This window comes from Nocardioides sp. NPDC057767, from assembly GCF_042798275.1.
Taxonomy (GTDB): domain Bacteria; phylum Actinomycetota; class Actinomycetes; order Propionibacteriales; family Nocardioidaceae; genus Nocardioides.
This window is the reverse complement of the sequence record NZ_JBHVKJ010000017.1, coordinates 1-55,517: the sequence shown is the minus strand read 5'-3', so window position 1 is coordinate 55,517 and position 55,517 is coordinate 1. Positions and strand designations below refer to the sequence as shown.

Genomic DNA, 55,517 nt, shown 5'->3' with positions numbered 1-55,517 from the left:
TACTGCACGGTCTCGAGCAGGATCTGCTTGGCCTGCGCGATGTTGGCGACCGCGCACGAGACACGCTCCTGCGGGAGCTCCTCCATCATGTGGATGAAGCCGCGGTTGAGCTCGCCGATGATCTCGGCGTCGGTGACGCGGACGTTCTCGAAGAACAGCTCGGCGGTGTCGGACTCCTCCATGCCGACCTTGTCCAGCTTGCGGCCGCGCGAGAAGCCCTCCTTGGTCGCCTCGATCGCGAAGAGGGTGATGCCCTTGGCGCCCTTCTCCGGGTCGGTGCGGACCGCGGTGATGACCAGGTCGCAGGAGTAGCCGTTGGTGATGAAGGTCTTGGAGCCGTTGATGACCCACTCGTCGCCGTCACGGACCGCGGTGGTCTTCAGCGCGGCCAGGTCGGAGCCGCCGGAGGGCTCGGTCATGCCGATGGCGAGCAGGATCTCACCGGAGGCCACGCCCGGGAGCCAGCGCTGCTTCTGCTCCTCGGTGCCGAGGCGGACCAGGTAGGGAGCGGTGATGTCGGAGTGGATGCCGACGCAGGTCGGGTAGGCCGCGCCGATCTTGGCGAGCTCCTCGGCGAGGACCGCATTGAAGCGGAAGTCGTCGGCGCCGGCGCCGCCGTACTCCTCCGGGATCGCGAGCCCGAGGAAGCCGTTCTCGCCAGCCTCTAGCCAGAACTCGCGGGGCAGCGCCTTGTCGGCGATGTGCTTGTCGGTGTGGGGCTTGACCGAACGCTCCAGCCACTGCTGGACGGAGGCTCGGAAGTCCTCGTGGTCTTCCTCATAGTGGTCGCGCTTCAGCATGCATCGGAGTCTACGACGCAGTGGTTACTCGGTGGTAACCCTTCCAGGATGCAATCTGGACTCAGTCCTGCCGGATTCGGACCGGCGTACGCCACGCCACCACCAGCAGCGGCACGGAGACGACCAGGCCGACGAGGAAGACGACGTGCAGCGCCGGCGCGAGGACCTCGGGCGGCAGAGCCTCCAGCGGCGGCACCTCTCCCCCGGCGTACTCACGCCTGACCAGCCCGTTCGCGACCGCACCGAAGAGCGCGACGCCCAGCGCCGAACCGACCGAGCGGGCGAACATGTTGGACCCGGTGGCCACTCCGCGCACCTCCCAGCCGACCGCCGACCCGGCGGCGACGACGCCCGGGTTGACCGACCAGCCGAAGCCGAGACCGAGCACGAAGCACGGGATCGCCAGGTGCCAGAACGACGAGCTCTCGCCGACCGTGACCAGCACGAACCCGCCGACGAGGACCAGCAGAGCACCGAGCCCCACCGCGGCCCGGAAGCCCTTCACGAGGTAGATCCGGCCGGCCGTGGCAGCCGCGATCGGCCAGCCGATACTCATCCCGGCGAGCGCGAACCCGGCGACCACCGCCGAATGACCGAGCACGCTCTGGGCATAGAGCGGGACGTACGTCGTCAGCCCGAGCATCACGACCCCGACGATCAGGCTCGCGGCGTTGGCCGGCGCGAGGACCCGGTGGCCGAGGACCCATGGGGGCAGCACCGGGTCGGCGGCGCGCCGCTCGACGAACCCGAAGGCGACCAGGGCGACGATGCCGACCGCGAAGATCAGATAGGAGGGCGCGGACGACCAGGCCCAGGCGTGACCGCCCTCGAGCAGGCCGAGCAGCAGCGCGATGCCGCCGACCGTCAGCAGCCCGGCACCGGCCCAGTCGATGGCGGTCGTCGCGGCCGGGCGGCGGTTCTCGTGGAAGTGACGTAGAAGCCACAGCGCGACCGCTCCGATCGGCAGGTTGATCAGGAAGATCAGCCGCCAGTCGAGGTAGTCGGCGAAGACACCGCCGAGCGTCGGCCCGACGATGGCGGCGGTGGCCCAGACCGAGGCGACGTACGAGGTCGCGACCGCCCGCTCCTCCAGCGTGTAGATGTCGGAGACGATCGTCATCGCCATCGGCTGGATCGCCCCGGCGCCGATGCCCTGGATCGCCCGGAAGACGATCAGCGCGGTCAGCGACCACGCCAGACCACACAGCAGCGAGCCGACCAGGAACGCGACGATCCCGGCGATCATCACCGGCTTGCGGCCGAGCCGGTCGGCGACCTTGGCGTACAGCGGCGTGGTCACCGCGGTCGCCAGCACGTAGATCGAGAAGAGCCACGGGAACTGCTCGAAGCCGCCGAGATCCTTCACCACGCTCGGCACCGCCGTCGCCAGGATCGTCATGTCGATCGCGACCAGGCTGAGCGACACCATCACCGCGAGCAGGATCGGCCCGCGTTCGCTACGAAGTCCTATCGAGCTGCGAGTTGGTCTGGTCGTCGAGGTGGGCACATTACTTAGCAATCCTCACGACCATGGATTCATTCCTAGAAATCATTCCTCCAGCTCGGCGAGGTCGAAGACCTCGCCGGGGGCGGGCTCCTCGACCTGGAACTCCTTGTCGAAGTCGGAGAAGGTGAGCTCTCCGGAGCTGCCCTGGGTCCACTTCACGATCCGGTGGGGCTTCGAGGCCAGGACGTACGTCCGGCTCTCGGTCTCGCCGTGGGTGACATCGAGGCGCACGGCAGGTCCGTCGGCGGCCATCGCCGGGCCGATCGCCTGTGCCTCGGCCTCGGCCGGGACCATCTGGGCGGTGAGGCTGTCGATGCTGCAGAAGGCGCGCAGGCTGGCCATCTCGCCCTCGAGCTTCACCCACTTCTCGCCGACCCGTTTGGCGATGCGCTCACCCTCGCCCTTGGCCGGCGCGATCGCCTTCCAGAACTCCACGTCGCCCTGGTACCAGGCCGCCCCGCCGATGGAGCGCAGCGAGATCTCACCGTCGCCGATGCTGACCTTGCCGACACAGCTGTCCTCGGCGGAGACGTCGAGGTCGACGGTGATCTTGGTGCCCTGCGGATCGAGCACGTCACCCTCGACATGGACGGTGCGGATGTCGTGCATCGCGGTGCGGGCATCCTCGGCGATCTGGTTGCCGGGCCGCTTCGCGTAGTCGCGCGCCTGGGACAGTGTTCCCTCCCCCTCGCCACAGCCGGCGAGAGCGCTGGTCAGCGCGACGATGAGGGCGGTCTTGAGCACGGCATGGCGAAGCACCGGCATATCGTGACAGAAATTACCCAGGGGTCAACGCGAGAGGGCCTGTACGTCGGCAACCCACTCCGGAACCAGCTTGCCGGCCGGTCCCTGACGGGCGTCGTGGAAGAGGTGCGAGGTCTCGGACGGGTCCAGGTTGAGCTCGAGCGTCTTGGCTCCGGCGAGCGCGGCCATACGTACGAAACCGGCGGCCGGGTAGACGGCACCGCTGGTGCCGATGGCGACGAAGAGGTCGGCCGTGACGAGCGCGCGCTCGATCAGATCGAGGTCGTAGGGCATCTCGCCGAACCACACCACATCCGGCCTCAGAGCGTCGTTGCCGCAGCCCGGACAGGCGGGCGCGTCGGCGAGGTCGTCGTCCCAGGCGAACCGGCCCTGGCACGAGTCGCAGAGCGCCGAGAGCAGCTCACCGTGCATGTGCACGACCCGGCGGGATCCGGCACGCTCGTGGAGATCGTCGACGTTCTGGGTGACCACCAGCAGCTCGTCGCCGAGGACCTGCTCGAGCCTGGCCAGCGCGATATGAGCCGGATTGGGCGTCACGGCCCGCAGCTCCCGGCGGCGATCGTCGTAGAACCGGTGGACCGTCGCCGGATCGCGGCGGAAGGCCTCGGGCGTGGCCACCTCGTCGACATGGTGCCCCTGCCAGAGCCCATCGGCGTCCCGAAAGGTGGCGAGACCGCTCTCGGCCGAGATCCCGGCTCCGGTGAGCACGACAACTTTCACAAGCATTCAGGCTAGCGAGGTTGACGAAACATCCGCTGCCCCCGGAGGCCGTTTTGGTCACTCGATCGGCGTTTGTGATCGAACCGACGCCGGCCCGATGCCCTTCGACAAGAGTATGGACTTTTTCTGTAAAGGACCCTTACTGTAATTCGGTTCCTACAGTTCCCCACTCGGGAGGTCCCATGCTGACCAGACGATCTGTACTAGCCGCCACCTCTGCCGCCTTCGCCGTGCCGCTCCTCGGCGGGACCCACGGACAGGCCGCCCAGGCCAACCGACCGCCGGGCGCCGCCGGCCTCGGTGCCCAGGCCACGCTCGGGCTCCGCTTCGTCAACCGGACCGGCGCCTACGACAACGCCTCCATCCACTTCTACGTCGTCGGCACCAACCTGGCGACGGGCGAGCAGTCCCGGGTCACCCCCGAGGGGGCGCTCGTGCCCGTCTCCCTCGCCGACAACGGCGCCGACGGCTACGCCGACTACGCGATCCCGTTCTCGGGCAGCGGCGACACGCTCTCCCAGATCCCCGCCGACATGTCGGGACGGATCTACTTCTCGCTCGGCGACAAGCTGAAGTTCAAGGTCAACGAGGGCAACGCGCTCGCCTACCCGGCGGCCTGGGTCGAGTCCGATCCCAGCTACGGCGTGCTGCACGACTGCGTCGAGTTCACCTACAAGAGCGGCCGGATCTACTGCAACACCACCATGGTCGACATGTTCAGCGTCCCGCTCTCGATCGCGCTGACCGGCGAGGAGTCGCCGACCACCGGCACCCTCGTCGAGGGCGGCCGCGAGAAGATCTTTTCGGCGGTCTCAGCCTCGCCCGACTTCGGCTCGCTCGTCGTCGACGACCGCCGGATCATCGCACCCGGGCATGGGCTGGACGCCGGGAGGTTCTCCTCGACGTTCTTCGACTCCTACATCGACCAGGTGTGGTCGAAGTACGCCGGCGAGGACCTGGTCGTCAACGCCAACAACGCCACCTTCCGAGGCAGGGTCAGCGGCGACCAGTTCGTCTTCGACGGCGGCGTCAAGGCGTTCAGCCGGCCCTCGACCCGGGACGTGCTCTTCTGCGACGGCGCCCTGGCCGCCCCCAACGACGGCATCACCGGCCCGGTCGCCGCCGTGCTCGGCGCCGGCTTCAACCGGACCACGCTGCTCGCCTCCGCGGACCAGCCCACCGGCGACCCGGGTGGGTTCTACCAGGGCTCACCGACCCATGCGTACTGCAAGGCGATGCATGACAACACGGTCGACGGGAAGGCCTACGGGTTCGCCTTCGACGACGTCGGCGGCTTCGCCTCGTACGTCGAGGACAACGCCTCCGAGATGAGGGTGACGCTGACCCCGTTCTGACCGGCCTCCTCCCCTCTATCGGGGATCGTCGGCAGCGCACGTCCACCACGCCACGAGGCCTCGTACGGTCGCACCATGACGTACGTCGTCCTCGTGGCGTGGCTCGTCCAGGCCGCGGTCGGAGTCCTGCTGCTGACGAGCTGGCTCGGGCGTGGCCGGACTCCCCCGCGGACCGTCGTCACGCACGTGGCGCTCTCCGTCCTCGGCGTCGCCTCCTTCACCACGTACGTCCTGACCGACGAGGTCCTGTGGGCGTGGGCCGCCTTCGTCCTCATCACGATCGGCAACGCCTTCGGCGACATGATGCTGCTGCGGCGGGCGCGGGCGATGGGCGGCAGCCACCTCTCGACGGTCGGCGCCTACCAGGTCGCGCTCCGCTCGATGTTCAAGGGCCGGCTACCGCTCCGGGTGAGCTTCCACGCGATCTTCGCCGGGGTCGTCTTCTTCTCCACGCTGGCCGTCTGCATCGTCGACACCGTCGGGTAGGCGTATTTGGCCGTGCAGTGTGCGGCTGCGGTCGGGATACTGAGCCCATGGGTGCGGGTGGCGCGGTTCTGATCATCGTCGTCGGGGCCGTCCTGCTGTTCTTCGTGGCGGTCGCGGTGGCCCTGCTCGTCGCCGCCGCCGTGGTGCGGCTGTCGGGGAAGAACCCGAAGCCGCTGGCCTGGACCGGCGTCGGCGTGCTCGCGGTGCCGGTGCTGTTCGTCGCCACCCTCGTCGTGTGGGCCCAGATCGTCCGCGACCCCGACACCATCGAGCTCGACCTGCGCGAGCCGATCCAGCTCTCCAGCCTGCCCGAGGACAACGAGGAGTTCCCCGGGATGCGTGACTACGACAGCGAGCACATCGACCTCGTCCTGCCCGACGGCGAGCGCTTCGAGGCAGAGGTCGACGGGGTGCTGGTCTGGTCCGACGACGGGTACGTCACCCGGATCACCTTCGACCGGCGAGCCCGTGAGGAGGGCGAGACCGCGTCCCTCACCCGGAGGTGGGAGAAGGAGCTCGGTGGTGCGGCCACCGTGGAGGCCGATCCCGACTACTCCGAGCACGGCCGGGTGCGGGCCGCGGTGCTCGCCGATCCGACTCCGTAGACCCGCCGTCGGCCCGTCCTGTTTGGCCGCGACGAACGGGGAGGCGACGGGGTCGCCGTTGGGGGCGAGGAACGCCGTCTGGGTGAACAGGAGCCCGAAGGCCACCGCGACCAGCAGCTGCCACCAGGTCTGCCCGAGGGCGAGCAGAGCGATCAGCGCGATCGCGAAGCCCGGTGGCGAGGGGCGCCACCCGCCGGGCGTACGTCCTCGGCGTCCGCGCCAGGAGACCCTCCTGCCTGACGCGGCGCATCAGCTCGGTGTAGGCGTTGACCTGACGGTGCGCCTCGGTGGAGAGCGTGGTCATCGCGGTCACCGCCCCAGCCGGCGCAGCCGAGCCATGGCCAGCGGCAGACAGATCGCGATGATGGCGACCGGCCAGAGGACGGCCATGGTGAGGGCGTGCTCGCCGACCCAGGAGGTCGCCGGGGCGGCCATGTTGCCGAAGAGCTCGCGGGTGGCGATGACGGTCGAGGAGAGCGGGTTCCACGCGGCGGGGAGCGCGAGCCAGCCCGGCATCAGGTCGGTCGGCACGATCGTGTCGGCGACCATGGCGAGCGGGAAGACGAGTGCGAAGTACTTCATCGCCGCCTCCGGGCCGCTGACCAGCAGACCGAGCAGGATGCCGACCCAGGAGAACGCCATCCTGAGGAGGACCAGGAGCCCGAGCGCGGCGATCACCGCGCCGAGCCCGAGATGGGCCTGCCAGCCGAACAGCGTCCCGAGCGCCAGCAGGATGCTGAGCTCGACGACGGCCAGGATCACGTCGGCCAGGGCCCGCCCGGCCAGCACCGCCACCGGCGACATGGGAAGGGATCGCATCCGGTCCAACACCCCGCCGCGTACGTCCTCGGCGACCGAGATCGTGGTGTTTCCGATGCCGAACGCCATGGTGAGGGCGAAGAGGCCGGGGAGCAGGAACTCGCGATACTCCTCCCCCGGCACGTCCATCGCGACCCCGAAGGCCTCGCCGAAGACGAAGCCGAACATGGCCACCGCCATCACCGGGATCATCAGGGTGCCGAGGAGCTCGTCGGGGCGGCGTACGAGATGGAGGAGGTGGCGCTTGGCCACCACCCAGGTGTCGACCGTCGCCCACGTGATGCGTGATCCGTGGACGGTGGGTTCGGTCAGGGTGCTCATCTCACGCCCCCTCGGTGATCAGCAGGAACGCCTCGTCGAGGTCCCGGCCGCCGACGCTGGACTTGAGCTCGGCGGGCGTCCCCTCGGCGACGACGCGGCCGCGGTCGACCATCGTGATGCGTGAACACAGCCGGTCGGCCTCCTCCAGGTACTGGGTGGTGAGCAGCACGGTCGTGCCCGAGTCGGCCAGCTCGCGGACGGCGTCCCAGACCTCGATCCGGCTGCGCGGGTCGAGCCCGGTGGTGGGCTCGTCGAGGAAGAGCACCCGCGGGCTGCGGATGAGGCTGACGGCAAGGTCGAGCCTTCGTCGCATGCCCCCTGAATAGCCCTTCACCGGCCGGCCGGCGGCCTCCACGAGGTCGAAGCGCTCCAGCAGCTCGTCGGCTCTTTGTCGTGCCGCGCGGGCACGCATCCGGTGCAGGCGGGCGAACATCTCCAGGTTCTGCCGGCCGTTCAGGACGCCGTCGACCGCCGCGTACTGGCCGGCGATGCCGATCCGCGCCCGCACCCCGGCCCGGTCGCGGGCGACGTTGCGGCCGGCGACCCAGGCCTGGCCCGAGTCGAAGCTGGCGAGGGTGGCCAGGATGCGTACGGTCGTGGTCTTGCCGGCGCCGTTCGGGCCGAGCAGGCCATGGACCGTGCCGGCGGGGACGGCGAGGTCGATGCCGTCCAGGGCTGCGCCGCGGCCGGGGTAGCTCTTGCGGAGCCCCTGGGTCCAGATGGCGGGTTCGTCGGTGATCATGCTGCTGTCTCCACTTCTTTGATGGGCAGAGTTGCGATGTGCTGGGTGCGCCGCGGCGTACGCGGAGCGGTGGTCGTGCCGGCCGGTGTCACCTCGCCGTAGCGACCCAGAGCGATCCGGGCGATGTTGAGCAGCGACTCGCTGCCCTCGGCGTAGTAGCCGCAGTGGCCGGGGATGTCGCCGGTCCCGAAGCGGGTCGCGCCCAGCTCGAGCGGGCCGCGACCGAGACCGAGACGCCCGACCCGCACCCGCGGGACCAGCCGGATCCGGTCGGTCTCGCCGTACGCAGCCCAGAGCCGGGTGCCGGTGCCCAGCTCGGAGCGCCGCACCGCACCCATCCCGGCGCTGCCCAGCGCCACGTAGTCCTCGGCGCGGGCACTTGCGAGGGCGAGGCCGGCGACGGTCGAGCCGTAGCTGTGCCCGACCAGGGTGAGATGGGCAGAGCGCGGCAGGTAGTGGGTGAGGGCGGCCAGGTCGCCGGCGCCGGCGTAGGCGGGCCCGTTGGTGATCGCGTTGTACCACTCCGGCGGCGAGTGGTAGCCCAGCCAGACCACGACCGCCGACCGGCTCTCCGGCGCGATCTCCTGCATCGTACGCAGCAGCAACTGCCCCCGGGAGCGTGGACTGTGGGCCTCGGTGCTGGTGAAGTAGTTGCCGAGGTGGTGGCCGTTGCCGGGCACCAGGACCGCGATGTGGTCGGCGGTCACGACATCCCCGAAGGCCTCCACGACCCGCGCCCCTCCGGGCGGGTCGCAGGCGAGGAGGCGGGGTCCGATGGTTCCGTCGGCCTCGTTGAGGCCGTACCTGAGCGGCATCACAACTGTCATGGCCGTGACGGTAGGGATCAGGCGTCGATCCGCGCGTCACTCCCGGGAGCCATTCGACCCCCTACCGGGGTAGTGCGGGATGCCCCCTAGGAGCCAGAACCCGGTGCGACTCGTGGCTGGGATCGACCGCACCGAGGCGAAGGCTTCGCGTCTCATCAAATCCATCTCGCCCTCGAGGACGAATCACGCCGTGGCGCGACTTTGTGATCCAGATCACCGCCACCAGATAGGGCCGCAGCTGGCCGTTCGGTGGCAGCGCCTGTCGAGTGGAAGGAACAGCCATGAGTGAACAGTCACGTCGCGGTTTCCTGGTGATCGCCGGGGCCGGGACAGCGGCAGCGGTCGGCGCGGTCGCCGCACCCAAGATCTTCGGTCCGTCATCCGCCGATGCGGCGGCCGGCCTGGAGTCGGTCGACCTGGCGAACGCGGAGTCGTTCGTGGTGCACGTGAAGAACGTCAAGCAGGGCCAGCTGGCGATCATGGTCGGCGACCGCGAGGTCCTGGTGACCGATCGGGAGCTCGCCGCCCGCCTGGCCGGATCCGCGCGGACCGCCTGACCTCATTACGGGCCGGCGTACCGCGGCTCCCTTCGTACTTCATCTCATCGATCAGCGCCTCTAGTGGAGGAACTTCATGTCGTCCCATCGCGAAGCACCGGAGATCTCGAAAGATCCGGTCGCCGACAACACCGATGTCTACGCGTTCGTCAGCCCGGACAAGCCGGACACGGTCACGCTCATCGCAAACTTCATCCCGTTCCAGAACCCGTACGGCGGGCCGAACTTCTACGAGTTCGGCGACGACGTGCTCTACCAGATCCACATCTCCAACGGCGGAGACGGTAAGACCGACATCAGCTACCAGTTCCGGTTCCGGGCCGAGATCCGGAACAAGAAGACCTTCCTCTACAACACCGGACCGATCACCTCGATCGACGACGAGACCTGGAACCGTCCGCAGTACTACTCGGTCACCCGAGTGGAGAAGGGCAGGTCCCGGACCCTGGGCCGTGACCTCCCCGCACCGCCGGTCAACGTAGGCGTCCGGAGCACGCCGGACTACGCCAAGCTCGCCAAGGCTGCGGTCCACACCCTCGATGGCGGACGCACGGTGTTCGCCGGGCAGCGCGCGGACGGCTTCTTCGCCGACCTGGGCAGCATCTTCGACCTCGGTACGCTGCGGCCGTTCCAGATGGCGCACCTGATCCCGTCGGCTGAAGCGGCCGGGGTCAACGGTCTGCAGGGCTCGAACGTGCACACGATCGCGCTCCAGGTCCCGATCAGCGACCTGACCCGCAACGGTCGGGTCCCCAAGGACGTGATGGACCCGAAGGCGACCATCGGTGTCTGGGCGTCGGCCAGCCGGCAGCAGTCCAGGATCTTCGACGAGCTTCTCGGCATCTCCTTGTGGCACGGCCCGCACAAGCAGGTTTCGCGGCTGGGCAATCCCCTGTTCAACGAGGTCATCGTGCCGATGGCGGAGAAGGACAGGTGGAACAGCAGGCGGCCGTCGGAGGACAGCGAGTACGCCAAGTACGTGACCAAGCCGGAGCTCGCCGGTCTGCTGCCCGTGCTCTACCCGGATGTGTTCCCGAACCTGGCGGCGTACAAGAAGCCGCGGGCGGACCTCGCAGCGATCCTGCTGACCGGGATCCCGGAGGGCGTCGTGCCGGGGTTCCAGAACTACACCGGCCCGGTCGAGTCCGACATGCTCCGACTGAACGTCGCCGTTCCGCCGGCCAAGGAACCGAACCCGCTCGGACTCGTCGCCGGCGATGCCGCCGGATTCCCCAACGGACGCCGGGTCTTCGACGACGTGGTCACTGTCGAGCTGCGAGCGGTCGCCGGGCTCACCATCCCGCTCGTCGACCCGAAGTTCACCCCCGACGACGCGGCGAGCGCGGTCAAGGACGGTACGTCGAACACGAACTCCGACTACCTGAAGGTGTTCCCGTACCTCGGTACGCCTGCCGGCGGATACCAGTCCGAGCCGGGCGTGCCGGCCGCCTGATGAGCAAGGACGCGAATCTCCGCGAGAACCCCCATGCCGGGCAGGGGTCATCGGTGCCACTGGACATCGGTGGCGACATCGGTGCCCTGGTCGTAGAGATGCCGGCCGAGCTCGAAGGGCTGGAGATCGAGCTGCGCCCGACCGGCCCATCCGTCCCGCCTGGGCCGAAGCATGCGAAGGGCCATAGCCACGATGACCGCGATCACGGTCATCACCATGGGCTGCCGCACGTCGCTGTGGTGCCACGACCGACACCCGCGGGCGACACGGTCTACTCGGTTGTCTTCTACGAGGTCGCCGAGGGGAACTACGAGCTGTACGTCCGGCCGGACGGTCCGGTCCAGCTGACCGTGGACGTCAGCGGGGGGAAGGTCACCAACGCAATCTGGCCACGCTGAGATGCATGACCCGGCCCGCACCATTGCGGGCCGGGTCGTCAGACGTGCGGAGCGACCAGGCCGCTCTCGTAGGCGAACACGACGGCCTGGGCGCGGTCGCGGAGGCCGAGCTTGCCGAGGATGCGGCTGACGTGGGTCTTCACGGTCTGCTCGGCGAGGAAGAGCTCGGCGGCGATCTCGCTGTTGGAGCTGCCGCGGGCGATGTTCTCGAGCACCTCGCGCTCGCGCTCGGTGAGCTGCTTGAGGCGCGGGTCCTGCTTGCGCTTGCGCGGGGCGCGGGCGAACTGCGCGATCACCTGCCGGGTCACCGACGGCGAGAGCAGCGCCTCGCCGGCATGGACCACCCGGATCGCGGAGGCGAGCTCGTCGGGCGAGGCGTCCTTGAGGAGGAACCCGCTCGCGCCGAGGCGCAGCGACTCGTGGACGTACTCGTCGGCGTCGAAGGTGGTCAGCATGACCACCTTGGTCTGCGCGGTGGCCGGGTTCTCGGAGAGCTGCCGGAGCGCCTCGATCCCGTCCATCACCGGCATCCGGACGTCCATCAGCACCACGTCGGGATGCGTACGCCGCACCACCTGCACCGCCTCGGAGCCGTCCGCGGCGGTGCCGACGACGTCGATGTCAGGCTGGGTGTTGAGCAGCGCCACGAAGCCGGAGCGCACCATCTCCTGGTCGTCGACGACCACGATCTTCACCGTCACGGCGTCTTTCTACCGCGTTTGGAGGGCATGCGCATGGCGGTTTGGGCCGGGAGCCGGGCGTCGACGACGAACCCGCCGTCGACCGCTCCGGCGTTGAGGCTACCGCCGACGGCTGCGGCGCGCTCACGCATCCCGATCAGGCCGTGACCGCCGCCGGTGTTCTCGGCCGCAGGTGCGGCACCGTCGAGCGGGTTGGCGACCCGGATCTCGAGGTCCTCCTCCCCCAGCGTCAGGTCGACGCCGACCGCCTCGCTGGGAGCGTGGCGACGGGCGTTGCTGAGCGCCTCCTGCACGATCCGATAGGCCGCGGTGCCCACCTCAGGGGCAACGTCGGCGAGCTCAGGGAGGTCACCGCGCACCTCGACCCGCTGCCCGGTCCCGCGGGCAGACTCGAAGAGCTCACCCAGCCCGTCGATGCCCGGCACCGGGACCCGACCCGACTGCCCCTCCGCGGTACGCAGCACGTCGAGCACCCCGCGCATCTGCCGCAGCGCCGAGGCCGCCAGGTCGGCGATCTCGGCGAACTCCGCCTCCGCCGCCGGGCTGACGTCGTCGACCCGGTGCGGAGCTGACCTGGCCTGCACGGTGATCAGCGACATGTTGTGGGCGATCACGTCGTGCAGCTCGCGGGCGATGCGGGCCTTCTCCTCCACGACCGAGCGACGCTCGTGCTCCTCGCGCAGCGCGCTGCGGCTCTCCGAAAGCCGGCGGGCGACGGTGGCCAGCGCGCCGATCAGCAGCGCGAGCGAGGCGAAGTTGGCCACCGCCACAAGCGAGTCGACGAAAGGGTTCCAGGCCATCCCGACCACGGCCAGCACCACCCCAGCAGCGACCTGGATGCCCAGGGTGATCGCGGCCACCCGCCACCCGGCAACCAGGGTCAGCACCACCAGCACCAGCAACTGCGTCAGCGTCGGCGGTGGGATCATCCACGGCCATCCGCCCTCGCCCTGCCTCGCGATGGCCAGCGCGGCCACGGTCACCGCGACCAGGGAGAGCCCGGCAGCCTCCACCGGACGCCGGAGCGCCAACGGGATCGAGGCGGCATGTGTGAACCCGAGCAGCAGCGCGACCCCGCCCGCGACGTCGTAGGCGTCGGTCAGCACCGCGGCCTGCACGATGCCCAGCACGGTCGCGGCGACGTACAACGCCAGACGACCGCGGCCGAGCCAGGTCTTCAGCATGTTCAAGTAATACCAGGCACGAGAGCGCGGCCGGCGTGCGATCGACCGCTCGAGGAGTGGTCACTTCGGGCTCTCCCGAGCGGCTCCGGAGGGCCCATATCGACCACTTCTCACCCGCGGGTGTGGTGGACTACCCGCCGTGCTGGTGCTCATCGTGATCGTGATCGCCCTGCTCGCCGGCGTGGCGGGCCTCGTCGCGTACGGCGCCGCGACCGTCCGCGGACAACGACGAGCCCTCGCGGCGTTCCGGGCGACGGCGCATGCCTATTTCACGCGACCGCAGATGGGGATGTGGAAGCTCTCCGCGACGATCCTGGTGGTGAGCCCTGACGAGGTGTCGGTCTGGAAGAGCGGCCCGGGGCAGCCGGCGCGGCTGCTCGCGTTTCCCGGACGGGGCGCGACCGTCGCGGCGGCCGAGGTCAGGATCAACACCGCGCGGGTCGTCGAGGGGTTCGTGATCACCTCCGCTGACGGGCAGAGCGTCCCCCTCACCCTCTGGCCGGAGCCGACGATGGGCGTCACGAAGCCGCACACCGGCGCGCTGCTCGTCCGGACGATCGACGAGATCCGGGGCATCCTCGCCTGAGCGTCACCGGCCGATGGCGGCCTTGTCCTCGTCCTGGGTCCGGATGGTGCCCTCACCCGACTCGATCCGGCCCTTGAGGCTGACGGTGATGTAGTGGGTCCAGGCGTCGTAGCAGACGTCGAAGCACTCGTCCCCGCGCCCGAGGCCTTCATGGGTGAAGGTCACCCGGGTCTGGTCGCCCTCGCGGACGATGTCGAAGCGGCCGGTCGTGCCGATCCACTCCTTCTTGTCGGCGATGAAGTCGAGGTAGGCGTCGGTGAACTCCCACACGACGCGCTCACCCGGGACGAGCTCCCTGACGACCTGCTTCGAGTAGTGGATGTCCGGCACCAGGTAGAACCACTCGGCGCCGACCCGGTCGGTCGGTCCCGCGATGTGGTGCCCCCACCAGGAGCGTACGTCGTTGATGGCCTCGTACGCCTCCTGCGGCGTGGCGTCGACGGTGAAGGTTGCGGTCAGGTCGCTCATGGTCTCCCCTTGGGATCGGCTGTGACTTGGATCCTGGACTTGCATCATGCAAGCCCACCGTAGACACGACGACTTTCATCATGCAAGTGGTTTGTTAGAGTCGTCCTCGTGCTCGGAAAGACGTACGACGGCCAGATCTGCTCCATCGCCCGCTCCCTCGAGGTCGTGGGCGAGCGCTGGACCCTGCTGATCCTGCGGGACGCGATCTTCGCCGGCGTCACGCGCTACGGGGACTTCCAGCACAACCTCGGCATCGCGACCAACATCCTGAAGACGCGCCTCGCCACCCTCGTCGAGGCCGGGCTGATGACGCGCGACGACGCCGGCGACTACCGGCCCACCGCGATGGCCCAGGGCCTGCGCCCGGCGCTGATCGCCCTCACCGAGTGGGGCGACACCTGGTTCGCCCCCGACGGGCGGCCCATCGACTACCTGCACACCGACTGCGGCGAGCCGATCCATGTCGAGACGAGGTGCGAGCAGCATGGAAACGTCCCGCCCGAGCAGGTCGTGGTGCGTCCAGGGCCGGGCATGCCCGCCGAATACCTGGCGGCTCGCCGGCCGGCCCGGGACAGATGAGACAGCAGAGCCCGCCGCGACTCGCACGGCGGGCTCTGCTGCATGGGGACCTCAGGCGTCGACGAGCTCGCGGGAGCTGGTCTCCCCGAGCCTGATCAGGGAAAACACGCTCAGCAGGCAGAACCCCGCGATGACCGTCGAGAGCATGACGGTGCCGGCTCCGGCCTTCTGCAACGAGGCGAAGAGGAGCGGGGAGAGACCCGCACCCATGCCGGCGAGCTGGTAGCCCAGCGAGGCGCCGGTGTAGCGCGAGGAGGTCTTGAAGACCTCGCTCATCAGCGCGGCGAGCGGGCCGTAGAAGGCGGCATGGATGACCGACTGCCCGAGGACGACCGCGAGCACGAGCAGCGCCACCGAACCACTGTCGAGCATCGGGAAGAGCAGGTACGCGAAGACCGCGGTCGCGACGGCGGCAGTCAGCACCACGGGGCGGCGGCCGACGCGGTCGGTGAGCGCGGACCAGCCGAGGATGCCGATGACCGCGCCGGCCGAGGAGACCGTGAGCGCATTGAGCACCGTCGGCCGCTCGAATCCGGCACCGAGGGCGTACGAGATCAGGAAGGTGGTCAAGGTGCCCTGCACCACGAAGGCGCCGAGGCCGACACCGACGGCCAGCAGGAGCGTACGCGGGTGCTCGCGGAGGATCTCCAGCAGCGGCGTCTTCGCCTCCGCCCTGCGGTCCTTCATCGCCTCGAAGGCCGGCGACTCGGTGACACTGAGCCGGATCCAGAGACCGACCCCGAGCAGAACGATGCTGAGCAGGAACGGCACCCGCCAGCCCCATGCGGTGAACTGCTCGGGCGTGGTGACCGAGGCCATCAACGCCATCACCGCGGTCGAGAGGACCATGCCGGCCGGAGCGCCGGCATTGGTGAACGACGCCCACAGGCCGCGCCGGGAGGTGGCGTGCTCGGCGGTGATCAGCACCGCGCCACCCCACTCGCCGCCGATCGCGACGCCCTGGACGACCCGGAGCAGGACCAGGAGAACCGGCGCGGCCGCCCCGATCTGGCCGTACGTCGGCAGGCAGCCGATCAGGAAGCTGACCACACCCATGATCAGCATGGTCAGGACCAGCATCTTCTTCCGCCCGAGCCGGTCGCCGAAGTGGCCGAAGACCACGCCGCCGAGCGGGCGCGCCAGGTAGCCGGCGGCGAAGGTGCCGAAGGAGGCGATCGTGCCGGTGACCGGGTCGAGGTTGGAGAAGAAGACCTGGTTGAAGACCACCGCCGAGGCGGTGGAGTAGAGCAGGAAGTCGTAGTACTCGATCAGGCTGCCCGTGAAGCTGCTGGCGACGATCCGGCCCATCTGCGTGCGTGGACCGGTCGTGCTACCGCCGGAGGTGAGGGTCATGGGGGCTCCATTCAGGATTCCTGTTTATCAGGATTCCTGTCGATTCTAGTGATGCACGTCACCCCGTCAAGGGGTTGGCGGCGAAAAACAGTCGCTCAGTCCAGCCCGAGCAGGCGCAGGGCGTTGTCCTTCACGAGCAGGGGACGGACCTCGTCCTTGATCTCGAGCATCGAAAGGTCGGCGAACCAGCGGTCGGGGGTGATCACCGGGAAGTCGGAGCCGAAGAGAACCTTGTGGCGCAGCGGGCCGTTGAGCTGCTTGACCAGCTGCGGCGGGAAGTACTTCGGCGACCAGCCGGACAGGTCGATGTGCACGTTGGCCTTGTGGGTGGCGATCGAGATCTGCACGTCGACCCACGGGACGGCGGGGTGAGCCATCACGATCTGCAGGTCGGGGAAGTCGGCAGCCACGTCGTCGAGGAGCAGTGGGTCGGAGTAGCGCAGCTTGATCCCGCGGCCGCCGGGCAGGCCGGCCCCGATCCCGGTCTGGCCGGTGTGGAAGAGCGCGACCACACCGAGCTCCTGCAGGGTCGCCCACAGCGGGCTGTGCTCCGGGTCGTTCGGGGAGAAGGCCTGCAGGCCGGGATGGAACTTGAAGCCGCGTACGCCGTGGTCCTCGACCAGCTTCGTGGCCTGCTTCACGGCCGCTTCGCCCTTGCGGGGGTCGACCGAGCCGAACGGGATCAGCACGTCGGCGTGCTCGGTCGCGCGCTCGGCGATCTCCTCGCTCGACAGCGGCGGGTGGTCGAGGCCGGTCGAGGCGTCGACGGTGAAGATCACCGCGGCCATGTTCCGCTCGCGGTAGTAGGCGGCGAGGTCGTCGACGGTCGGGGTGCGGGGGTGGTCGCCGCGGAAGTAGGCCGCCGAGGCGTCCATCAGCTCCTGGTCGAGCGAGAGGTGACCGTGGTGGTCGGCCTCGACGTGGGTGTGCATGTCGAGGGCTCGGATCGTTCGGGTGTCGATCCGGGGCTGGTAGCGGCCGGTCATGGGGTGGCTCCTTCCGGGGTGCCGTACAGCTCGCGCACCCGGGACTTCAGCAGCTTCCCGGAGGCGTTGTGCGGGATCTCGTCGACGAAGACGACGGCCTTGGGGATCTTGTAGCGGGCCAGCCGTCCGTCGAGGTGTTTCAGCAGGTCGTCCTGGGTGAGGGCGGAGTCGGAGCGGCGTACGACGACGGCTCTTCCCACCTCTCCCCAGCGCTCGTCGGACACGCCGATGACCGCAGCCTCGGCGACGTCGGGATGTGTGTAGACCGCCTGCTCGACCTCGGCCGGGTAGACGTTCTCGCCGCCGCTGATGAACATGTCCTTGACCCGGTCGACCACGAAGAGGAAGCCGTCGTCGTCGAGCACCGCGACATCCCCCGTACGCAGCCACGGCCCGTCGAAGGCAGCTTCCGTCGCCGCTGCGTTGTGCCAGTAGCCGGGGGTCACGTTGGGACCGCTGACGTGGACCTCGCCCGGCTGGCCGGGGACGGCGTCCTCACCGCCGGGAGCGACGATGCGTACGTCGGTGAAGAAGCAGGGGGTGCCGGCGGAGCCGAGCTTCTCGAGGCCGTCGCCGGCGCGCAGCATGGTCGTACCCGGGGAGGCCTCGGTGAGGCCGTATCCCTGGATGATGTGCAGACCGCGGGACTGCCAGGTGTCGAGGAGGGTGCGTGGGATCGGGGCGCCGCCGCTCAGGGCCGAACGGAGGCTGTCGAGGTCGGCGCTCGCCCAGGTCGGCTCCTGGGCCAGGGCCTGGTACATCGAGGTGACGCCGAAGAGCAGGGTGACCCGCTCCCGCTCGATGGTGGCGATCGCCTTGGCCGGGTCGAAGCGGGCCGCGATCAGGGACGTGCCGCCCTTGAGGAAGGTCGGGAGCAGCACCTGGTTGAGCGCGGCGGTGTGGAACAGCGGCGCGGTGACCAGGGCGATCTCGTCGGAGCGGATGTCGACGTCGACGAGCAGGTTGAACGCGTTCCAGGCGATGTTTCCGTGCGTCAACATCACACCCTTCGGGCGGCCGCTGGTGCCGGAGGTGTACTGGATCATGAAGACGTCGTCGAGACCGACCTCGACGTCGATCCGCTCGGCCCGCTCCCCTGCCGACTCGAGGGCCAGGGCTTCCAGCCCGTGCCCGCCGGCGGCGGTGAACCGGTGGCGCGGCAGGCCGAGGGTCGCGACGGGCTCGGCGGAGACCGCCTCGTCGAAGTCGTCGGCGTGGATCAGCAGCGCCGGCTCGGCGTCGGTGAGGATCCAGGCCAGCTCGGGCGGCGCGAGCCGGGTGTTGAGCGGCAGGAAGACCGCCCCCAGCCGCGCGGTGGCGAAGAGTGTCACCGCGAGCTCGATGGAGTTCAGGCCGAGGAAGGCGACCCGGTCGCCGGCCGCGACGCCACGGGCCTTCAGCCCACGGGCGACCGCCTCGACGAGGCGGTCGACCTCGGCGTACGTCACCACCGCGTCGTCCTGCACGAACGCCCGCGCGCCAGGGGTCATCCGGGCCCGGCGGGCGGGCCACGATCCGATGCCGCTGTCCAACATGTCGATCCTCGTTCGTCGTCTTCGGGTGTGTGTGGGGCTCAGTTGAGCCCGAGGTCGGTCTTGATCTCCAGCAGTCGCCGCAGCGCCTGGTCGCGGCGCGCGACCAGGTCCTCGGCGGAGGTCCCGTCGAGCTCCTCGTCGACCCCGTCGACCAGCTTGTCGATCAAGCCGGCGGTGAGCTCGGGGTGACCCAGGTCGTCCCACCAGTCGACCATGGGCGGGCCGAGGTGCTCGAGCACGTGGCCCAGCCCGCCGGGACCACCGGAGAGGTGCTGGGTCGCGAAGGGCCCGAGCAGGGACCAGCGCAAACCGGGACCGTCGGCGATCGCGGTGTCGATGTCGGCGACGGAGACGATGCCCTGGTCGACGAGGTGGTAGGCCTCGCGCCACAGCGCCGCCTGGAGCCGGTTGGCCACGTGCCCCGGAACCTCGCGGCGGATGTGGATGGGACGTTTGCCCAAGTGGCGCAGGGTCTCCACAGCAGCCTCGACGGCCTCCTTCGACGTCGCGGAACCACCCACGACCTCGACCAGCGGCACCAGGTGGGGCGGGTTGAACGGGTGGGCGACCAGGACCCGCTCCGGGTGCCGCGTGCAGGCGTCCTGGAACGTGCTCGGCATCAGCCCCGAGGAGCTGCTGGTCAGCAGCACATCAGCCGGCGTTGACGCGTCGAGCGCGGCGAAGATCTCGCGCTTGACCTCCAGCCGCTCGGGTCCGCTCTCGAGCACCAGGTCGGCGGCCGCGCCGAGGTCCTCGAGGCCGTCCGCGAACCGCAGAGATCCCTCGGGGACCTGTGCACGCAGCCGTTCCTCGGCCCCCTCGGCCGGGTCCCAGGCGACCACGTCCAGTCCGTGCTCGAGCCCGAGGACCACCCAGCTGACACCGATCGCGCCGGTGCCGACGACCCCGAGCGTACGAACGTTCTCGCCGCTCCTCATGCTGCCTCCTCCTCGGATGCTGACCGAGGTACCTCGGTGGAGCTGCACTTCCTTTGTGGAGTTCCACGAAGGAAGTGACCGCTCACCGAGGTACCTCGGTGAACATTCCGCCGGCAGATCACTTGCCCACCCCCCGCAGAGCACCGGATCTCGCCAGCTCGACGAACGGATCCAGGGAAGCCGGATCGGCGAGGGCGTCGCGGCTGGCGACGTCCTCGGGACGTACGCCTTGCAGGATCCGCTTGGCCGGCAGCTCGAGCTTCTTGCCGGTGAGGTTGCGCGGCACCGCCGGCACCTCGATCACCTGGTCCGGGATGTGCCGAGGGGAGAGCGCGGAGCGCAGCGCGCCGACCAGCCGGGCGCGGAGCGCATCGTCGAGACGGGCGCCCTCGTCGGAGACGACGAAGAGCAGCAGCTCGCCGTTGCCGCCGTCGGGATCCTCGAGATGGACGACGAGCGAGTCGGCGACACCGTCCACCTCCTCGGCGACGCGGTAGAACTCGGCGGTGCCGAGGCGTACGCCACCACGGTTGAGGGTCGCGTCGGAGCGACCGGCGACGTGGCAGCTGCCGTTGTCGTGGAAGAGGATCCAGTCGCCGTGGCGCCAGACGCCCGGATAGTGGTCGAAGTAGGCCTCGCGGTAACGAGAACCGTCCTCGTCGCCCCAGAAGCCGACCGGCATCGAGGGCATCGGCGAGGTGATGACCAGCTCGCCGAGGCTGCCGGTGACCGGGCGGCCGGACTCGTCGTAGGCGTGGGCGTCGACGCCGAGGCAGCGACCGGAGATCTCGCCGGCGTAGACCGGGAGCAGCGGGTTGTTCTGCACGATGCCGGAGCAGACGTCGGTGCCGCCGCTGCCGACGTTGATCTGGGCGTCGGGGAGCTGGTCGGACAACCAGGCGTAGCCCTCCGGGGGGAGTGGCGCACCGGCCGAGCCGAGGACGCGAATCCGCAGGTCACCGAGGCCCTTCAGCTCGACACCCTCCTTGCGGCAGGCCATCACGAACCCAGGGCTGGCCCCCATGACCGTCACCCCGGTCGAGGCCGCGAGCCGCCACTGCCAGGTCAGGTCGGGGTGCATCGGGTTGCCGTCGACCATGACGATCGAGGAGCGCACCAGCAGCGAGGAGACCAGCGCGTTCCACATCATCCAGGCGGTCGTGGAGAACCACAGCATCCGGTCCTCGGGCCCCATGTCCCACGAGAGCGCGTGGTTCTTGAGGTGCTCGAGCAGGATGCCGCCGTGACCGTGCACGATCGCCTTCGGCCGGCCGGTCGTGCCGGACGAGAAGAGCACGACCAGCGGGTGGTCGAAGGGAACCGGCTCGAAGGCGAGCTCCGCCCCGTCCTCCGCGTCGAGCAGGGAGGTCCAGAAGAGGGCGTCCTCGACCCGGCGTGCGCCGTACTCCACGTCGATCACATGACGAACCGACGGCAGCTCGGCCCGGATCTCGGCCACCTGCTCGCGCCGGTCGATGTCCTTGGCGCCGTAACGGTAGCCGCCGGCGACCAGCAGCACGACCGGCTCGATCTGGGCGAAACGGTCGATCACGCTGCGCGGCCCGAACTCGCTGGCGCAGCTCGCCCAGGTCGCCCCCAGGCTGGCGGTCGCGAGGTAGGCGACCAGCGCCTCGGGGATGTTGGGGAGGTAGCCGGCGACGCGGTCGCCGCGGCGTACGCCCATGCCTTTCAGCGCCGCCCGTGCCCGGGCCACCTGGTCGCGCAGGTCGCCGAAGGTCAGCTCGACGTCGTCGCGGGTCTGCGACCGGCCGACCACGGCGACCCGGTCGACATCCTCGTCGGTGCCGAGCGCATGCTCGGCGTAGTTGAGGGTCGCGCCCGGGAACCAGCGCGCGCCGGGCATCTCGCGGGAGGCCAGCACGGAGTCGTACGCAGTGTGTGACCGCACCCCGAAGAACTCCCACACCGCCGACCAGAAGCCGTCGAGGTCGGTCACCGACCAGCGCCACAGCTCCTCATGGGTCGTCATCTCCACCGACCGCTCGCGGGCGAGCCAGGCCAGGAACTCACCGACCCGCGAGGTCTCGAGGATGTCTGCTGGCGGGGACCAGACGATGTCGCCCTGCTCGATGCTCACTGGTCCGTCACCTTCTTGCCGCGGCCGTCGAGGAAGTCCTGCATGCGGCCCTTGGCGTCGTCGGTCCCCTGCGCGATCGCGGCCATCAGCGACTCCATCAGGAAGCCGTCGCGGGGGTTGGCCTCGGCGATGCGCGGCAGCGCCTGGACGACGGCGAAGTTGGTCTGGGGCGCGTTCTGGGCGATCCGGCCGGCCAGCTCGAGGGCGGTCTTGCGGCCGAGACCGTCGGCCACGGCGTACTGGCTCAGGCCCAGCGCCAGCCCCTCCTGCGCGTCGTAGCGACGGCCGGTCAGCATCATGTCGGCCATCCGCGGGACCCCGATCAGCCGCGGGACGCGCACCGAGGCGCCGCCACCGACGAAGAGCCCACGCTGTCCCTCGGGCAGCGCGTAGAAGGTCGACTCCTCCGCGACCCGGATGTGCGCGGCCGCGGCGAGCTCCAGCCCGCCCCCGACCACGGCGCCCTTCAGCGCCGCCACGACCGGCACCGGCCCGAACTCGATCTTCTCGAAGACCCGGTGCCACATCCGCGAGTGGGCGACCCCGGCGAGGGTGTCCCGCTCGGTCATCTCGGCCAGGTCGAGCCCGGCGCAGAAGTGGTCGCCGTCCGCGTCGATGACGACGGCACGTACGTCCGGCTCGAGACCGTCGAAGAACCGCTCGATCCCGAGCACCGCCTCGTCGCTGAGCGCGTTCCGCTTCGCGGGGCGGGCGAGAGTCAGCACCGCGATGTCGTCGATGCGCTCCGCCCGCAGGGCACCGGGCAGGGGGGTTCCGAGCATGATGAACTCCTCATGATTGACAGGAATCCTGATAATCTCAGAAGTAGTCGCCTCCCGCAAGCGCCGCGATGCTTGAATGACCGCATGACCGACGCACCCCTGCTGCTCTACGTCGTCAAGCAGCTCGAGCTCGCCACCCGAGCGCGGCTCGACGCCGTACTGAAGGAATCAGGGGTCACCGCCCTGCAGTACACCGCGCTCTCGGTGCTCGAGCGCCGCCCCACCATGAGCGCCGCCGACCTCGCCCGCGCCTCGTTCGTACGCGCCCAGTCGGCCGCCGACCTCATCGGCGCCCTCGAGCGTCGAGGCCTCATCGAGCGGCGCACCGACCCCGACAACCGGCGCCGGATGCTGATCAGCCTCACCACCGAGGGCCGCGCCTTCCTCGACACCTACGACCCGCGCGTCGAGGAGCTCGAGGAGCAGATGCTCGCCGACCTCGGCCCCGAGGACCGCGAGTCGTTCCGTACGTTCCTGGACACCGCCCGCCGAGCCCTGTCCTGACCCGCGCTACCGACTCAGGGCACCGTCCAGCAGACCGAGATCCTGCTCCTGGACGAACCCGCCGCCGACCACGTCCTCCGGTTCGAGACCGGTCGCATCGTCTGCTGATGCCGGCGCAGCCCCGGCCCCGTTGAACACCGCCACACCGGTGACGATGAGCGCCAGGGCGACGGCGAGCCCGAGGCCGATCTGCTCACCGAAGATCGGGACCGCGACGACCGCGGTCAGCACCGGGCTGACCGCGCCACCGACCGAGGCCCGGCTGCTGCCGAGCGCTCTGACGGAGAAGGCGTAGCAGAGCGTCGACATCAGGCCGGTCCCGATGCCCTGGAGCGCGGTGAGGGCGACCACGTCGCCGAGCTCGGCGGTCCCGGCGAGCAGGTGCGACGGCATCGCGCCGGAGACCGCCAGGACCAGCGCGGCCAGGCTCGCGACCGTGCAGACGGTCAGCACCATCTGAAGGAGCGTCAGGCTCGTACGCTGCAGGCCCGCCGTGAACACGGCCCAGGCGAACCCGCCGACGAGGAGCAGACCGACCCCGCCGAGCGAGGCGCCGCCGCCGACCAGGAACCCGCTCACCGCGACCCCCGCCGTGATGAGCCCCAGGGCCGCCAGCCGCCGCGGCGGCATCGAGGTCCGGCCGCGTGCCATCGCGAGCAGCGTGACGAACAGCGGCACCGTGCCCGGCACCAGCATTCCGGTGAGCGCCGCACTGGTCAGGTGGGCGCCGAACGCGAAGACCAGGAAGTGCGGGAGCCCACCGACGAGCAGCAGGGCGAGAACCTGCGGCCGCTCGTGGCGTACGGCTCGGACCGTGCTCGGCAGCAGCGGGGCGAGCAGGACCACCGGCGTCACGAACCGGAGGAACGCGGCATCGGCGACAGTCAGGCTGGACCCGCCGATGCCGCGCGTGCTCAGCGCGAACGACGACCAGAGCACAACCGTCATCCCCAGTGCAGCCCACCCGGCCGGCGCCGGCGTGCCGCTCTCCTGTCGCATCCCCATGTCGCGCCACGATAGGGAAAACCGAGGCGCAAATGATTGCCGGATCTGCCATCGTTGCGGCGATCAGTGGCAGAATCTGCCACCATGCGCCCGCTCGACGACACCGACAAGCACATCCTCTGGGAGCTCCAGCAGAACGGCCGCCTGACCAACCAGGAGCTCGCCGACCGCGTCGGCCTCTCCCCCTCACCATGTCTGCGCCGCGTACGAGCCCTGGAGGAGGCTGGCGTGATCAGCGGCTACCGCGCCGTCATCGACCCGCACGCCGTCGGCATGAACATCACCGCCTTCGTACGCATCAAGATGGCCACCCACACCAACGCCGCGGTCGAGGCCGTCGAGGAGCACCTGCGAGCGATCCCCGACATCACCGAGGCGTACGTCCTGGCCGGAGACCACGACTACCTGCTCAAGATCGTGACGCCGTCCTTCGAGACCTACGAGCAGTTCCTGCGCGACAACCTCCGCACCATGCCCGCACTGGCCTCGATCGAGACCACGTTCGCCTTCGGCAACACCAAGGAGAGCGCCCCGCTCCCGCTGGGGTGAGCGCTCGGGCTCAGCAACCGGCTTCTCGGCCGGCCGGGGTGTCGTCGTAGAACCGCTCGAACGCACGGGCGGCCGCGTCGATCTGGGCCGCCATCCCGCGCAGGCCTCCGCGCCCGACCGCTCGCCTGATCTCGCTCTCGAACAGCGCGCGGTCGTAGGCCGGGAGCATCCCGACCAGCCGCTGCCGAGCATGTCCCCCCGGCCCCAGAGGCCGGACGAAGACCTCGACCAGATCGTCCATCCAGTCCAGCTCGAACTCGACGAGGTAGTCCGGCATCGCCAACCGCACATCGGTGCGACCGACCCGGTCCACCTGCGTGTAGGTCGTCGGCGCGAAACGGGACGCCACCGCCTCGGCGACCGCCTGGGAACGGCGCCTCAGAATGTCATTGTCAGTGCTCGACATCGCGCCTCCGCCCGAACGTGACCGGTGGTCATATGACCACCGGTCACAGACTAGGGGCGCCGCTGCAGCACGGTCAAGGGACTCGAGCGGGGCACGCTACGATGCGAGCGTCCAGCCATGAGAGGGGGCGGGTGGCGCCAGTGCCTACGCTGACCTGGGAGCGCCTCCCGGAGGCCAAACGCGATGCCGTGCGCCGGGCAGCCGAGGAAGAGTTCGGCGTCCGGGGCTACAACGCGGCCAGCCTCAACACGATCTGTCGTGAGGCCGGGATCTCCAAGGGCAGCCTGTTCCAGTACTTCCCCGACAAGGCCGACCTCTTCGTCCACCTGATCGCCCGGGCCAGCCACGACATCCGAGCGGCGATGGAGACGGCGAGCGCCGACTTCCCGTGGATGACCGACTACTTCGGCTCGGTCAACCTGCTCATGGATGCGTGGATCGACTACTTCTACGACCACCCACGCCACCGGCAGATGCTGGTCTCGGCCAACCTCGAGCACAACCCCAGAGCACTCGCCGCCGTCCGAGAGGCCGTCTACGTCGACTACCTCGAGGTCATCGGCGGCATGGTCGATCTCGGCATCGCCATCGGCGCACTCCGCGAGGACACCGACCGCGACGCGCTCGTCGCCGCGATCATCATGCTGCTTCCCCACATCGCCCTCGGTCCTCACGTACGCGGCCTCGACCCGCTCCTCGGGCTCGCCGGCTCCGACCGCACCCACGCCATGTCCGTCGGCCGGCGGTTGATCAAGGTGCTGATGGGCCAGTACGTCACTCAGCCGGTGCCGAACGAACCGTGACGCCCGGCTCCGTCGGCGAAGCGCGTCGCGCCCTCGACGGTGTCGGTGGTGACCGAGACGACGCCGTGGCGGTACTCCGCGGCCAGCGCTTCCTGCTCGCTGAGGCCCTCCTGCTCCAGCACGGAGAGCCGGTCGTGACGCATACATGTCTGCGGGAACGCGGCGAGCTGGCGGGCCAGGTCCTGGGCGGCCGCGAGGGCCTGGCCGGGCGGGACGACGCGGTTGGCCAGCCCCATCCGTAGCGCCTCGTCGGCGCCGACCGGACGGCCGGTCAGGATCATGTCCATGGCGTTGCTGGTGCCGATCAGCCGCGGCAACCGGACGGTGCCGCCGTCGATCAGGGGTACGCCCCAACGACGACAGAAGACGCCGAAGACGGCGTCCTCCTCCATGACCCGCAGGTCGGCCCAGATCGCGAGCTCCAGGCCGCCGGCGACGGCGTGACCGGCGACGGCGGCGATGACGGGCTTGCCCAAGCGCATCCGGGTGGGCCCCATCGGGCCGTGCCCGTCGGGCTCGAACCGGTTCGGGTCTCCGCCCGCGACCGCCTTCAGATCGGCGCCGGCGCAGAAGGTGCCGCCCTCGCCGTGCAGCACCGCGACGGCGGCGGCCGGGTCGGCGTCGAACTCCTCGAACGCGGCGACCAGGGCCTCGGCCGTCGCCCGATCGACGGCGTTGCGTACGTCTGGACGGTTGATCGCGATCGTGGTGACCGGGCCGTCCGTGGTGACGTCGACCGTCATGCCGGAAGCGCCCGCTCGAGGATCGCGTCGAGGTCACCGCGTGGCGACAGCGTGCCGAACGCGCCGCCCCAGTCCCGGCCGAGGCGGGAGGAGCAGAAGGCGTCGGCGACGGCTGCCGGTGCGTGCCGGAGAAGCTGCGAGCCCTGGAAGACCAGGGCCAGCTGCTCGACGATGCGCCGGGCCCGGAGCTCGAGATCGTCGAAGGAGGTGAACTCCTTCTTCAGCCGGTCCAGCGCGGCGTCGTAGCGGGCATCGGCACCGGCGGCCAGCTCGGCCTCCGCGAGGAACGCATCGAGCGTGTTCGGCTCCTTCGCGAGCGCTCGCAGCGCATCGAGGGCGGCCACGTTGCCCGACCCCTCCCAGATCGAGAGGAGCGGCATCTCGCGGTAGATCCGCGCGACGTCGAAGTCCTCGATGTAGCCGTTCCCGCCCAGGCACTCCAGGGCCTCGTTGACCATGAAGGGCGCCCGCTTGCAGACGTAGTACTTCGTGACGGCGAGGGCGATCCGGCGCAGTGCGGCCTCGCCCTCGTCACCACGGATCGCCCGGTCGTTGGCGCCCGCGAGGCGCAGCATCGCGGTCGTCGCCGCCTCGGACTCGACCTGCAGGTCGGCCAGGACGTTGCGCATCGCCGGCTGGTCGATCAGCAGCTTGCCGAACGCGGAACGGTGGGTGGCATGGTGCGCGGCCATGGTGAGCGCGGTGCGCATCCCCGCCGAGGAGCCGATCACGCAGTCGAGGCGCGTCATGTTGACCATCTCGACGATCGTGCGCACCCCGCGGCCCTCCTCGCCGACCAGCCAGCCGGTCGCCGCGTCGTACTCGATCTCAGAGGAGGCGTTCGACCTGTTGCCGAGCTTGTCCTTGAGGCGCATGAAGCGCATCGCGTTGCGGTCGCCGCCGGGCAGGACGCGCGGGACGAGGAAGCAGGAGACGCCCGCCTCGGTCTGGGCCAGGGTGAGAAAGAGGTCGCTCATCGGGGCGCTCGTGAACCACTTGTGCCCGCGCAGGACGTACGTCCCGTCGGTCTGCGGCGTCGCGGTCGTCGTGTTCGCGCGTACGTCGGAGCCGCCCTGCTTCTCGGTCATCGACATCCCGGCGATCAGACCGCGTTTGGTCTCGGGATCACGCAGGCCGAAGTCGTACTCCCGGTTGGTCAGCAGCGGCTCGAACCTCCCCGCCAGGCCCGGGTCGGCCCGCAGCGCCGGGACCACGGCGTAGGTCATCGAGATCGGGCAGCCGTGACCGGCGTCGACGTTCCAGGTGTAGAACTTCGCGGCCCGCGCGACGTGGGCGCCGGGCCTCTCGTCCGCCCAGGGCGCGGCGTGCAGACCGTGCTCGACCGCGGTCTGCATGAGCTGGTGGTACGCCGGGACGTACTCGACCTCGTCGACCCGGTGCCCGTAGCGGTCATGGGTGTGCAGACGCGGCGGCACCCGCTCCGCCAGCCGGCCCCACTCCTGCGCCTCGGCGCTGCCGGCGAGGCGGCCCAGCTCGTCGATCTCGGGGAGCGCCCAGGCGGCACCCTCGCGTTCCACGCCTTCCCTCAGGACCGGGTCACCGGCGGTGTTGTGGCCCACCAACGGCGGGACCTGGTTGAACACCTCGTGCGTGCTGGTCATGGTGCCACCTCGGGTCGACTGCGGATCGTTCTCACGACGTTACAGATATTGAGACAGTCGTGTCTATATCTGTTGCATGAGAAGATGCGCGAGTGGTTACCCCGCGTGACGAACTGGCTCCGCTCTCCGCCCGTTCTGCCCTCCTGAGCCTGATGCTGGGCGCCCACCCGGACCCGCTGACCCCCGCCGACCTCGCCCGCGCCGGCCAGTTCCTCGGCATCGCCCCGGCGACCGTGCGCGTCGCACTCACCCGCGCCGTCAACGACGGCGACCTGCGACGTACCGACGACGGCTACCGGCTCGGCGAACGCCTCGTCCAGCGACAGGCGCACCAGGACGAGGCGGTACGCGTGGCGGACAAGGCCTGGGACGGCTCCTGGGAGATGGCCGTCGTGGTCACCGGCGGACGACCGGGCGCCGAGCGCGCCGTCCTGCGCGATGCGCTCAAGGCGCACCGCCTCGCCGAGCTGCGCGAAGGAGTCTGGACCCGGCCGGCCAACCTCCGGCGTCCCCGCTTCTCCGACCCGGTGCTGCGTGACTTCATCGCGACGCCGGAGCAGGATCCGGCCGAGCTGGCCGCCTCCCTGTGGGACCTGGCCGGATGGAACCGCGAGGCCGCGCGTCTGCTCGAGCGCCTGGCCTCGACACCCGAGCCCGCACTCCGGCTCGCCACTGCGGCCGCCATCGTGCGCCACCTCAGTACCGACCCGCTCCTCCCCGTCGAGCTCCGTCCCTCGGGCTGGCCGGCGGCCTCCTTGCGCGAGGCCTACAGCGCCTATCAGCGCGAGCTGAGCGAGCTCGCCGCGCTACCCCGCTGACGAGGTCACCACGCCTACCCGACCGGCGCGGCGCTCGACGACCTCCACGACACGGTCTGGGAGTTCCTGATGGCGCACCCGAGGCCCCAGCAGGGACGAGAGACTCCGTCTGTTCGTCTCTTGATCACGCGTTTGAAGGTCGGTCTCCGTGTCGCCGCGGGGTAGGTTGCGATGGCCGGGGCCGGCGCGAATCACGCTCGGTCGAGATCATTCATCCCCAACGTCAGAAGGAGTCCAGCATGGACCTGATGGAAGTCACCGAACAGGCGAAGCTGCGTCGTGAGGAAGCAGCGGCTCGCCTGCGTGCCCTGGCCGACGCGCTCGCCAGCAACAACGAGGTCGAGTTCGAAAGAGAAGGACTGCGCTTCAAGGTGCGCGTACCCGACGAGGTCGACTTCAAGCTCGAGATCGAGATCGGAGACGACGAGCGCGAACTCGAGATCGAGCTGAAGTGGTGACCGGAGCAGATCAGTAGTACCAGGGGTAGGGCGACCAGTCGGGGTCGCGCTTCTCCAGGAACTGGTCGCGACCCTCCTGGGCCTCGTCGGTCATGTACGCCAGGCGGGTGGTCTCGCCGGCGAACATCTGCTGGCCGACGAGGCCGTCGTCGAGCAGGTTGAAGGCGTACTTCAGCATCCGCTGCGCGGTGGGCGACTTGCCGTTGATCTTGCGGCCCCACTCGAGCGCGACGTCCTCGAGCTCGGCGTGGGGGACGGCGCGGTTGACGGTGCCCATGCGTACGCCGTCCTCGGCCGAGTACTCCTCGGCGATGAAGAAGATCTCGCGGGCGAACTTCTGGCCGACCTGACGGGCGAGGTAGGCCGAGCCGTAGCCGCCGTCGAAGGAGCCGACGTCGGCGTCGGTCTGCTTGAAGCGGGCGTTCTCCCGCGAGGCCAGGGTGAGGTCGCAGACGACGTGGAGGGAGTGGCCGCCGCCGGCGGTCCAGCCGGGGACGACGCAGATGACGACCTTCGGCATGAAGCGGATCAGCCGCTGGCACTCGAGGATGTGCAGGCGGGCTAGCTTGGCCTTGTCGATCGCGGTGGGCTCCTCCGCGCCGGTCCGGCCGGCGGCGTACGGATTGGTGGTCGAGCCTGTCGAGACCTCCTCGTACTGGTAGCCGGCCTTGCCGCGGATGCGCTGGTCGCCGCCGGTGCAGAAGGAGAACTTGCCGTTCTTCTCCGAGGGCCCGTTGCCGGTCAGGAGCACGCAGCCGACGTCGGCGGAGGTGCGGGCGTGCTCGAGCACGCGGAGGAGCTCGTCGACAGTGTGCGGCCGGAAGGCGTTGAGCACGTCGGGGCGGTCGAAGGCGATGCGTACGGTGCCGTGCTCCTTGGCCCGGTGATAGGTCAGGTCGGTCAGATCCTCGAAGCCGGGCACCTCGTCCCAGCGGCTCGGGTCGAACGTGTCGGAGACTCCCTCGATTGCGCTCATGGGCCTGAGGCTATCCGGGCTCGGAATAGGTCGCGTCCTCGGCTGTTGTAGTGGGCATGACCGAACTGCAAGGTGAGTACGTCCCGAGCACGGCCGACTGGGTGCGCGAGCAGGTTGCCGCGTTCGAGGCCTCCAACGGCGCCGAGGCCAACGTCCTCGAGCGCGACGGCAAGCCGATCATCCTGATCACCAACCGCGGCGCCAAGACCGGCGCGATCCGCAAGACGCCGCTGATGCGGGTCGAGCGCGACGGGAAGTACCTCGCCGTCGCCTCGATGGGCGGCAGCGACAAGAACCCGGCGTGGGTGGCCAACTTCCGCACGTACCCCGACATGGTGCTCCAGGACGGCGGCACCAAGAAGGCGTACGTCGCCCGCGAGCTCTCCGGGGCCGAGCGCGACGAGTGGTGGGACTACGCGGTGAAGACCTGGCCGACGTATGGCGAATACCAGCCCAACACGTCTCGGATCTTCCCGCTCTTCCTGCTGGAGCCGGCCGGCGAACAGGTCACCAATTGACCGGTGTGTAACCGGGACAGTGCCACGGCTGTCGGTTCGCGGCGCTAGGGTCTATGGCCATGCCGTTCCTGCTACGCGTCGAGCTGCCCGATGTCCCGGGTTCACTCGGTCGCCTTGCCTCTGCCATCGGTGAAGCCGGCGGCGACATCGAGGCGATCGAGATCGTCGAGAAGAACAAGGTCGAGGGACTCGCCGTCGACGACGTGCTCCTCGAGACCTCTCCGGGCACGATGCCGGACTCCATCGTCTCGGCGTGCAACGAGCTCGACGGCGTGCAGGTCGTCTGGATCTCCCGCTACGCCGCCGGCGGCAACCTCTTCCTCGACCTCGAGGCGGTCGAGGACCTCACCGAGAACGCTCATGAGGCCCTCGACCGCCTCGTGGACGTGCTGCCCCTGACCTTCCGTGCGGACTGGGCCATCCGCGTCCACCGCGTCAAGGGCATCGCCCGCTCCACCGACGGCGCGCCCGAGAACGTCCCCTTCATCGAGCTCGACCGGCCCGAGCGGATCGAGGTCGAGGGCGAGGACGAGAACATGTTCGCCGGCGCCCGCATCGACGGCAACGAGATCGTCATCATCGGCCGCCGTGGCGGTCCCGACTTCCTCGACTCCGAGCTCGCCCGCCTCGGCCACCTCGCCTCGCTCGCCACCTCCATCGCCCGGTCCTGACGCGCCGAGGCGTCGCTCCGGCAGGCCGAGGCGTCATGCCGGTCGGTCGAGTTGGCACGCCGGTGCCAACTCGGCCGACGCGCGTGACGCCTCGGCGCGGGTGGTCAGTGGCCGAGGCGCTGGCGGAGACCGGAGGCGCGCTGCGCGCGGTGGGTGATCGCGGCGGTGACGGCGTCGGGGGTGCCGACGATGCGTACCCGCTCCTGGGCCCGGGTGACCGCGGTGTAGAAGAGCTCGCGGGTGAGCAGGGGCGAGTCGTCGGGCGGGAGCAGGACGGTGACGGACCTGGCCTGGCTGCCCTGGGACTTGTGGACGGTCATCGCGTGCAGGGTCTCGATGTCGCCGAGGCGTGAAGGGGCGTACGTCGCCCCGCCGGCGATCGCGACCCGGAGGTCTCCGGAGCTGTCCTGATAGGTGACGCCGGTGTCGCCGTTGAAGAGACCCAGGCCGTAGTCGTTGGCGGTGACGAGGACCGGGCGACCCGGGTACCACTCGTGGCCCCAACCGATGCCGAGCGGCTCGCCGGTGGTCTCGGCCAGGCCGCGCTCGATCTGCCGGTTCCAGTGGGAGACGCCCCAGGGGCCGTCGCGGTGGGCGCAGAGGAGACGCGACTCGTCGAGCATGCGTACGCAGCTCCCCGCGTCGCCCGCGAGCGCGGCCTCGTGAAGGGCGACGGCGTGGGTGACCAGGTCGCGTTCGACGCTCGCCATCGCAGACTCGTCGGCGGGGTCGACGAGCTCGACCGCGGGGTCGTCCGACGTCAGCACGTCGAGGGCCGCGTCGGCGTCGCCGTCCCGCAGCGCTGCGGCGAGGGCACCGATCGCACCACCGAAGCGATGGGTGGTGCGAAGCGCGGCGACGGCGTCGGGCGAGCGCACGGCGAGGCCGGCGACGAGGTCGGAGAGCACCGCGCCGGCCTCGACGCTGGCGAGCTGGTCGGGGTCGCCCACCAGGATCACCCGCGCTTCCGGGCGCACCGCCTCGAGCAGGCGGGCCATCATCGTCAGCGACACCATGCTGGTCTCGTCGACGACGATCACATCGTGCGGCAGCCGGTTGGTGCGGTGATGCTTGAAGCGCGTCGACGAGCCTGGCCGCCAGCCGAGCAGCCGGTGGAGGGTCGATGCCGTCAGGCCGTGAAGCCGGGCGCGGTCGTCGTCGGTGAACTGTGGTGCCCGCTGGGCACTCTCGACGGCCTCCTGCAGCCGCGCGGCCGCCTTGCCGGTCGGCGCGGTCAGCGCGACTCGCAACGGGGTCGGGGACTGCTCGGTGAGCAGCGCCAGCAGCCCGGCCACGGTCGTGGTCTTGCCGGTGCCGGGGCCGCCGGTGAGCACGGTCGTCGACTGCCGGGCGGCAGCCAGGGCGGCGGCGCGCTGCTCGGCGTAGCCCTCGCCCGGGAAGAGCCGGGAAGCGCTCGCCTCGAGCAGCGCCTCATCGGCCACGGGTCGGGGCGAGGCCAGGCGGGCGAGCAGGTCGTCGCGTACCTGCCCTTCCTCGCGGTGATAGCGGTCGAGGTAGAGCAGGCCTTCCTCGACCTGCACCAGGGACTGCGCGGCGAGCGGGCTGTCGGCGACCGCCTCCAGCCAGCCGGCAGCAGCCGGCCACGGCAGCGTCTCCTCGGTCTCCCGCAGGGCGGCCAGGTCGACGCACACCGACCCGTGCCGAACCGCACGGACCGCCAGCGCGACCGCCAGCCGCACCTCGTCGCGCTCCTCGCCGGTGAGCGCGGCGGCGCGGGTCGCGACGTGTACGTCGGCCGCGGTCAGCACGCCTTCCTTGTTGAACGACTCCAGCAGACCGGTCGCGGACCGGGCCAGGCGTGCGTCGAAGGGGTCGTCGGACTCCCACCGCTCGATCATGCGGCCGTGCCTCCATCCAGCAGGTCGGACAGCGCGACCGCCAGGGAGGCGGGCGGCTGCCAGGTGAAGACGCCGGTCGGGATGCCGTCGACGACGGGCGTGTCCGGGCCGAGCATCCCGCGGACGTAGAGATAGAGCACGCCGCCGAGATGCGTCTCGGGGTCGTAGCCGGGCAGGCGCCAGCGCAGGAAGCGATGGACCACCGCGGAGTAGAGCAGCGCCTGCAGCGGGTAGTGGGAGTGCAGCATGGCCTCGGCGAGCTTCGGCTGGGTGTAGTCCATCGCCTCCACGCCCAGGAAGTTGGTCTTGTAGTCGACCACGACGAACCGGCCGTTGGGCAGCCGCAGCACCACGTCCACCGAGCCGGTCAGGTAGCCCCGCAGCGACTGCTCGCCCAGGGGCGGGGCCTCCAGCCGGTCGGCGTACGTCACCATCGGGTCGTCCGCCGGGAGATGCTCCCGCAGCAGCGGGGCGAGATCGCTCAGCCGTACGTCCGGTGCCCCGGGTCCACGCGCATCGCCGCCGGCGAGCGGGATCTCGAAGTCGAGCTCGCGCAGCCGGTCGCGCAGCGGGATCCGGGCCAGCGTCAACCCGTCTGCCAGCGGGCCGAGCGGGGTCAGGTTGAGCGGCAGCATCGCGGCCGCGAGGTCCTCGGCCGAGGCCGGGACCGGCCACCAGCGCAGCTGCTCGCGAGTCTTCGCCAGCAGCTCCTCGGCCAGGTCAGGGGCCTCGGGGTCGGTGTGTTCGAGGACCGCGTGGACCAGCGATCCGAACCCGGCACCCTTCGGCAGCTCCGCCATCGGCGAGAGGTGCTCCTCCGGGGTCTCGACGAGCTCGACCTCCGATGGCGAGAGATCGGCGTCGTCGCCGATCGGCTCGTCGTCGGTGCCCTCGACCTCCGGCTCCGAGGTCGGCGTGACGCCCTCGTCGACCCGGATCAGCCCGGAGTAGGACGTACGCCGCCACTCCGCGTCCACCTCACGCGTGAACGCGCGCGCGGCGAGGACACCGGGGGGCGTCTCACGTAAGGGCGTCGCTGCAGCAACTGGTACAGCTTCCTCGGCCGTAGGACCGCCGTGGCGCGCAACATTGTCCAGCAAGCTTGCCGCGTGCTCGTCGCTCGGCACGGCTACATCGTCAGGAACAACCGCCTGTCCAGGACCTCGACCGAACAGCAGCCGGTGCAATCCGCCGGTGGCCGTATTGGCCGTCGGCGCCCACCACGCGACGACCTGCGACTGCGCTCGGGTCAGCGCCACGTACAGATCACGGAGCTTCTCGCCGACCTCCTCCGCCTTGTGGCGTTCCACATGCTTTGCCCACTGGGCACCGGTCCGGGTGACGTCGATCGTCCGCTGCCCGTCGGCGTCGTGGAAGCGCGCGACCTCGGGGTCGCGGACAAAGAAGTCGTAGGCGAAGGGCAGGTAGACGATCGGATACTGCAGCCCCTTCGAGCCGTGCACCGTCACGATCTGCACCGCCGCGGCGTCCGAGTCGAGCCGCCGCGGTCGCTCGGTGGCCGCCGAGCGCCGCCGCTCGTCGCGGAACCAGGTCAGCAGCGCCGGCAGCCCGAGCGAGTCGCGCACGGAGATGTCGTGGAGCAGCTGCCCGAGATGACGTACGTCGGTGAGCAGCCGCTCCCCGTCGGTGCGCCGCAGCACCCGCGCGGTGAGACCGCGCTCCTCCGCCGCCTCGATCAGCGCGGCGACACCCCGGCCGCGCAGCAGCAGCGCCCAGCCGCGCAGCGTGTCGGCGATGCGGGAGGTCAACGCCTCTCCGCCCGCGTCGAGCTCGGTCGCGGTGTAGCCGAAGAACACGCTCAGCCCGGCCGCTCGCACCAGCGGCGCCCGGTGGGGCGAGTCGAGCGCCTGCAGCAGCGCGAGCCAGTCCTCACCGGCGGGAGTCAGGAAGACGTCACCGCCGCCGGCCATCACCGCCGGGATGCCGTGCTCCTGCAGGACACGCTGGACCAGGAGCCCGTGGGAACGGATCGCGACGATGACCGCGATGTCCCCGGCCTGGACCGGCCGGTCGCACCAGGTGGCGTCCGAGCCGAGCAGCGCGGCGATGTCACCGGCGAGATCCCGGGCGATGTGGTTGCGTGCGTCACCGGCGGTGATCATCTTGCCGCGAGTGAGCTTGAAGCCGTTGCGGCCGACCCGGCGGATGCGGAACGGCGAGGGATTCGGTGCGTTCATCAGCCGGGAACCGTCGTGATGTGCCTTCACGTCGTGGACGACGATGTCGGGAGAGCCGAGCGCCGCTCCGCGCAGGACCACCTGGAGCCGCTCGACCAGCGGTGCGTCGCTGCGCCAGTTGGTGTCGAGCGTCGCCTGCGTCTCGGCCGTCCGGGCGGCGGTCAGATAGGTGAAGACGTCACCGCCGCGGAAGGCGTAGATCGCCTGCTTCGGGTCGCCGATCAGGACCAATGTCGCGTGACCCTCGAAGGCCCGTGACAGCACCTGCCACTGGACCGGGTCGGTGTCCTGGAACTCGTCGACGAGCACGATCCGCCAGCGCTGCCGCATCCGTGCCCGTGCGGGCGCGGAAGGATCCTCCAGGGCGACCGCGAGCCGGGAGAGCAGGTCGTCGTAGGAGAGGACGCCGCGCATCTGCTTGCGCCGGTCGACCTCGTCCCGCACCGCCTCCGCGAACCGCACCCGCGCACCGGCCACCGGGTCCTCTTCCGGCGCCGGGGCGATCCGCGACTGCGGGTCCTCGACCGCGGTGCGCGCCAGCCCGAGCGCGTCGTCGCGGTCGAACGGCGGGCGCTCCCGGGCCTCGCCGAACCATTGCAGATAGAGGTCGTCGACCACCTCGACGACCAGCTCGTCGAGCGACTCGACCAGCTCGGCACCGGTGTCGGTGTCACCGGCCACGCCCAGCGACCGCAGCACGAGCTGGCAGAACTGGTGGGTGGTCGCGATCGTGGCCCCGTCGAAGGAGGCGAGCGCGTCGCGCACGCGCTCGTGGCGTACGCGGACCTCCTCCTCGGGCACGTCCAGCAGCAGCTCGAGGTGGGCGTCGAGCGGGCTCGGGCGCCGCCCGGCGACCGCGGCCGCGAACGCCCGCTCGGCCTCGACCAGGTGGGAGCGCACCCGGTCGCGCAGCTCTTGGGAGGCGGCGCGGCCAAAGGTGATCGCCAGGATCTCGTCGAGCGTCGCGACACCCTCGACGACGTAGCGGGTGACCAGGGCCCCGATGGTGAAGGTCTTGCCGGTGCCGGCCGAGGCCTCGATCAGCGTCGTTCCGGTCGGGAGCGGGCCGGTCAGGTCGAATCCGTCCATGGTCACCAGCTCCCCTGCTCGGCTTTGAGCAACGGCGACCAGACCCGCATCGCGAGCGCGCCGAAGCGGGACGTCTCCCCGTCGAACTCCTCGCCCGGCTCCGGCGGATCACCCAGGCCCGGGATCGCGGACTTCGCGCCCCAGGCACGCACCTGCTCCACGTCGGACTCCTCGCCTTCGTAGCGTCCGTCGTTCCACTCCCAGCCCGCCTTGTAGAGCGCGTCGTCGACGCCGGCCTGGGTGCGCCGCTGGCGCGCGTAGGCGAGCGAGGTCTTCAGCGGCAGCGGAAGCGGCGCGGAGAGCCCCTTGTCGCGCAACCGCACCAGATCGCGCAGCACGTCGATCGCGGTGTGGTCGAGCGGCCCGAGCTGGGAGAGCCCGAACGGCGTACGCGACCTGGAGTTGCCCGGGCGACCCAGCGTCCAGGCGCTCCAGGCGCGGTCCTCGTCGGAAGCGGCCAGCGCGACCAGCTGCACCCACGACTCGATCCGCTGCTTGGCGCCCAGGCGGGAGTAGGTCACCGGCGCGAGCCGGTCGCCGTAGACCTGGGGCACGGTGCCGGTCAGGCGGCGTCCGTCGCCGAGGTCGACCTCGACGTCGACGGCGCGTGCCTGGCCGGTGGAGATGCCCGCCTGGCGCACCCGCAGCGCCTCGGCGGCGATCGGCTTCGCCTTGGTGATCACGTCGGTGAGGATGCGCCAGCCGAGCCACTTCGGCGGAAGTACGCCGCGCCGCCACTCCTGCTGCGTGGCCTGCTCCTCCGACATCCCGGCGAGCAGGTCATGAAGCAGCCGGTCGCCCACCGACCACTGCCCCAGCCCGTCGAGCTCGACCGGGAGCGCCTCGGAGAGCGGATCGTCGTCGTGGGGCAGCGCCAGCTCCAGCCGGTCCCGGAAGAACGCACGCACCGGGGCCCGGTAGAACGCCAGCAGCTCCTCGAGCGTCACGTCCCCGGTCGTGGCCGGCGTCAGCGGAGCGGGCAGGAGCTCCGGCGGCTCGACACGGTCCGACACCGCGGCGACGGCACCGGCCTCGGCGGCTCGGTCGAAGGAGAAGGGATGTCCCGCCACCAGTGCGCCGTGCGTCAGGTTGCGCGGGTCGAACGGCTGCAGCGGATGCCGGGTCGTCACGACCTCCTTGACCGGGCGCCCGTCGGCGGAGACCGCGGTCGCGTCCAGCGCGTCGAGCAGCTCCCCGAGCGGCACCGCGGGCGGCCGCGGCTGGCCCGAGTATTCGTTCGCCCCCGTGTAGGTCACCACCAGCGTCTCGGTCGCCGCCAGCAGCGCGTCCAGGAACAGCTGCCGGTCCTCGCTGCGCAGGTCGCGCTCACCGGTCTGCGGATCGCGGGCCAGCAGGTCGTCGCCGTCGGTGATCCCGACCCTCGGGAACACCCCGTCGTCCATGCCGAGCAGGCAGACCACCCGGTGCGGCACCGACCGCATCGGCACCAGCGTGGACACCGTCAGCGTCCCGGTGCGGAAGTTGGCGCGCGTCGCCCGCCCGGCCAGCCGCGCCCCCAGCAGCGCCCGCACGTCGGGCAGTCGCAGCTCGTCGACCTCGTGACCTCTGGCCGCGTCCCGCACCCGGGACAGCTCCCTCGTCACCTGGCCCGGCTGCCACTCGTCGTTGGCCGAGACCGACGTCAGCGCGGCGACACCCTCCTCGATCACCTTCAGCCAGTGCTCCAGCGGATGCACCCCGGCGAGCTCGTCGGTCACCTGCTCCAGCCGGTCGACGAGCTCGGCGAACCTCCCCGCCAGCTCGACCGAGCCGCTTCCCACGTCGTCGAGCGGCAGCGTCGTGTCGAGCCAGGTCGCCGAGTCCTCGGACATCGCCACTCCGGTGAGGATGCGGTCCATCCCGAATCGCCAGGTGTTGGCGACGTACGTCTCCAGCCCGAAGGGCTCACGGTGCTCCGCGTCGAAGCCCCACCTGATCCCGGCGTCTTTGGCCCACTCCTCGAGCTGCTCCAGCGCATCGTCGTTGAGCCCGAACCGGCGCCGCACCGGATCGAGATGAGCGAGATCGAGTACGTCGCTCACCCCCGCCCGGCCACCCGCCAGGTCGAGCAGCCTGGTGGCCACGTCCAGGAGCGGGTTCGTACGCGTCAGCGACCGGTCCGCCAGCTTGACCCGCAGCCGATGCGCCGGGTGTCCGGTCTCACCGATCATCTCGCCGAGCCCGAACCCGGCCTCGATCAGCGGCGCGAAGGTCTCGATGTCGGGGCACATCACCAGCACGTCCCGCGGCTCCAGCGTCGGGTCGTCCTCGAGCAGCCCCAGCAGCACCTCCCGGAGCACCTCGACCTGTCGGGCCTCGCCGTGGCAGGCGTGCACCTGGATCGAGCGGTCCTCCGGTGCGAGCACCCGGCTCGCCGCCTCTCCGAGGGTGTTGCCGCGGATGTCCTCCTGCAGCCATCCGAGCAGCCGGCCGTCGGTGTCGAACACACCGTCGGTGATCGCCTCTCCGGCGAACCCGTTCAAGGAGCGCTGCAGCTCCCGCGTATCCCGACCCTGTGTCGCCAGCAGCGGATGCCCGACCGCGTCGTGCGATCTGTCGGCGGTCCGGGCCACCGTCCCATCCAGCCCGGCGAGCGCCTCCCACAGGGCCTCCGAGGGATGCGGCAACCACAGGTGCACCTCGCGGTGCTCCCCCAGCGCCGCGACGAGCTCGACGTCGGTCGCCGACAGCCTCGTGTGCCCGAACAAGGAGACCCGCTCCGGCAGCTCGAACTCCCCCGGCGCCTCCTTCAGCTTCGCAACCGTCGCGGCCTGCCGCTCCACCGGCGTCGGTCCGCCGACCAGCCCGGCAACGGCTCGCCACAACGGCGGCTGCCACGCGAGGTCCTCGGCGATCTTCGCGCCGAGCCCGTCCGTGTCCCGCCCCGCACTCCAGTCGGCCACCACCGCCGGCCGCTGGTCCGCGTACGCAGCGAACAACCGCGCCAGCCTTCGGGCCAGCGCCAACCGCCGCCCCCGTCGCCGTACGCCTTCCTCCGTCGTGTCCCCGTGCCCCAGATGCTGCGCGAGCGGCCTCGCCCACGCCTCGTCCAGCGACCCGTCGATCGCCGCCAGCACCGGCCAGGTCAGCGACTCCGGCGCCCAGGGATCCTCGTCCCCCGTGCCCGCGATCTCGGCGAACAGCGACCAAGGCGTCCTGAAGTCAACCCCCGCGCAGATCCCGTCCGCACGCCCGCTGGCGGCACCCAGCCGATGCGAGAGCCGCTGCGACAACCACCGCTCCACCCCCCGCGCCGGCACCACCACGACCTCCGTCGCGAACGGGTCCCCCAGCGGCACCGACAACAGCTCGCCGAGCGAGTCGGCGAGCAGATCGGTCCGCGGCGCGCGGTGCAGATGTACGACCACAGACCGCAACCTATCGGGCACCGCCGACAGAGATCCTCAGGGCTCAGCGGCGCCCAACTCGTCTAAGCCTTAAACGTCGGCATGACCTGGTTGATCCACCCGTCGATCTGATCCTGGGTGGCCAAGTCAGGGTTAAAAGGACCATGCGACCGAGACCTCGATATCTCCAATCAACGCACCGTAGAGGTCGTAGGTCTGCGCTTCGCCAGATCCTCGAATGTCGAAGTACGTGGTCTCGCCAAACGTCACGTCCTTCAAACGCTCGACCTTCGAGTAGTCACCGATGACGTTGTCGCGGCTCGCTGTGGCGAGTTCGTCGCTGAAGGGTGCTAGGGACGAGCCAGCGTTGCAGATGCCGCGCCCAGCCCGAAACCCCTGCTTGTCCTTCGGCGAACCATGACGTAGCTGACGCCGTCTTCCAAACTGGCGGCCCAGTCCGGAGGCGCCTTGAACTGCGTCCCCTCGAGTTCGGCAACCTTCCACTCCGAGGAAGGATCTGCCGAAGTTGCCTCGCTCGGCGAAGCGGCACCGCTCCCCGTCGGTCCGTTGGCGTGGGGATTCTCGCTGCCACACGCACCACAGCGCAGGCGATGATGGTTGATCCAGCAATCGCTGTGAGACGGCGAACATCAGGGCGCTTGAGAGATGGTCACACGCTCCCAGACTGCGCAATCAGCCCTCGAACTCGAACGAAGGCATCACCTGGTTGATGAGCTCGTCGACCTCCTTGCGACTCACGAACTCAGGATTGAATGACCACGCCACGAAAACCTGACGATCGCCGACGACTGCGCCATATTGGTCAAACGTCTCGGCGGAGTTCGACCCACGAAGGTGAAAGAAGGTCGTGCCTCCGTACTTCACATCTGGGAGACGCTTGCCGTCTGGGTAGGCCGTCTCCACGCGACCAATCGCCGCTTTCGCAAGTTGGTCCACGTCAGAGGCAAGCGTTGTCCCGACATTGAAGATCCCCGATCCCGGCGAGAAGCCGTCTGCATCCTCGGGCGCACCGATGACGTAGCTCCCGTCCTCGGGCTTGACGTACCAGCCGCTCGGCGCGGTGAACTTCACTCCATCGAGCTCTGCCGTCTTCTCCTCGACAGTTGGTGCAGTAGGGGACTCAGAGCCCGCCGCGGTACCACTCGGCGCGGTCGCAGGATCGGATGGCTGATCAGCTCCGCCACCACACGAGCACAGCACAAGCGAAGCGATTGCCGCCACGACGGCCATGGCGGAGCGCGAGGACGGCAGGGTCCGAGATCCAGTCATGCCGGAGAGAATAGTGGGTCTTCACGATCATCATTGACCGTGACGATCCGATGGTGTCGTGTCTACACTTTGCCTACCGCAAGCGCACACTCGGGGAGGCCGACGTGGCAGGTTCACACTCGACCGGAGTCAACGAGGCCCTGGTCAATAGGATCAAGCAGGTCCTCACAGAGGCGAAGGACGACGTATACAAGGCTCACGTCGACAAGCCAGGGTCTGGGAACCTCGGCGGCAGCGCTAGTGGACAGACGCTTGAGAAGCTCATGAATTTGGCCACTGAGCGCATCAATTCCACGCTGTCTCAGACCAATGCTGCGCTGATCGACTTCATCGATGGCCTCGATAACGCCGTACGCGCCGTCAAGAACGCTGACGAAGAGGCTGAAGCCGCGTTCCGTACTCAGTTGACATCAGCTGTGGACCAGATCAACAGACCCTTCTTTGAGAACCTGGGCAGGGACGGCCGGCTCAACCTGCCGGACTTCAATCTCCCGTTCTTCCCGTCCTCTGAGGCGCTAGAGACAGCGGCCTCGCGCGCTGAGCTCGGGCAGGACCAGGAGGCGACCAAGTGAACGCGATCGCAGCAGGCGGCGGCATCAGCAAGGGCGGCATGATGGTGATCCTCAAGCAGTATGTCGCCACCGCGAAGCCCGACGAGGTGACAGCACGGCTCGACGACTGGAGGCAGGCACGCGAGGCATTGTCGCTCGCGGCCACGAACTTGGAGATGGCCAGCGGAGAATTGTCCAAGGCCTTTGAAGAGACGTCTCTCACCACCGAGGCCGCAAAGCGGGCGTTCCGCGAGGCAGCGGACAAGTTGAACACCAAGGTCGGTCAGCTCGATGCTGCAATGAAGGCCTTGGCGGAGGCACAGACTACAACCAAGTCGGCAAAGACTGCCCACGACCAGTTGGAGGGCAACCTCCCAACAAACCACGGACCGAGACCGGATCCATCCGCCTCCCAGTACGCGCAGTCAGGTTCTGGCGTGGACACCGCGACTGCCCAGTCGAATGCCAACCAGTTGAAATCGGACCAGGCAGCGTGGGCGGCCGAGGAGGCAAAGATCGCCGCAGCGGAGGAGGCTGCTGCGAAACTCATCCAGCAGATCGACGAAAGCAACTATTCGGCCCAGCCCCCAGTCCGCGAGATCACCGACGCACCAGACCCCGACGGTCCCAGTCAGGCTCCTTCAGCCCCATCATCCCCCGGCTCCTACAGCGCGATCGCAGCGTCGAAGGCCCGGATGGAGAAGTACAACTCCGGGACGCTCTACCCCGACGGCTGGGGCCACGAGCTGATCGCCCAGGAGAAGGCGAACATCGCGGCGCACGAGGCGGAGAACACGCCCGAGTGGAACGGCACGCAGTGGGTGAACGCCGACGGCTCGCCGGCGCCTTCGACGTCGTACGCGATGGTCGAGACGGCTGACGGTCTTGCGCCGCTCGCGGGCGGCACGGGCGGGATGACCGCGCTCGCGATCGGTGGCGGCGGGGCCCTGCTCGGGGCCGGCGTGGCCAAGGCGCTCGCCAACAAGTTCGCGGCGGGAGCTTCTGCCAAGGCAGCGACAGCCGGGGCCACGTCGAGGTCCGCAGCGGCCAGGGCCGGCGCTGCCGGTGCCCGCGCGGGAGCCGGAGCCGGAGCAGGAGCACGCGGCGCCGGGGCCGGAGCACGTGGCGCCGGAGCCGGCGCAGGTGCCCGCGGCGCTGGTGCGCGTGGGGCCCGAGGCGGCCCGACCGGCGCGGGCGGCCGTGGCGGACGTGGCGGGGCCGGCACGGGCAGCCGCGGCGGCCGGAAGGACGACAGGCGCAACGGCCAGGACCAGGACTGGCAGGCCGACTACAGCGACGACTGGACCGAGACCGCGAGCGACGTCCTGGACCCCAACGCGGCCCGCGGCTGGACCCCGAACCCGCCGCAGAGCGACGGCGCCGACAAGAACGGCCGGAAGCCCTAGCACCACGCGCGAAGACCGACCGTCGGCTCCGACGGTCGGTCTTCGCGTGAGAGTCAGGCGACCTTGTTCATCTCGCCGGTGTGCTCGATGGACTCGTCGAGCTGGTGGCGGGCGTCGGGGTGGCCGTGGAAGTGCTTGTAGGAGTAGCCGAGCACGGCGAGGGCGATGACGCAGGAGCCCAGCAGTGTGACGCCGGTCCACTCGCCGCCGAGGAGCCACAGGGAAGCCTCGAGGGGCCACCAGTGAGGCGCGGGCGGGCTGATCAGGAAGACCACGCCGACAGCACCGATGGAGAGCGCCCCCAGGGTGGACAGGATGATCCGCGGCCAGGTCTCGACGCCCTCGGCAGCCCCGCGCAGGGCACGGAGACGGACCGGCTCGACGTAGCGGCGGGCCCACGCGTACTGGCGGGAGAGCACGGCAAGTCCACCGAAGAGCATCAGCAGCCCCGGGCCCGGCAGCACCATCGCCGCGATCCCGGCGAGCACGAGCAGCCAGCCGAGGGTCTCGAAGACGAGCCGCTTCGCTGCAGCTCCTGCGAGGGACTTCATGTCAATAGCCTGCCATTCGGGGACAACCCCGAGAACCACCAGGGGAGTTTTGCGTGAGGTCATGCGGCCAGGTCGTACTTGACGCCCTCGGGGCTCGGGAACCTCAGCCACAGCACCGCGAGGACGATGTCGCCGACGATCGGTACGACCAGAATCAGCTGCCACCAGCCGGAGCGGTTGATGTCGTGCAGCCGGCGGGCGCCGAGCGCGATGGTCGGCAGGAACGCGACCAGCGCATAGAGACCGATCACGAGGCTCACCACGTCGTTCCGTGCCAGGACGAGGACGATGAGCAGCAGAAGGTTCACGAGCATCGGCCAGAGCAGTTCGGTGCGGCTGGCGCGACCCGAGAATGTCGCGTACTTCTTCCAGAACCGCGCGTACGCCTCGGTGATCGAGGCAGCACGAAGCGGCTGGTCAATGGGGATCGTCACGGGCAGGAACCTTAGGCGGCGGAGATCGACCGCGTAAATGTCTGGCCGGGCATCTGTTCCAGATCTAGACAAAGTTCATCTTCCCGTAGGAAACGGAAGCACACGGAAACATCGAAGGGCGGCGTACGGAAGAAAGTTCCGTACGCCGCCCCCGGCTGCGGTCTCGATCAGGCCTGAGCGGCCTCGTCGATGGCCGCAGCGACGCGCTTGTGCGCCTCCCAGATCTCCTCGGGCAGCTTGAACTGCTTGAGGTGCTCCTCGCGGAAGCCCATCTCCTGCTTCCAGCGGGCCAGGTCGAGGCTGAGGATCCGGTCGAGGTCCTCCTGCGGCAGCTCGAGGCCGCGCAGGTCGAGCTCGTCCTCGGTCGGGATGATGCCGACGGGGCTCTGCTGGCCCTTGACCTCACCCTTCTTGAACTGCAGCAGCCACAGCAGAGCGCGCACGTTCTCGCGGTAGCCGGGCCACAGGAAGTGACCGTCGTCGGAGTCACGCTGGAACCAGTTGACGTGGGCGAAGACCGGCTTGTCGCTGGCCTCGCCGATGATCTTCAGCCAGTGGCGGGCGTAGTCGCCCTCCTCGTAGGCGAGGAACGGACGCATCGACATCGGGTCGTAGCGGAGCACGCCCTCGAGGCCGTCGGCCGCGGCGGTCGCCTCGGCACCCAGGGTGAGGCCGTCGTAGACGCCCTCGGCCACGTCGGTGATCGCGCGGATCAGCGGCTCGCGGTCACGGGTGCGGCCGCCGAAGATGATCGCGTCGATCGGCACACCGGCGGCGTCGTCGAAGTCGGGGGCCGCGTTGGGCACCTTCGAGATCGGCGTGGTGAACCGGGAGTTCGGGTGCGCCCACGGCTCGCGGAGCTCGGAGTCGAGCCGGTCGGCGAGACGCTCGCCCTTCCAGTCGATCCAGCCGTCGAGGTCGTCCGGGTGGTGCTTGGTGAGCCCCTCCCACCAGACCTCCTGGGTCTTCTCGTTGTAGGCGACGTTGGTGAAGATCGCGCCCGAGCCCGGCAGGATCGCCTCGATGGCGCCGGGGTTGGTCTTCTCGTTGGTGTCCTTGGCGACACCGAAGACACCGTTCTCCGGGTTGAAGGCGCGCAGCTTGCCGTCCTCGCCGACCCAGATCCAGGCGATGTCGTCGCCGTAGAAGGTGACCTCGTAACGCTCACCGAGGGCGTCGGGCGAGAGCGTCATCGAGAGGTTGGTCTTGCCGGAGGCCGAGGGGAAGCCGCCGACGACGTGGAAGTCCTCGCCGGTCTCCTTGTCCTTGATGCCCAGCAGCAGGAACTGCTCGGCCAGGAACTTGCCGGAGGCGCGGCCGTCGTAGCAGGCCTGGCGCAGGCCGTGGGCGATCTTGCCCAGCAGCGCGTTGCCGCCGTAGGAGGAGCCGAAGTGCAGGATCGTACGCTGGTCGGCGACCGTCGCGAACAGACGCTGGTCGTTGTCGGTGCCCTGCCCGAGGTTGGGCAGGTCGCCGGTCACGTGCACGGCACGGACGAACGAGTTCGGGTCCTCGAGGTTGTTGATGTAGTCGATGCCGACACGGGCCATCCGGATCATCTGCTGCACGACCGGACGGCTGTCGGTGAGCTCGACGCCGGCGGCGTAGGCCTCGAGCGGGCTGCCCGCGGGAGCCATCAGGTAGGGGATGACGTACATCGTCTTGCCCACCGAGGCACCGGTCATCCGCTCGGTGAGCGTCTTGACGGTCTCGTCGGCGGGCTTCCAGTTGTTGTAGACGCCCTTGTCCTCCGGGTTGGAGGTGGCGACCACGGTGCGCTCCTCGGAGCGCGCGGTGTCCTTGCTGTAGGAACGGCTGTAGTAGCGACCACCCGTCACCGGGAGGAGCTCACCGGCCTCCAGCGACTCCTGGAGGAGCCGCTCGTCGTCGGCTGCGCTGACAACCTCGATCTGCTCGGCTCCGGTCACCCCTGCCCAGTAGGAGACATACTCCCGCACATGAGGATTCGTCAGCCCCGCCTCATCGAGGACCTTGTCCACGTCAACCATTCCGACACCCTTCAAAAGTTTCGCCGATTGCAGGCACGTTACCCCAGTTGAAGAGGCCTCCAACCGGGGTACCGTGCACCAGAGTGGGTCATCCATCACGGGCCTGGACAATTGATCGATCCAACCGCAGGCGATGTTCCGATAGCCGGTCCCGATACCCTCGTGACCCCCATGTTTAAGTGAGAAACGCCTCATTTCGGAGGCTCGTCCGTAATGTGGATGTGACGCCGATGTCGCATCGTGACACGAATTACATCTAAGGTTTCGCGAGTGATCCCCCAACACACTTCCGTTGAATTGTTTCAACTCCTGCGCGGTCCAGAGGTCGGCTGATGGACCTCATTCTCGGGACCTTCGCCGCTTCCTTCACCGGAGGACTCTTCCCCCTCATCAACTTCGAGACCTACCTCGCGGTCGCCGCCTCGAACCTGACCTTCTCAGCCCTCATCCTCGCCCTTGTGGCGGGAATCGGCCAGACCAGCTCCAAGGTCGTCTGGTACTACGCCGGCCACGGCACCACGTCTCTCCCCTTCGTCCGCAAGAAGATGTCGTGCGAGAAGTGGCAGCAGCGGATGGCGAAGTGGGAGCGGCGTACGCAGGGCCGGCCCGCCTACGCCGGCGGCCTGCTCGCGGTCGCCGCGCTCAGCGGACTGCCGCCGCTGGCGATCCTCGCGGTGGTCTACGGCTCCCTCAAGGCCAACCTGATGCTCTTCGTCGGGATCACGTTCGTCGGTCGCGTACTCCGCTCGTGGATGATCCTCGAGGCGGCAGCGTTCGCCTGGTTGCGGACATAGAGCACGCCTCGCCACGACTGGTTCTAGGCTGTCCGCATGCCTCAGCCAGCCGGATTCGTCGGAGTCACCGCCAACCTCGGTCTCAAGGAGGGCGCTGACGACTTCGCCGTCGTCGCCGCCCCCTCGGGCCCGGTCACGAGTGCCGCGGTCTTCACCCGATCCCGCTTCGCCGGCGCCTCGGTGCTGCTCTCCCGATCCTCGGACCTCGCCGCGTTCCGCGGGGTGGTGACGATCTCGAAGAACGCCAACGTCGCGACCGGCCCGACGGGCGAGGCCAACGCCCTGGAGGTACGCCGCCTCGCGGCCGACATCGTCGGGGTCCGCCCCGAGGAGCTGCTGGTCGCATCGACCGGCGTGATCGGTGTGCAATACCCGATGGACGTGCTCACGCCCGCCCTGGAGAAGCTCGCCGGCACCGCCGGCGAGGCAGACTTCGAGGCGGCCGCGGCGGCGATCATGACGACCGACACGATCGCCAAGATCGAGACCCGGACCGTCGGTGGAGCAACGATCGTCGGGATCGCCAAGGGCGTCGGGATGCTCGAGCCCGACATGGCGACGATGCTGACCTACTTCTTCACCGACGCCGAGGTGTCCGCCGCCGATCTCGACGCGGCCTTCCGCCGGGTCGTCGACCGCACCTACAACGCCGTCTCGATCGACACCGACACCTCGACCTCCGACACCGCCGCGATCTTCGCCTCGGGTGCGGCGGGCGCGGTCGACCTCGCCGAGTTCGAGGCGGCGCTCTACGACGCCGCGCTCGCGCTGGTGAAGAAGATCGCCTCCGACGGCGAGGGAGCCTCCAAGCTGATCACGGTCTCGGTCGGCGGTGCCCGCGACGACGCCCAGGCCAAGCGGGTCGGCAAGGCCATCGTCAACTCACCGCTGGTCAAGACCGCCGTCCACGGCGCCGACCCCAACTGGGGCCGGGTCGCGATGGCGATCGGCAAGCTCCGCGAGGAGACCGACATCTCCCCCGAGCACGTCCGCATCGCCTTCGGCGGCACCGAGACCTACCCCGCACAGGTCTCGGCAAATCTATTGGCGGATTTGTCGACTTATCTGTCTGGCGACGAGGTCTCGATCGAGGTCGACCTCGGCATCGCCGAGGGTGAGTTCACCGTCTACGGCTGCGACCTCACCGACGGCTACATCCGCATCAACGCCGACTACACGACCTGACGGTCCCCGGTCGGTGGATGTTCACCGAGGTAACTCGGTGGACGCTCACTGCCCTCGTGGAACTCCGCGAAGGAAGTGGATGCTCACCGAGGTACCTCGGTCAGCATCCACACACCGGCCGCCGCGATGTGTCCACCGAACCCGCACCTACCCGACCTGCGCCTGCCCACCGCCGACCTCGCCGAGAAGGGCGGAGGCGCGGCGTACGACCAGCTCGACCACGTCGGGGTGGGGACCGATGACGTCGGCGACGGTCTCCGCGCCGGCGGCCTCGGCACGCGCCCGGACCATGTCGGAGAAGAAGCCGGGCGCGAGCAGGTAGGGCGAGACGGCGTCGCCGGGGCGTACGACCTCGTCGATGGCCGGGGCTCCGGAGCCGGAGAGCGTGGCGACCCGGACCGGACCGCCCCAGCCCTCCGCCAGCAGCTGACCGGCCGCGGCGATGTCGGCCCGGGCGTCGGGATCGTTGGAGCCGGCAGCGACCAGGACCACAGGCTGACCGGGCGAGACACCCGCCGCGACCAACCGGGAGATCTGCGCGGAGGCGAGCAGCGGGTCCGGCCCGAGCGCGCCGCCCATCGTCACCGGCAGCCCCTCGGCGGCCTGCGGCAGGTCGACCTTGATGTGGTAGCCGGTCGAGAGCAGCAGCGGGACCACCACGGATGGCTGCCCCTCCGCCAGGACATCGGTCAGGAGCGGCTCGCAGAGCTCGACGTACGCAGCCTTCGACTCCATCGCGAGCACACGGCCTGCGCGCTTGGCGATGATCGAGGCGACGGCGTTGCCGAGCAGCTGCCGGGTGCCGTGGGCGGCGACGACGAGTCTCATGAGGCCACCGCCAGTCGGTAGCCGCGCTTGACGACGGTCTGGATCGTCTTGGTGCCCAGCGCCGAACGGAGCCGGGCGACCGCCATCTCGACCGCGTGCTCGGAGCCGGCGGTGCCGGAGGGGAGCATGGCGAGCAGGGCCTGCCGGGAGACGACGTTGCCCGGGTTGGCGACGAGCGCGCCCAGGACGGCGGCGGGGGCCGGGGACAGCTTGACCTCGGCCCCGTCGAGGATGACCGCGTCGTCGTGGAGCAGCAGCTGATGGCCACCGACCAGCTCGATCATCAGTCCGGAGCGGCGCAGCGGCAGCTCCGTCTCGAGCATCTTGACCATCGCCGCGGTGCGGGAGCGGTCGGGGACCATCGTCGGCACGCCCCACATCTCGAACGCGGCGGCGGTCACCGGACCGACGCAGGCAGCGACGACATCGGCCTGGAACGCCGCCACCACCTCGTCGCGCAGGCCGACCGAGCCGGCCGCCTGCATGAACGCCGCCACGGCCGGCGCGGAGGTGAAGGTGACCGCGTCCAGCTCACCGTCGGACAGGGCCTCGACCAGCCGGAACATCGGCTCCGGGTCCGAGGCCGACTCGACCCGGTAGACGACCACGTTGATCACCTCGGCACCCTGGCGGGTCAGCGCGTGCGCGACCATCGACAGCGACTGGCCGTGCTCCTGCACCACGATCCGCTTGCCGCTCAGGTCGCGGCCGCGCAGGTGCTCCAGGACGTCGTCGAACTCTTCCGACTCAGGTGCCCACAGCTCCCGCAGACCCCGTCGCCGGAGCGCTCCGACCGATTTCGGTCCGCGTGCCAGTATCTCGGCGCCGCCGAGCGTCTCCAGCAGCTGGTCGAGCAGTCCCCACTCCTCGGCCGCGTCGAACCAGGTACGCATCCCGATGCCGGTCGTCGCCAGGAACATGTCGATCTTCTGGCCGACGATCTGCTCGGTCACCGCACGCAGCGCGCCTGCGTCGACCCGGTTGGGGTCGACGGAGAGCGCGGGCGCCCAGACCACCTGGGAGCCTCGCCTCTCGAGCAGGTTGATCTGCTCCTCGGCCTTCCGCGCCGCGGTCACCCCGACACGGAAGCCGCTCAGCGCGCCACTGTCCACATCGGAATCGTAGATCTCCTGAGCATTCTGCACCGCCATGCTTCCACCTTGCGGCGGCAGCGTTTCGTCGTACGCGGGCTGCTCGATCGGCGGCGCTAACTTTCGCTCACGGCCTCACAGGCGTGATCTACCCCCGGCGGGCCCCGATGCGTACCTCCCCGTCGACGACCTCGACCTCGTAGGTCGCGACCGACACCGACGGGTCGTCGAGGCACAGACCGGTCTCGAGCGCGAACGGCTGCTTGAGCAGGGGCGATGCGACGAACGGCACCTCGCCACGCGTGCCGACGATGCCCCGGGCGAGCACCGAGGCGTGGCCGTACGGATCGAAGTTGGAGAGCGCGAAGACGCGGTCGTCCAAGGTCCGGAAGACGGCCACCGCCTCGCCCCTGACCAGCGCGGCGATGCCGGTCTCGGGGTCGATGTCGTCGAGGCGACAGACGGAGATGTACGTCTGGGTCTGCGTCTGGGTCATCGCGACTCCTCCAGGGTGGGTGCGCCGACAGGGATGGTGGCACCGAGCCCCACCGGTCCGACAACGGCCGGGCCGTCGGCGACGTCCGGCACGATCTGGCCACGGGTGGACCCGAAGGAGATGTTGGGGTCCGGGATCTCGGGGGCGTTGACGAAGGAGACGAACCGCTTGAGCTTCTCCGGGTCCTCGATCGTCGCCTTCCACTCGTCGAAGTAGCCGTCGACGTGGGTGGCCATCGCGGCCTCGAGCTCGGTGCCCAGGCCGAGGACGTCGTCGACCACGACCTCGCGGACCCGGTCCAGGCCTCCGTCGAGGGAGTCGATCCAGGTCGAGGTGCGCTGGAGGCGGTCGGCGGTACGCACGTAGTACATCAGGAAGCGGTCGAGGTAGCGGACCAGCTCCTCGGTGCTCAGGTCGCCGGCGAGCAGCTGGGCGTGCGCCGGGATGGCGCCACCGTTGCCCCCGACGTACAGGTTCCAGCCCTTCTCGGTGGCGATGACACCGAAGTCCTTGCCGCGGGCCTCGGCGCACTCGCGGGCACACCCGGAGACGCCACCCTTGAGCTTGTGCGGCGAGCGCAGCCCGCGGTAGCGGGTCTCCAGCATGATCGCGAGGCCGACGGAGTCCTGGACGCCGTAGCGGCACCAGGTGGAGCCGACGCAGGACTTCACGGTCCTGAGCGACTTCCCATAGGCATGGCCGGACTCGAACCCGGCGTCGACCAGACGCTTCCAGATCGCGGGCAGGTCCTCCATCCGGGCGCCGAACATGTCGATGCGCTGGCCGCCGGTGATCTTGGTGTAGAGGCCGAACTCCTTGGCCACCTCACCGATCACGATCAGGCCCTCGGGGGTGATCTCGCCGCCGGGGATGCGCGGGACGACGGAGTAGGAGCCGTTCTTCTGGAGGTTGGCCAGGTAGGCGTCGTTGGTGTCCTGGAGCTTGCGGTTCTCCTTGGCCAGCACGTGCCCGTTGAGCTGGCTCGCCAGGATGCTCGCGACGGCGGGCTTGCACAGGTCACAGCCGCGGCCGGTGCCGTGGGCCTCGATGATCTCGTCGAAGGTCTTGTAGCCGTGGATCAGCACCACGTCGAACAGCTCGGCGCGGGTCATCTTGAAGTGCTCGCACAGCGAGGTGTCGACGGTCTTGCCCTGGGCGGTGAAGTAGTCCTCGACGATCTTCTTCACCTGCACCTTGCAGGAGCCGCAGGTGCTTCCCGCCTTGGTGGTCTTGGTGACGTCTGCGGCACTCTCGCAGCCGTTGTCGACGGCCGCCTCGATGTCACCGCGGGTGACGTTGTTGCACGAGCAGATCTGTGCCTCCGGCGGAAGCTGGATCCCTCCCCCACCGCCCGTGGACTGGGGGAGGATCAGCTCCTCCGGGTTCTCCGGAAGCGTCATGCCCGAGGCGACCATCGGCCGGAGCAGCCCGTAGGCGCTCGCGTCGCCGACCAGTACGCCGCCGAGCAGGCGGGTGCCGTCCTCGCTGATCACCAGCTTCTTGTAGACGCCTGCGACGGCGTCGGAGTAGGTCAGCTCGAGGCACTCCTCCGTGGTGCCGTGCGCGTCACCGAAGCTGGCGACGTCGACGCCGAGAAGCTTGAGCTTCGTCGACATGTCGGCACCGGTGAAGGTGCCGGCACCGCCGAGCAGGGCGTCGGCGACGACCTCGGCCATGTCGTAGCCGGGGGCCACCAGGCCGTACATCTTCCCGCCGGGCGCGGCACACTCGCCGACCGCCCACACGTGCGGGTCGGAGGAGCGGCACTGCTCGTCGACGAGCACGCCGCCGCGCTCGGCCAGGTCCAGGCCGGCCGCGCGGGCCAGCGCGTCCCGCGGCCGGATGCCGGCGGAGAAGACGACCATGTCGACCGCCAGCGGCTCCTCGACGTCCTTGAACTTCAGCGCGCTGACCTTGCCGTCGAGGATGCCGTCGGCGTCCGCGTCGACGACCGCGATCTCCTCGATCGAATCCGGCGAGATCGACTCCGTCATCACACCGGTGTGGACGGTGAGGCCGAGCTTCTCGATGTGACGCTTGAGCGTGTTGCCGCCGGCGTCGTCGATCTGGACGGCCATCAGCCGCGGCGCGAGCTCGACGACATGGGTCTCGACCCCGAGCTGGTGCAGCGCGTTGGCGGCCTCCAGCCCGAGCAGGCCACCGCCGATCACGGCCCCGGCCTTCGCGGTCTTCGCGGCCTCCCGGATCGCCTCGAGGTCCTCGATCGTGCGGTAGACGAAGACGTTCCCGAGCTCCGAACCCGGCACCGGCGGCACGAACGGCGCCGCTCCGGTGGCGAGCACCAGCTCGTCGTACGCCATCTCCTCGCCGTCGGCGAGCATCACCGTCTGGGCCGCCGGGTCGATCTCGACGACGCTCGTGCCGGTGCGCAGCGTGACCCGCGGGTCCTCGTAGACCCCGGAGGGAAGGAAGGAGAGGGCCTCGGCGCCGACCTCGAAGAAGCTGGTGAGGGCGACCCGGTCGTACGCCGGACGCGGCTCCTCACCGAAGACGACGATGTCGTGGGTCTCGGTGAGACCGCGCTCGATGGCGGCGGTCACGAAGCGGTGACCGACCATGCCGTGGCCGACCACGACGACCTTCTTGCGGAGGTGAGGGCTCATGATGTTGTTCCTTCCACACTGAGCTGCCCGTTACTGATCTGGCTGGCACTGATCTGACTGGCGTTGAGCTGGTTGCCACTGGGCCGAGTGGCCAGGAGCTGACGTACGGTCGGCGCGCAGCCGCCGCAGCCGGTGGTGGCCCGGGTGGTGTCGCGTACGTCCTCGAGGGACCGGCACGCCCGGATCCGGCCGGCGCTGACACCGGCGCAGGCGCACACCTCCGCGTCGTCGGGGAGCTGTGGGATCCCGGAGCCCGACGAGGACGGCTCGGGCAGCAGCAGCTGTCCGGCCTCGTGCTCGCCGAGGACGGTCTGGCGGTCGAAGGCCTGGGTGATCAGGCCGACCCGGCTCAGGTCGCCGACGAGGGCGCCGGCGACGATGCGGCCGTCGCGTACGACCAGCTTGCGGTGGGTGCCCTTGATCGGGTTGGCGATCTCGACGACCTCGCCGGTCTCGTTCTCGGGCTCGCCGAGGACGCAGACGTCGAGGTCGGTGGCGCGCAGGCGGGCGACGACGCGGTGTCCCTCATAGGCCGCCTGGTTGCCGGCGAGGACCTCGGCGAGGACACCGGCCTGCTCCCAGGCCGGGCTCACGAAGCCGGTGGTCGTCGCGTTGTGCTCGGCGCAGTCGCCGATCGCATAGACGTCGGGGTCGTCGACGCTGCGGAGCTGGTCGTCGACGACGATGCCGCGGTTGACGGTGAGCTCGGCACGACGGGCGAGGTTGGCGCGGGGGCGGCCACCTGCGGTGAGCACCACCAGGTCGGTCTCGAGGGTGTAGCCGTTGTCGAGCTTGAGGCCCTCGTCGGTCAGCCGGGTCGCCCGGGCGCCGAGGTAGACCTGGGTGCCGAGCTTGGCCATCGACCGCTTCAGCACCTTGCCGGCCGACGCGTCGACCTGGCTGCTGAGCAGGTGGTCACGACCCTCGACGATCTCGGTCTCGATCCCGCGCACCGCGAGGGCGCGGGAGACCTGGAGCCCGAGCAGGCCACCGCCGACGATCACCGCGCTCCGCGGGTGGTCGTGCAGCGTGTCGAGCAGCCGAGCGCAGTCGTCGAGGCTGCGGAACGCCTGCACCCGCGGGTCCATCGAGCCGTCCATCCGCACCACGCCGCGGATCGGCGGCAGGCTCGGGATCGCCCCGGTGGCGAGGACGACCTGGCCGTAGGGGATCCGCGTCCGGTCGGCGAGCTCGACCGTCTTGGTGTCGCGGTGGATGTCCACGACGAGGCTGTTCAGGCGGAGGTCGACTCCCCGGTCGGCGTACCACTGCCTCTCGCGCAGCGCGAGCGCGCCGGGACGGTGGGTGCCCTCGAGCACCGCGGAGAGCAGGATCCGGTTGTACGGCACGTGCTGCTCCTCCGCGAGCACGGTCGTCTGCGGGCCGAGGCCGCGCGCGACCAGTCCCTCGACGAGGCGTGCCGCGGCCATGCCGCCACCGATGATGACGATCCTGCGCTCGGTCATGGGCTCGGTCATGGGCTCGCTCATGCGCTCACCGCCGCGGCACAGACCTTGAACTCCGGCATCCGGCTGGAGGGGTCGAGGGCGTCGTTGGTGAGCTTGTTGGCACCGACCCAGTGGAAGGGCACGAAGACCGTGTCCGGGCGGATCGTGGTCACGATCCGCGCGGGCGCCTTCATCTCGCCGCGCGGGGTGCGGACGACGACCGGGTCACCGTCGTGGGCGCCGACCCGGTCGGCGAGCAGCGGGTGGATCTCGACGAAGGCGCCCTCGTCGGGAAGGTCCTTGATCCGCCGGGTCTGGGCCCCGGACTGGTACTGCGCGAGCACCCGGCCGGTCGTCAGGTGGAGCGGGTAGTCGGCGGTCGGCTGCTCGGCCGCGCCGCGGTGGTCGACGTCGATGAAGCGGGCCCGGCCGTCGGCGTGAAAGAAGGAGTCGGCGAAGAGGCGCGGGGTGCCCTCGGTGCCTTCCGGACAGGGCCAGAAGACGCCGTTCTCTTCGCGGATGCGGTCGTAGGTGATGCCGCTGTAGTCCGCCTTGCCGCCCTTCGTGGCGGCTCGGAGCTCCTCGAAGATCTCTTCGGGGTCGGTCGACCAGGTCGGTCCGGGTAGTCCAGGGAGTTTCCGTCGGTCTACTGGCGAGTAACCGACGGAAACTCCCTGGA

At 69.7% G+C, this 55,517-nt stretch carries 53 protein-coding genes (1 of these 53 running past the window's edge); 19 read left to right on the top strand and 34 right to left on the bottom strand.

Annotation, left to right across the window (positions count from 1 at the left end; translation table 11 throughout):
• The 4 genes from ACFVDI_RS11010 to ACFVDI_RS10995 all read right to left on the bottom strand — a co-directional run.
• Positions 1–800, bottom strand: the 5' portion of a protein-coding gene (locus ACFVDI_RS11010; RefSeq protein WP_008354678.1) for an acyl-CoA dehydrogenase family protein. The gene continues 349 nt to the left of window position 1, outside the view; the window shows 800 of its 1,149 coding nt (coding positions 1–800); the start codon lies at positions 798–800; its stop codon lies beyond the left edge, outside the window.
• A 61-nt stretch (positions 801–861) separates the two neighbouring features.
• Positions 862–2,307, bottom strand: a complete 1,446-nt coding sequence (locus ACFVDI_RS11005; RefSeq protein WP_378904257.1) for an MDR family MFS transporter — start codon at positions 2,305–2,307, stop codon at positions 862–864.
• A 42-nt stretch (positions 2,308–2,349) separates the two neighbouring features.
• The gene (locus ACFVDI_RS11000) at positions 2,350–3,066 is read right to left on the bottom strand and encodes a hypothetical protein (protein ID WP_378904254.1); all 717 of its coding nucleotides are present in this window, start codon (positions 3,064–3,066) and stop codon (positions 2,350–2,352) included.
• Positions 3,067–3,096: 30 nt separating this feature from the next.
• Positions 3,097–3,798, bottom strand: a complete 702-nt coding sequence (locus ACFVDI_RS10995; protein ID WP_378904251.1) for an NAD-dependent deacylase — start codon at positions 3,796–3,798, stop codon at positions 3,097–3,099.
• Between the two features lie 176 nt (positions 3,799–3,974).
• Here ACFVDI_RS10995 and ACFVDI_RS10990 point away from each other — a divergent pair, with 176 nt between their 5' ends.
• From ACFVDI_RS10990 to ACFVDI_RS10980, 3 genes are all read left to right on the top strand, one after another.
• Positions 3,975–5,147 carry a beta-1,3-glucanase family protein gene (locus ACFVDI_RS10990; protein WP_378904248.1) on the top strand — a complete coding sequence of 391 codons (1,173 nt, stop codon included), beginning with the start codon at positions 3,975–3,977 and terminating at the stop codon, positions 5,145–5,147.
• Positions 5,148–5,222: 75 nt separating this feature from the next.
• Positions 5,223–5,633 carry a hypothetical protein gene (locus ACFVDI_RS10985; RefSeq protein WP_378904245.1) on the top strand — a complete coding sequence of 137 codons (411 nt, stop codon included), beginning with the start codon at positions 5,223–5,225 and terminating at the stop codon, positions 5,631–5,633.
• Positions 5,634–5,680: 47 nt separating this feature from the next.
• Complete coding sequence (locus ACFVDI_RS10980) at positions 5,681–6,238, top strand: hypothetical protein (protein ID WP_378904242.1); 558 nt, start codon at positions 5,681–5,683, stop codon at positions 6,236–6,238.
• A gap of 309 nt (positions 6,239–6,547) precedes the next feature.
• On the opposite strand, the gene ACFVDI_RS10975 is transcribed toward ACFVDI_RS10980, so the two are convergent.
• Genes ACFVDI_RS10975 through ACFVDI_RS10965 form a run of 3 tightly spaced genes read right to left on the bottom strand, consistent with a single transcriptional unit; the run spans position 6,548 to position 8,947 of the window.
• On the bottom strand, positions 6,548–7,378 hold the full coding sequence (locus tag ACFVDI_RS10975) for an ABC transporter permease (RefSeq protein WP_378904239.1): 831 nt from the start codon (positions 7,376–7,378) through the stop codon (positions 6,548–6,550).
• A gap of 1 nt (position 7,379) precedes the next feature.
• Positions 7,380–8,120: an ABC transporter ATP-binding protein gene (locus ACFVDI_RS10970; RefSeq protein WP_378904236.1), complete on the bottom strand. Its 741-nt coding sequence runs from the start codon at positions 8,118–8,120 to the stop codon at positions 7,380–7,382.
• Positions 8,117–8,947 carry an alpha/beta hydrolase gene (locus tag ACFVDI_RS10965; protein ID WP_378904233.1) on the bottom strand — a complete coding sequence of 277 codons (831 nt, stop codon included), beginning with the start codon at positions 8,945–8,947 and terminating at the stop codon, positions 8,117–8,119. Before ACFVDI_RS10965 ends, ACFVDI_RS10970 begins: the two co-directional genes overlap by 4 nt.
• A gap of 281 nt (positions 8,948–9,228) precedes the next feature.
• Between ACFVDI_RS10965 and ACFVDI_RS10960 the strand changes: the two genes are divergently transcribed.
• From ACFVDI_RS10960 to ACFVDI_RS10950, 3 genes are all read left to right on the top strand, one after another.
• Entirely contained in the window at positions 9,229–9,504 is a 276-nt protein-coding gene (locus tag ACFVDI_RS10960) for a twin-arginine translocation signal domain-containing protein (RefSeq protein ID WP_378904230.1), read from the top strand.
• Between the two features lie 76 nt (positions 9,505–9,580).
• A complete protein-coding gene (locus ACFVDI_RS10955) occupies positions 9,581–10,957 on the top strand; it encodes a DUF4331 domain-containing protein (RefSeq protein WP_378904227.1) in 1,377 nt (458 codons plus the stop codon).
• Between the two features lie 53 nt (positions 10,958–11,010).
• Entirely contained in the window at positions 11,011–11,355 is a 345-nt protein-coding gene (locus ACFVDI_RS10950) for a hypothetical protein (RefSeq protein ID WP_378904224.1), read from the top strand.
• Between the two features lie 38 nt (positions 11,356–11,393).
• Here ACFVDI_RS10950 and ACFVDI_RS10945 read toward each other — a convergent pair whose 3' ends face one another.
• Positions 11,394–12,056: a response regulator gene (locus ACFVDI_RS10945; RefSeq protein ID WP_378904221.1), complete on the bottom strand. Its 663-nt coding sequence runs from the start codon at positions 12,054–12,056 to the stop codon at positions 11,394–11,396.
• A complete protein-coding gene (locus ACFVDI_RS10940) occupies positions 12,053–13,240 on the bottom strand; it encodes a sensor histidine kinase (RefSeq protein ID WP_378904218.1) in 1,188 nt (395 codons plus the stop codon). The genes ACFVDI_RS10945 and ACFVDI_RS10940 overlap by 4 nt, the downstream gene beginning before the upstream one ends.
• Before the next feature lie 139 nt (positions 13,241–13,379).
• Here ACFVDI_RS10940 and ACFVDI_RS10935 point away from each other — a divergent pair, with 139 nt between their 5' ends.
• Positions 13,380–13,826 (top strand): hypothetical protein, encoded by a 447-nt coding sequence (locus tag ACFVDI_RS10935; RefSeq protein ID WP_378904215.1) that lies wholly within the window; start codon positions 13,380–13,382, stop codon positions 13,824–13,826.
• A 3-nt stretch (positions 13,827–13,829) separates the two neighbouring features.
• On the opposite strand, the gene ACFVDI_RS10930 is transcribed toward ACFVDI_RS10935, so the two are convergent.
• Positions 13,830–14,294, bottom strand: a complete 465-nt coding sequence (locus ACFVDI_RS10930; RefSeq protein WP_378904212.1) for an SRPBCC domain-containing protein — start codon at positions 14,292–14,294, stop codon at positions 13,830–13,832.
• Between the two features lie 108 nt (positions 14,295–14,402).
• Here ACFVDI_RS10930 and ACFVDI_RS10925 point away from each other — a divergent pair, with 108 nt between their 5' ends.
• Positions 14,403–14,873, top strand: coding sequence for a winged helix-turn-helix transcriptional regulator (locus ACFVDI_RS10925; RefSeq protein WP_378904209.1), 471 nt, complete (start codon positions 14,403–14,405; stop codon positions 14,871–14,873).
• Positions 14,874–14,924: 51 nt separating this feature from the next.
• Here ACFVDI_RS10925 and ACFVDI_RS10920 read toward each other — a convergent pair whose 3' ends face one another.
• The 6 genes from ACFVDI_RS10920 to ACFVDI_RS10895 all read right to left on the bottom strand — a co-directional run bounded on the left by ACFVDI_RS10920 (position 14,925) and on the right by ACFVDI_RS10895 (position 22,565).
• Complete coding sequence (locus ACFVDI_RS10920; RefSeq protein ID WP_378904206.1) at positions 14,925–16,226, bottom strand: MFS transporter; 1,302 nt, start codon at positions 16,224–16,226, stop codon at positions 14,925–14,927.
• Positions 16,227–16,321: 95 nt separating this feature from the next.
• The gene (couO, locus tag ACFVDI_RS10915) at positions 16,322–17,212 is read right to left on the bottom strand and encodes a 4-hydroxyphenyl-beta-ketoacyl-CoA hydrolase (protein WP_378904203.1); all 891 of its coding nucleotides are present in this window, start codon (positions 17,210–17,212) and stop codon (positions 16,322–16,324) included.
• Positions 17,209–18,747, bottom strand: coding sequence for a long-chain fatty acid--CoA ligase (locus ACFVDI_RS10910; protein ID WP_378904201.1), 1,539 nt, complete (start codon positions 18,745–18,747; stop codon positions 17,209–17,211). The genes couO and ACFVDI_RS10910 overlap by 4 nt, the downstream gene beginning before the upstream one ends.
• 38 nt (positions 18,748–18,785) lie before the next feature.
• Entirely contained in the window at positions 18,786–19,685 is a 900-nt protein-coding gene (locus ACFVDI_RS10905; RefSeq protein ID WP_378904199.1) for a 3-hydroxyacyl-CoA dehydrogenase NAD-binding domain-containing protein, read from the bottom strand.
• Positions 19,686–19,803: 118 nt separating this feature from the next.
• Positions 19,804–21,783 (bottom strand): acetoacetate--CoA ligase, encoded by a 1,980-nt coding sequence (locus ACFVDI_RS10900; protein ID WP_378904197.1) that lies wholly within the window; start codon positions 21,781–21,783, stop codon positions 19,804–19,806.
• The gene (locus ACFVDI_RS10895) at positions 21,780–22,565 is read right to left on the bottom strand and encodes a crotonase/enoyl-CoA hydratase family protein (RefSeq protein WP_378904195.1); all 786 of its coding nucleotides are present in this window, start codon (positions 22,563–22,565) and stop codon (positions 21,780–21,782) included. The genes ACFVDI_RS10900 and ACFVDI_RS10895 overlap by 4 nt, the downstream gene beginning before the upstream one ends.
• A gap of 84 nt (positions 22,566–22,649) precedes the next feature.
• Between ACFVDI_RS10895 and ACFVDI_RS10890 the strand changes: the two genes are divergently transcribed.
• The gene (locus ACFVDI_RS10890) at positions 22,650–23,069 is read left to right on the top strand and encodes a MarR family winged helix-turn-helix transcriptional regulator (protein WP_378904192.1); all 420 of its coding nucleotides are present in this window, start codon (positions 22,650–22,652) and stop codon (positions 23,067–23,069) included.
• A gap of 6 nt (positions 23,070–23,075) precedes the next feature.
• Here the strand turns inward: ACFVDI_RS10890 and ACFVDI_RS10885 are convergent, their stop codons facing one another.
• Entirely contained in the window at positions 23,076–24,074 is a 999-nt protein-coding gene (locus tag ACFVDI_RS10885; RefSeq protein ID WP_378904189.1) for a DMT family transporter, read from the bottom strand.
• Positions 24,075–24,158: 84 nt separating this feature from the next.
• On the opposite strand from ACFVDI_RS10885, the gene ACFVDI_RS10880 reads away from it, so the two are divergent.
• Positions 24,159–24,623 (top strand): Lrp/AsnC family transcriptional regulator, encoded by a 465-nt coding sequence (locus tag ACFVDI_RS10880; protein ID WP_378904186.1) that lies wholly within the window; start codon positions 24,159–24,161, stop codon positions 24,621–24,623.
• A 10-nt stretch (positions 24,624–24,633) separates the two neighbouring features.
• Here the strand turns inward: ACFVDI_RS10880 and ACFVDI_RS10875 are convergent, their stop codons facing one another.
• On the bottom strand, positions 24,634–25,029 hold the full coding sequence (locus ACFVDI_RS10875; protein ID WP_378904183.1) for a hypothetical protein: 396 nt from the start codon (positions 25,027–25,029) through the stop codon (positions 24,634–24,636).
• A 140-nt stretch (positions 25,030–25,169) separates the two neighbouring features.
• Here ACFVDI_RS10875 and ACFVDI_RS10870 point away from each other — a divergent pair, with 140 nt between their 5' ends.
• Complete coding sequence (locus ACFVDI_RS10870) at positions 25,170–25,832, top strand: TetR/AcrR family transcriptional regulator (RefSeq protein ID WP_378904180.1); 663 nt, start codon at positions 25,170–25,172, stop codon at positions 25,830–25,832.
• Here ACFVDI_RS10870 and ACFVDI_RS10865 read toward each other — a convergent pair.
• Positions 25,808–26,575 (bottom strand): crotonase/enoyl-CoA hydratase family protein, encoded by a 768-nt coding sequence (locus ACFVDI_RS10865; RefSeq protein WP_378904177.1) that lies wholly within the window; start codon positions 26,573–26,575, stop codon positions 25,808–25,810. The genes ACFVDI_RS10870 and ACFVDI_RS10865 overlap by 25 nt on opposite strands.
• Positions 26,572–28,197 (bottom strand): acyl-CoA dehydrogenase family protein, encoded by a 1,626-nt coding sequence (locus ACFVDI_RS10860; RefSeq protein WP_378904174.1) that lies wholly within the window; start codon positions 28,195–28,197, stop codon positions 26,572–26,574. Before ACFVDI_RS10860 ends, ACFVDI_RS10865 begins: the two co-directional genes overlap by 4 nt.
• A gap of 92 nt (positions 28,198–28,289) precedes the next feature.
• On the opposite strand from ACFVDI_RS10860, the gene ACFVDI_RS10855 reads away from it, so the two are divergent.
• Positions 28,290–29,015 (top strand): PaaX domain-containing protein, C- domain protein, encoded by a 726-nt coding sequence (locus tag ACFVDI_RS10855; protein WP_378904171.1) that lies wholly within the window; start codon positions 28,290–28,292, stop codon positions 29,013–29,015.
• 239 nt (positions 29,016–29,254) lie between these two features.
• On the top strand, positions 29,255–29,473 hold the full coding sequence (locus tag ACFVDI_RS10850) for an amphi-Trp domain-containing protein (protein ID WP_378904169.1): 219 nt from the start codon (positions 29,255–29,257) through the stop codon (positions 29,471–29,473).
• A gap of 10 nt (positions 29,474–29,483) precedes the next feature.
• Here ACFVDI_RS10850 and ACFVDI_RS10845 read toward each other — a convergent pair whose 3' ends face one another.
• Positions 29,484–30,449 (bottom strand): 1,4-dihydroxy-2-naphthoyl-CoA synthase, encoded by a 966-nt coding sequence (locus ACFVDI_RS10845; RefSeq protein WP_378904166.1) that lies wholly within the window; start codon positions 30,447–30,449, stop codon positions 29,484–29,486.
• A gap of 56 nt (positions 30,450–30,505) precedes the next feature.
• Here ACFVDI_RS10845 and ACFVDI_RS10840 point away from each other — a divergent pair, with 56 nt between their 5' ends.
• A complete protein-coding gene (locus ACFVDI_RS10840; protein ID WP_378904163.1) occupies positions 30,506–30,967 on the top strand; it encodes a nitroreductase family deazaflavin-dependent oxidoreductase in 462 nt (153 codons plus the stop codon).
• Between the two features lie 59 nt (positions 30,968–31,026).
• Positions 31,027–31,638, top strand: a complete 612-nt coding sequence (locus ACFVDI_RS10835) for an amino acid-binding protein (RefSeq protein WP_378904160.1) — start codon at positions 31,027–31,029, stop codon at positions 31,636–31,638.
• Positions 31,639–31,742: 104 nt separating this feature from the next.
• Here ACFVDI_RS10835 and recD read toward each other — a convergent pair whose 3' ends face one another.
• The 4 genes from recD to ACFVDI_RS10815 form a co-directional block, all read right to left on the bottom strand.
• The gene (gene recD / locus ACFVDI_RS10830; protein ID WP_378904157.1) at positions 31,743–33,497 is read right to left on the bottom strand and encodes an exodeoxyribonuclease V subunit alpha; all 1,755 of its coding nucleotides are present in this window, start codon (positions 33,495–33,497) and stop codon (positions 31,743–31,745) included.
• Positions 33,494–36,784, bottom strand: coding sequence for a UvrD-helicase domain-containing protein (locus ACFVDI_RS10825; RefSeq protein ID WP_378904360.1), 3,291 nt, complete (start codon positions 36,782–36,784; stop codon positions 33,494–33,496). Before ACFVDI_RS10825 ends, recD begins: the two co-directional genes overlap by 4 nt.
• Positions 36,785–36,786: 2 nt before the next feature.
• Positions 36,787–40,152 (bottom strand): exodeoxyribonuclease V subunit gamma, encoded by a 3,366-nt coding sequence (gene recC / locus ACFVDI_RS10820; protein WP_378904154.1) that lies wholly within the window; start codon positions 40,150–40,152, stop codon positions 36,787–36,789.
• Positions 40,153–40,824: 672 nt separating this feature from the next.
• On the bottom strand, positions 40,825–41,421 hold the full coding sequence (locus ACFVDI_RS10815; RefSeq protein ID WP_378904151.1) for a hypothetical protein: 597 nt from the start codon (positions 41,419–41,421) through the stop codon (positions 40,825–40,827).
• Between the two features lie 104 nt (positions 41,422–41,525).
• On the opposite strand from ACFVDI_RS10815, the gene ACFVDI_RS10810 reads away from it, so the two are divergent.
• On the top strand, positions 41,526–41,993 hold the full coding sequence (locus tag ACFVDI_RS10810; RefSeq protein ID WP_378904148.1) for a hypothetical protein: 468 nt from the start codon (positions 41,526–41,528) through the stop codon (positions 41,991–41,993).
• Complete coding sequence (locus tag ACFVDI_RS10805; RefSeq protein ID WP_378904145.1) at positions 41,990–43,378, top strand: hypothetical protein; 1,389 nt, start codon at positions 41,990–41,992, stop codon at positions 43,376–43,378. The genes ACFVDI_RS10810 and ACFVDI_RS10805 overlap by 4 nt, the downstream gene beginning before the upstream one ends.
• A 53-nt stretch (positions 43,379–43,431) precedes the next feature.
• On the opposite strand, the gene ACFVDI_RS10800 is transcribed toward ACFVDI_RS10805, so the two are convergent.
• From ACFVDI_RS10800 to ACFVDI_RS10790, 3 genes are all read right to left on the bottom strand, one after another.
• Positions 43,432–43,929 (bottom strand): PGPGW domain-containing protein, encoded by a 498-nt coding sequence (locus ACFVDI_RS10800; protein ID WP_378904143.1) that lies wholly within the window; start codon positions 43,927–43,929, stop codon positions 43,432–43,434.
• A 59-nt stretch (positions 43,930–43,988) separates the two neighbouring features.
• Positions 43,989–44,363 carry a DUF805 domain-containing protein gene (locus ACFVDI_RS10795; protein WP_378904140.1) on the bottom strand — a complete coding sequence of 125 codons (375 nt, stop codon included), beginning with the start codon at positions 44,361–44,363 and terminating at the stop codon, positions 43,989–43,991.
• Between the two features lie 167 nt (positions 44,364–44,530).
• Positions 44,531–46,372 carry a phosphoenolpyruvate carboxykinase (GTP) gene (locus tag ACFVDI_RS10790; protein WP_378904137.1) on the bottom strand — a complete coding sequence of 614 codons (1,842 nt, stop codon included), beginning with the start codon at positions 46,370–46,372 and terminating at the stop codon, positions 44,531–44,533.
• Positions 46,373–46,704: 332 nt separating this feature from the next.
• Here ACFVDI_RS10790 and ACFVDI_RS10785 point away from each other — a divergent pair, with 332 nt between their 5' ends.
• On the top strand, positions 46,705–47,166 hold the full coding sequence (locus ACFVDI_RS10785; RefSeq protein WP_378904134.1) for a hypothetical protein: 462 nt from the start codon (positions 46,705–46,707) through the stop codon (positions 47,164–47,166).
• A 36-nt stretch (positions 47,167–47,202) separates the two neighbouring features.
• A complete protein-coding gene (argJ, locus tag ACFVDI_RS10780; protein WP_378904131.1) occupies positions 47,203–48,351 on the top strand; it encodes a bifunctional glutamate N-acetyltransferase/amino-acid acetyltransferase ArgJ in 1,149 nt (382 codons plus the stop codon).
• Between the two features lie 147 nt (positions 48,352–48,498).
• Here argJ and ACFVDI_RS10775 read toward each other — a convergent pair whose 3' ends face one another.
• The 6 genes from ACFVDI_RS10775 to ACFVDI_RS10750 form a co-directional block, all read right to left on the bottom strand.
• Complete coding sequence (locus ACFVDI_RS10775) at positions 48,499–49,179, bottom strand: sirohydrochlorin chelatase (protein WP_378904128.1); 681 nt, start codon at positions 49,177–49,179, stop codon at positions 48,499–48,501.
• Positions 49,176–50,330 (bottom strand): uroporphyrinogen-III synthase, encoded by a 1,155-nt coding sequence (locus ACFVDI_RS10770; RefSeq protein ID WP_378904125.1) that lies wholly within the window; start codon positions 50,328–50,330, stop codon positions 49,176–49,178. The genes ACFVDI_RS10775 and ACFVDI_RS10770 overlap by 4 nt, the downstream gene beginning before the upstream one ends.
• An 88-nt stretch (positions 50,331–50,418) precedes the next feature.
• Positions 50,419–50,766, bottom strand: coding sequence for a nitrite reductase small subunit NirD (nirD, locus tag ACFVDI_RS10765; RefSeq protein WP_328528454.1), 348 nt, complete (start codon positions 50,764–50,766; stop codon positions 50,419–50,421).
• A complete protein-coding gene (gene nirB, locus ACFVDI_RS10760) occupies positions 50,763–53,390 on the bottom strand; it encodes a nitrite reductase large subunit NirB (RefSeq protein WP_378904121.1) in 2,628 nt (875 codons plus the stop codon). The genes nirD and nirB overlap by 4 nt, the downstream gene beginning before the upstream one ends.
• Positions 53,387–54,880 (bottom strand): FAD-dependent oxidoreductase, encoded by a 1,494-nt coding sequence (locus ACFVDI_RS10755; protein WP_378904118.1) that lies wholly within the window; start codon positions 54,878–54,880, stop codon positions 53,387–53,389. The genes nirB and ACFVDI_RS10755 overlap by 4 nt, the downstream gene beginning before the upstream one ends.
• Positions 54,877–55,517 (bottom strand): molybdopterin oxidoreductase family protein (locus tag ACFVDI_RS10750; protein ID WP_378904115.1); only part of this gene is annotated, 641 nt, incomplete at its 5' end. The genes ACFVDI_RS10755 and ACFVDI_RS10750, both read right to left, overlap by 4 nt.

Coding starts and splice junctions, on each gene's coding strand:
- ACFVDI_RS10995 (WP_378904251.1), bottom strand. CDS start 3,798: ATGCTTGTGAAAGTTGTCGTGCTCACCGGAGCCGGGATCTCGGCCGAG.
- ACFVDI_RS10990 (WP_378904248.1), top strand. CDS start 3,975: ATGCTGACCAGACGATCTGTACTAGCCGCCACCTCTGCCGCCTTCGCC.
- ACFVDI_RS10985 (WP_378904245.1), top strand. CDS start 5,223: ATGACGTACGTCGTCCTCGTGGCGTGGCTCGTCCAGGCCGCGGTCGGA.
- ACFVDI_RS10980 (WP_378904242.1), top strand. CDS start 5,681: ATGGGTGCGGGTGGCGCGGTTCTGATCATCGTCGTCGGGGCCGTCCTG.
- ACFVDI_RS10975 (WP_378904239.1), bottom strand. CDS start 7,378: ATGAGCACCCTGACCGAACCCACCGTCCACGGATCACGCATCACGTGG.
- ACFVDI_RS10970 (WP_378904236.1), bottom strand. CDS start 8,120: ATGATCACCGACGAACCCGCCATCTGGACCCAGGGGCTCCGCAAGAGC.
- ACFVDI_RS10965 (WP_378904233.1), bottom strand. CDS start 8,947: ATGACAGTTGTGATGCCGCTCAGGTACGGCCTCAACGAGGCCGACGGA.
- ACFVDI_RS10960 (WP_378904230.1), top strand. CDS start 9,229: ATGAGTGAACAGTCACGTCGCGGTTTCCTGGTGATCGCCGGGGCCGGG.
- ACFVDI_RS10955 (WP_378904227.1), top strand. CDS start 9,581: ATGTCGTCCCATCGCGAAGCACCGGAGATCTCGAAAGATCCGGTCGCC.
- ACFVDI_RS10940 (WP_378904218.1), bottom strand. CDS start 13,240: ATGCTGAAGACCTGGCTCGGCCGCGGTCGTCTGGCGTTGTACGTCGCC.
- ACFVDI_RS10930 (WP_378904212.1), bottom strand. CDS start 14,294: ATGAGCGACCTGACCGCAACCTTCACCGTCGACGCCACGCCGCAGGAG.
- ACFVDI_RS10920 (WP_378904206.1), bottom strand. CDS start 16,226: ATGACCCTCACCTCCGGCGGTAGCACGACCGGTCCACGCACGCAGATG.
- couO (WP_378904203.1), bottom strand. CDS start 17,212: ATGACCGGCCGCTACCAGCCCCGGATCGACACCCGAACGATCCGAGCC.
- ACFVDI_RS10910 (WP_378904201.1), bottom strand. CDS start 18,747: ATGTTGGACAGCGGCATCGGATCGTGGCCCGCCCGCCGGGCCCGGATG.
- ACFVDI_RS10905 (WP_378904199.1), bottom strand. CDS start 19,685: ATGAGGAGCGGCGAGAACGTTCGTACGCTCGGGGTCGTCGGCACCGGC.
- ACFVDI_RS10895 (WP_378904195.1), bottom strand. CDS start 22,565: ATGCTCGGAACCCCCCTGCCCGGTGCCCTGCGGGCGGAGCGCATCGAC.
- ACFVDI_RS10890 (WP_378904192.1), top strand. CDS start 22,650: ATGACCGACGCACCCCTGCTGCTCTACGTCGTCAAGCAGCTCGAGCTC.
- ACFVDI_RS10885 (WP_378904189.1), bottom strand. CDS start 24,074: ATGGGGATGCGACAGGAGAGCGGCACGCCGGCGCCGGCCGGGTGGGCT.
- ACFVDI_RS10880 (WP_378904186.1), top strand. CDS start 24,159: ATGCGCCCGCTCGACGACACCGACAAGCACATCCTCTGGGAGCTCCAG.
- ACFVDI_RS10875 (WP_378904183.1), bottom strand. CDS start 25,029: ATGTCGAGCACTGACAATGACATTCTGAGGCGCCGTTCCCAGGCGGTC.
- ACFVDI_RS10865 (WP_378904177.1), bottom strand. CDS start 26,575: ATGACGGTCGACGTCACCACGGACGGCCCGGTCACCACGATCGCGATC.
- ACFVDI_RS10860 (WP_378904174.1), bottom strand. CDS start 28,197: ATGACCAGCACGCACGAGGTGTTCAACCAGGTCCCGCCGTTGGTGGGC.
- ACFVDI_RS10850 (WP_378904169.1), top strand. CDS start 29,255: ATGGACCTGATGGAAGTCACCGAACAGGCGAAGCTGCGTCGTGAGGAA.
- ACFVDI_RS10845 (WP_378904166.1), bottom strand. CDS start 30,449: ATGAGCGCAATCGAGGGAGTCTCCGACACGTTCGACCCGAGCCGCTGG.
- ACFVDI_RS10840 (WP_378904163.1), top strand. CDS start 30,506: ATGACCGAACTGCAAGGTGAGTACGTCCCGAGCACGGCCGACTGGGTG.
- ACFVDI_RS10835 (WP_378904160.1), top strand. CDS start 31,027: ATGCCGTTCCTGCTACGCGTCGAGCTGCCCGATGTCCCGGGTTCACTC.
- recD (WP_378904157.1), bottom strand. CDS start 33,497: ATGATCGAGCGGTGGGAGTCCGACGACCCCTTCGACGCACGCCTGGCC.
- ACFVDI_RS10825 (WP_378904360.1), bottom strand. CDS start 36,784: ATGGACGGATTCGACCTGACCGGCCCGCTCCCGACCGGAACGACGCTG.
- ACFVDI_RS10815 (WP_378904151.1), bottom strand. CDS start 41,421: ATGACTGGATCTCGGACCCTGCCGTCCTCGCGCTCCGCCATGGCCGTC.
- ACFVDI_RS10800 (WP_378904143.1), bottom strand. CDS start 43,929: ATGAAGTCCCTCGCAGGAGCTGCAGCGAAGCGGCTCGTCTTCGAGACC.
- ACFVDI_RS10790 (WP_378904137.1), bottom strand. CDS start 46,372: ATGGTTGACGTGGACAAGGTCCTCGATGAGGCGGGGCTGACGAATCCT.
- ACFVDI_RS10785 (WP_378904134.1), top strand. CDS start 46,705: ATGGACCTCATTCTCGGGACCTTCGCCGCTTCCTTCACCGGAGGACTC.
- argJ (WP_378904131.1), top strand. CDS start 47,203: ATGCCTCAGCCAGCCGGATTCGTCGGAGTCACCGCCAACCTCGGTCTC.
- ACFVDI_RS10775 (WP_378904128.1), bottom strand. CDS start 49,179: ATGAGACTCGTCGTCGCCGCCCACGGCACCCGGCAGCTGCTCGGCAAC.
- ACFVDI_RS10770 (WP_378904125.1), bottom strand. CDS start 50,330: ATGGCGGTGCAGAATGCTCAGGAGATCTACGATTCCGATGTGGACAGT.
- nirD (WP_328528454.1), bottom strand. CDS start 50,766: ATGACCCAGACGCAGACCCAGACGTACATCTCCGTCTGTCGCCTCGAC.
- nirB (WP_378904121.1), bottom strand. CDS start 53,390: ATGAGCCCTCACCTCCGCAAGAAGGTCGTCGTGGTCGGCCACGGCATG.
- ACFVDI_RS10755 (WP_378904118.1), bottom strand. CDS start 54,880: ATGAGCGAGCCCATGACCGAGCCCATGACCGAGCGCAGGATCGTCATC.